The organism is Arthrobacter sp. 05L421 (assembly GCF_056397785.1).
Map to the genome: position 1 here is coordinate 1 of NZ_JBFTOC010000005.1, position 56,016 is coordinate 56,016.

The window sequence follows — 56,016 nt, forward strand, 5'->3', positions numbered from 1 at the left end:
CGGCCCGATCGTGGCAGTCACGGACTACATGAAGGCCGTGCCGGACCAGATCCGCCAGTTCCTGCCGAACGAGTTTGCCTCGCTCGGCGCCGACGGCTTCGGCTTCTCGGACACCCGCGCCGCGGCACGCCGCTTCTTCAAGAACGACACCCACTCGGTCGTGGTGAAGACGCTGCAGCTGCTCGCGGCGAGGGGCGACGTCGAGGAGGGCGCGCCGTCGTACGCCATGGACCGCTACAAGCTCTTGGACGTCAACGCCGGCACCACCGGCGGAGCAGGCGGCGACGCCTGAGGGGCGCGCTAGGGTGGGCAGATGAGCGATAGCGGGGCACCGGGCAATGGCAGAACACCCGGGACGACGGCGGTGCTGCTGGCCGCCGGCGCCGGGACGCGGCTGGGGCTCGGGCCCAAGGCGCTGCTCCCCTTCCGCGGCCGCACGCTGGTCGAAGTGCTCGCTGACGTGCTGCTCGCGGGCGGCTGCCGCGAAGTGGTGACGGTGCTCGGCGCGGATGCGCCAAGGGTCCGCGCCGCCACCGACCTCAGCCGGCACCGGGTCATCGTCAACCCTGGCTGGGACACCGGGATGGGCAGTTCGTTCCGGGCTGGAGTTGCCGCGGCGGCCCCGGAGAACCACGTGCTCATCGCGCTGGTGGACCAGCCCGGCCTGACCCCGGAGACTGTGGCCCGGCTGCTGGCCGCCCACCGGCCAGGCCGGGTCACGGCGACCGCCTACCGCGATGCGGAGGGGAAGCTGCAGCGGGGACATCCGCTGCTGCTCGATGCCAGCCTTCGCGCTGAAGCCGCGGAAACAGCCGCGGGCGACGCCGGAGCACGCGTCTTCCTGCGGGCCCACCCCGACCTGGTTGATCTGGTGGATTGCAGCGACCTCTCCGGCGGCGAGGACCTCGACTCCCCCGACCAGCTGCACCTCCTTGAATAACGCCCCTCAATTAAGAACAACCTCAATTAAGAACAACGCGGGGTCAGATACGGCCCATCAAAGGCCCTCCGATGGGCCGTATCTGACCCCGCGTTGGTTTTAGCGCGAGTGAGCTAACAGCTCCCGGAGGCCGAGCTTGAAACCGGACCGGCCGCCGTGGGCCGGATGCCTGATTTTCGGCACGTCCAGGCCGCTGCGCTGCAGGCTGCGGTGCGCCACATTGCCCACGGCCACCACTGATTCGATGGGAAAGATGTCCGACAGCGCCTGCCAAAACGGAGTTCCCAGCGCAGCCTCGGAAGCCCTTGGCGTTCGGTTGGACAGCGGCCGCCCGGGTACGTGGGTGTGCCACGGGCAGGCGCTCCAGAGAAGGGGCAGGAAGTCCAGCTCGGCCAGCACGTCCCACATCACCGTGGCCGTCGGTTCCGCCGCGATGCCCGCAGCATCCGCCGGCAGCACGTAGCCCTTTCCCGGCCCGAACAGCCCGAACGCGTTGGCGGGGCCCTCGAACATGGTGCGGTTGGTGAAGGGAACGCCGGTGATCCTCATACCCCGGAATCCCGGCGCCTCGCCCAGCAATAAGACCTTTGGGGCGCGGTCCTGCATCTCCCGCAGGTAGATGGCCAGGTTCCGCCGGCGTTGCGCATTCCCAGGCACGGTGTGATCGAAGAAGTTGTTGCACTCCGGACCCGTTGCCACGGCGGCAAGACGTTCAACAAAGCCATCGATGGAAGATGAAGTCATTCCGCGTCCGTTTCGTTGACAGCCGGTAGGTCACCCAGAATATCCGGGCGGCTCCACCGACACGGGCATCCTTGCCGCCTTAGCATGGGGACATGACGGACATGACCATCTTCACGGTGGGGCACTCTACTCATCCCATCGGCGAATTCATCCGCATCCTGCAGGCCCACGGCGTTAAGAAGCTGATCGACGTGCGAACCGTCCCGAAGTCGCGCCACAATCCACAGTTCAACGGCGACGCGCTGGCGGCGAGCGTGCGGGCCTGCGGAATCACGTACCGTCGAATGGAATCCCTCGGCGGCCTGCGGCACGCCCGAAAGGACAGCCCCAACGGCGCCTGGCGCAACGCGTCGTTCCGGGGATACGCGGACTACATGCAGACCGAAGAATTCTCCACGGCCATCGACCAGCTGCTGGAGGGCAGGCGGACCAAGGATTCCGTCATCATGTGCGCGGAAGCAGTCCCGTGGCGCTGCCACCGCTCGCTGATCAGTGACGCCCTCCTGGCCCGGAATGTCGGAGTGCTGGACATCATGACGGAGAAGTCCGCGAAACCCCACACTCTGACTTCCTTCGCACGGGTTGAGGGAAAGCGGGTGTGGTACCCGGCGGCCTAGCGTCGGGTATGGCACCACAACGCGGGGTCAGTTACGGCCCAAGAAACCGCCCACAATGGGCCGGATGTGACCCCGCGTTGGTTTCACAGTCCTACCAGCGCGGGTGGATCGATTCTCGGAAGTAGCGGTCATAGATTTCGCGGACGCCGACGTCGAACGTGTCGTCAATGCCGCTGGCATCTGCCGCGGCGGCGTTGGCGCGCGCCTGGTCCACATTCCGGGCGCCCGGGATCACCGTGCTGACGCCGTCCTGCGCCGCGATCCAGGCGATGGCCGCCTGGGCGGTGCTGACGCCGTCCGGCACCAGTTCCTCGAACTCGGCCACCGCTTTGAGGCCCTGGCCGAAGTCCACGCCGGAGAAGGTTTCCCCGACGTCGAACGCTGATCCGGTGCGGTTGTAGTTCCGGTGGTCGTCCGCCGCGAAGGACGTCTCCGCAGTGTATTTGCCGGAGAGCAGTCCGGAGGCGAGCGGGACGCGGGCGATGATGCCAACCCCGGCGGCCTCCGCCGCGGGCAGCACCTCGTCCAGCGGCTTGAGCCGGAAGGCGTTGAGGATGATCTGCACGGTGGCGGTGCCTTCGTGGCGCATGGCCTCGAGGGCTTCCTCGGTCCGTTCCACACTGACGCCGTAGTTGCGGATGACGCCCTCGGCCACGAGGGTGTCCAGCGCGTCGTAGACCTCGGCGTTGCTGTACACGGCCGTGGGCGGGCAGTGCAGCTGGACCAGATCCAGCTGCTCGACGCCCAGGTTGCGCCGCGACCGGTCCGTCCATGCGCGGAAGTTGGTGAGGTTGTAGTTCTCCGGGCGCTGCTCCATCCGGCGGCCCATCTTGGTGGCCACCGTGATCTCCAGGCCGGGGTTGTCTGCCAGGAACGCTCCAATGGCCTGTTCGCTGTGCCCGTCCCCATACACGTCCGCGGTGTCGAAGAACGTGACACCCGCTTCGGCGGAGGCGGCCAGGAGGGCCTGCGCCTGCGCGGGGTCGACGGTGCCCCAGTCGGCGCCCAGTTGCCAGGTCCCCAGGCCAACGATGGAGACGTTCCGTCCGGTCTTGCCCAAGATTCGCTGTTCCATCGTCCGACTATAAGCCCGAACTGCAACGCGGGGTCAGATACGGCCCATTATGGTCCCTCCGATGGGCCGTAACTGACCCCGCGTTGGTTTTCCTTCAGGCCCAGGTAGATCTTGTCCCGGGAGATGGGCAGCTGGGAGAACCTCACGCCGGTGGCGCTCCGGATGGCATTGGCGAGCGCCGGTGCCACCGGGTTGAAAGGGCTCTCGCTCATGGACTTCGCGCCCAGCGGGCCCAGCTTGTCGCTGGTGTCGGCGAAGTAGACCTCGCTGCGCGGCACGTCCGCGAACGAGGGGACGTGGTACTGCCGCAGGACGTCGGTGGTGACGCGGCCGGCGTCGTCCACCTTGACCTCCTCGTAAAGCGCGGAGCCGAGGGCCTGGGCGATCCCGCCTTCGATCTGGCCGCGGCACTGGCGCGGATTGACCACAACGCCGGCATCGGCCGCCTGCACGCTTTGCAGGATCCGCAACTCCCCTGTCCCGGTGTTCACGGCCACCCGGAAGCCCTGGACGTTGAACGCCACCGAACGCGGCGTCCCGCCCCAGCGCCCCTCCGCGGCGAGCTCGACGCCGGCCCGGTCGGCGGCGGCGAAAATGTCCGTCAGGGGCACCCGGGTTCCCTCGCAGGCCACGGCGTCCCCGTCCAGCACGCAGCCGGAGGACGGCACGCGGCGGATCCCGGCCGCGAAGGCGCGGATGCGGAGTGCGAGCTCCTCTGCGGCGGCCAGCGTCGCTTTGCCCGCCACCACGGTGCCGGCAGATCCGAACGCACCGGAATCGTGGTCCACGAGATCGGTGTCGGACTGCCGCACGCTGACGCGGGCGGCGGACGTGGCCAGCGCGGTGGCCGCGAGCTGCGCGTGGACGGTGGTGGTGCCGTTGCCGAATTCTGCCGTCCCGACGTCGACGGCGTACGTCCCGTCGGGCAGGAGCCGGAGCCTGGAGTGGGCAAAGTGGCCGCGTGGCGGGACGGTGTCGATCATGGACAGGGCCGTCCCTTCCCCGACCACCCAGTCCGGGCCCAAGCTGTGGAGCCCTGCCGCACGGTAGCGCCCCCGTCCACGGGCCAGGGCGTCCTCCACCAGCTTGGTGCACTGGTCCAGGCCGTAACTGCCGTAGCGGACGTCCTCCTGGGGCTCGTCGCTGATGGAGAGCATGTCGTCGCCTTCCCGGACCATGTTCCGGCGGCGGAACTCCAGGGGGTCCATGCCGATCCCTGTCGCGAGCTCGTCGATGCCGGATTCGATCGCGAAGATCATCTGGCTGAGCCCATAGCCGCGGAAGGCACCCGACGGCACGGTGTTGGTGTACACGGCGTGGGCGTCCACTTTCTTGTTGGCGCACTTGTACACCGCCAGCGACTCGCCGCAGCCGTGGAACATGACCCCAATGGCGTGGTTGCCGTAGGCGCCCGTGTTGGTGAGCACCTCCAGCTGCAGTGCGGTCAGCCTGCCGTCGCGGCTGGCGCCGGCCTTGAGATGGATGGCGAAGGGATGCTTGGTGGTGGCGGCGGTGAACTGTTCGGTCCGGGTGAATTCAAGCTGCACAGGGCGGTTGAGCTTCAGCGCGGCCAGCGTGACGACGTCCTCGGTGAGCACCTCCTGTTTACCGCCAAAACCGCCGCCTACCCGTCCCGCCACCACCCGGATCTGCTCTTCCGGCAGGCCGAAGACCCGGCACAGGGTCCGCCGGACCAGGAATGGGACCTGGCTGGATGAGCGGATCAGCAGGCGCCCGTCACTGCCGAAGGAGGCGATGGACGCATGGGTTTCGAGCGCCGTGTGCTGCACCCGTTGGGTCCTGTAGGTGTGTTCGTGGATGAAGTCCGCCGCGGCGAACCCGGCCGCCACATCGCCGAGCTCGGAGTGCAGTTCCGCCACGACATTCCGCTCCGGCCGGCTGATGCGGGCCGTGGCCGCGTCCTTGTCCCCGTGCAGGGCGGGGGCCCCGGGGAGCATGGCGCGCTCCGGGGTGAAGACGGCGTCCAGTGCCTCGTAATCGACTTTCAGGGCCCGCACTCCTGCCTCCGCTGCCGCCACCGTCTCGGCGACGACGGCGGCGACGCGCTGGCCGATGAACCGGACGACGTCGTCGAACACGCGGGTGTCGTCAGGGTCGTCGGTGTAGAGCTCGTGCTGCGCAGTGGAAAACAGCTGCGCCGGGGAGTCCTCGTGGGTGAAGACGGCCGCGACGCCGGGAATCGCCAGCGCGGCCGCCGCATCGATGGAGCGGATCCGGGCGTGGGCGTGCGGGGAGCGCAGCAGCTTCACGTGCAGCAGACCGGGCAGTTCCTCGGCCGGGACGTCCAGGGTGTAGCGGGCCTGACCCGTGACGATGGCGAGGCCCGCGGGGGCGGGAACGTCGTCGCCCAGCTGTCCGGGGCGCGGCTCCGGCCGGCCGTGCCCCGTTGTTGCCGGGTCCGTGCCGGAGGTTTCCGGACGAGGCATGTTGGTACCAGGGGGTTCCGCACGAGAGGCGTCCGGGCGTGGGGTGTCCGGGCCTGGGGGTTCCGAGTGGCTCCCCCTGCCGCAGACGGCGTCCTCGATGGCCGTGTACCCGGTGCACCGGCACAGGTTGCCCTTGAGGTTCCGCGGCAGGTCCGCCTTCTGCTCATCATCGAAGGTGGCCGCCGTCATCACCATACCGGCCGTGCAGAAACCGCACTGGAAGCCCTGCCGGTCCAGGAACTGCTGCTGCATCGGATGGAGTGCGGGGCCGCCAGGGTACTCAGGTCCGCTGGAGGCGCAGGTGGCAGCCAGTCCTTCCACCGTGGTGACGGCGCGGCCCTGGGCGCGGACGGCAGGATAGATGCAGCTGTGCACCGGCACCCCGTCCACATGCACCGTGCACGCGCCGCAGTCGCCAGCGTCGCAGCCCTTCTTTACGCCCAGGTTCCCCTGTTCCCGAAGGAACGTCCGCAGGCACTGGCCGGGACGGGGTTGAGCCTGCGTCGGGACGCCGTTGATCTCAATTGGGCCGTTGCTCTCGACTGACATGCTCAGGCCCCTTCCGTCCGGGACCCGGCGCCCGGGGACCCGGCGCCCGGGGACTCGGTGTGCCGGGAGGCGCTCGGCGACTCCGGGTTCGGGGACTCTGTCCGCACGGGCCTGGCACGCGGCGGCCAGAAGTCACCGGATACCCGCAGCCGATCGCGGCCCGCCGGGGCCGTGAGTTCGACCTGGATTTCCTGGGCCAGCCGGTACGTCATGTCTTTGCGCCAGGCGGGCAGGCCGTGGACGTCGTCGTGGTACAGCTCATCGGGGATGGCGTCATCCAAGGCCTCGAAGAGAGTGTCGGAGAGGGCGCCGGCGGGCGCCGCCGCTGAGGGCTTGAGGCGCAGCTGCACCGGAAGCTTGGTGGCTGCGGTGACGGTCAGGACCAAGGCGCCGCCGGCGTCGAGTCTTCCGATCAGCAGCACCGCGGACCTGCCCAGGTTGCTCAGAGACAGTCGGCGGAAGGCCACCGGTGAGGACAGGGCCGACGCCGGCAGGATCACGCTGCGCAGGAGCTCGCCGGGAGCGAGGGCGTTGGTCCCGTCGCCCGTGACGAAGTCCAGCACCGGGAGCGTGCGGCAGGCGTCGTCGGGACCCAAAATGGTGGCCGTGCCGTCGAGCGCCGCGCAGAGCGAGATCATGGGCCCGGCCGGCAGGGAGGTGCACAGATTGCCGCCCACCGTGGACATGGTCCAGACCTTGAAGGAAGCCACAAAGGACTCGCAGCAGGGGCGAACGAGCTCCACGCCGGGCCAGTCCCCGGCCACTCCCCGGCCCGCGTCCGAATCAGGGAACGCATACAGCTGCGCGATGGTGCAGGTTGCCGCCAGCTCGATGCCCGCCGCCGAAAGGGCAACGGGTGTCCAGTCCGTAGAGCCGAGGTCCAGGAGACGCCGGAGTGGTTCCGGTCCGGAGTCAGGGCTCCCGGCGGAGAAAAGCACGGTGCCACCCGCGAGCCAGGCGTCGCCTTCGCGCCACTGCGCCGGATCCGCGGTGCGGACCACGGCCTCGATGGTGTTCAGGTCCACGGGGCCTCCTGAGGTTCGGGCATGCCGGCGCTGCTGTCGAAACGATTGCTGCCGTCATGACGGCTGCTCTCGTGATGACTGCTGTTCTGATGACTGCCGTTCTGATGATCTGGGGCGTACCGGTGAATAGGGCCGCTGGTGTCCTTCAGGGACACGCTGCCCTGGGCCGGCCCGGCGGCCCTGCTCCGGCTGGCCACGAGTTCTGCCGCGATGGACACCGCGACCTCCCCGGGCGTGAGGGCCCCGAGGTCCAGGCCGATGGGTGAGTGCAGCAGTGCCAGGTCCGCATCGGCCACGCCGGCTTGCCGCAGGGCATCGATCCGGGCGCAATGGCTGCGTCTGGACCCCATGGCGCCGACATAGGCCACGTCCAGGCCGAGCGCGGCCTGCAGGAGCGGGACATCGAATTTGGGATCATGCGTGAGCACACAGATGGCCGTCCGGGCGTCGGTGCGGCCGGCGCGCGCCTGGTCCGCCAGGTACCGGTGCGGCCAGGCCGTGGCTACCTCGTCCGCGGCGCTGAACCTGTCCTGCTGCGCGAACGCCGGGCGGGCATCGCACACCGTGACGTGGAAGCCCAGGAGTTTCGCGGCCGGCACCAGGGCCGCACCAAAGTCGTTGGCGCCGAAGATCAGCAGGCGCGGCGCGGGCAGCCGGCTCTCCACCAGCAGGCTCACTGGTTCCGGCTGGCAGTCCCCCGCGGGCGCGATCCGGACCAGCCCGGTACGGCCACCCCTCAGCAGCGGTTCCAGCTGCGCGGCCGCCCCCAGCAGCATGCCGGCACCGGCGGAACCGCCTGCTCCCAGCAGCGCAGCGAGCTCGGCCGACTGCAGCACCCGGAAGGCCGCCGGGTCAGGAACCACGACGGCGCCGCCTCCGCCGGCGTCCACCCTGCGGATCAGCGCCGCCCCGCCGGCCGGGGGCCTCCCGGCCAGGGCGTGCAGGCTGTCCAGCCGCAGCCGGCCCGGCCCTGTGCCCAGGGGTTCGATGTGGATTTCCAGCCCGCCGCCACAGGTCAGCCCGGCGGCAAACGCGTCCTCGGCGCTGTAGCCGAAGAACTCCCGGCGCGTCCCGCCGTCGCGCAGCGCCTCCAAGGCCGCCTCCACCACGGCCCCTTCAACGCAGCCGCCGGACAGGCTGCCCAGCACCTCGCCGGCCTCCGAGACCAGCATGGACGTGCCCACCGGCCTCGGCACCGAGCCGGCGGTGCCCACCACGGTGGCCACTGCGCAGCGCTGCCCTAACGCGGCAGGCCGCCAGGTGCCCAAGTGCGGGAGCAGATCCAACATGGCCGCAGTCCCCGGCGCTAATAGTCGGTCCTGGACTCGAGCGAGTTCCAGGCTTTGAAGGGATCCAGGGCCGCGGGAGCCTGCGGGTCTGTGAGGTTCAGCCTGCCCACCGGCATGAGCGCGCCGCGCTGATCGTTTTCGAAATATTCGTAGAAGAGGGCGTCATCGAACCCCGCGGCCGCGGCATCGTGCCGGTCGGCGGCGAACACCACACGTGACACCCGAGCCCACAGCGCGGACGCCAGGCACATGGGGCACGGCTCGCAGCTGCAGTAGAGCGTGGCTCCGCTGAGGTCGAACGTGCCCAGTTCACTGCACGCGCGCCGGATGGCCGTGACTTCGGCGTGAGCGGTGGGATCGTTGGTGGCAGTGACGCGATTGACGCCGTCGAACGCGTGCCCGTCCGCAGTGACCACCACCGCACCGAACGGGCCGCCGCCGTTCAGGACGTTGGCTGTGGCCAACTCGATGGATCTCGCCAGGAACTTCTGGGCCGTATCGGTTGTAGTCATGCCGCCACTCCCTACCTGCGGAAGCCGGTACACCGCGACGGGAATGCAAGGGCCGGATGCGACGGTGACCAGTCTTCAGCATGTGCCTTGAAGGTTGCGCCTGGTAGATAGCTTCCCGGATCCCGGGCCGCCCGCCGTTGGCAAGATTGACAGTAGCACCGGGACCTCGGCACGGCGCGCCCTATTTTGGCGGAAGCCCGGTTTCGTTATGTGAAATCTCTATTTCCGGGTCTTCACGCCCGCGTCCTGCTTCGCTACGGCCCTGCTTCGTTACCGTCCTACTTCGCCACGGTCCTAAGAAACGCCCTACCGCCCAAAGAGCGGCAAAGCGCGGAGCCATCGGGAAAAGCCGCGGTCCGTCCGCTCGCAGTCGGCCGGAATGTAGAAGTCCGGGTCGGTTGCGCCGAACGGCAGGTACAGCTCCTGGCCGGGCGCCGGAAAACCAACGGCACTGTCCTTCTCTTGCGAGTCCACGGACTCCTCCTCATTCAATGTGTGGCTACTTCCTCGCACCGGGTTGAATCATTCCAGCGAAGTTCCACAATTTGGAAATAATTTATTGTTATATGGAAAAGGGTAGAGCCGATGGAGTCGGCGGTCAAGGGTGCACTCAAGGGCCGCGGCCATTCCGGTCACAAACCGATTTTTCGAAAAGTGATGTACACCACGCGGAGACCGGGCTACGCTTAATCCCAATTCGTGGCGCAGGTCACGTAACCTGGGAGCAGCAGGCAGGGTCGTAATGAGCTGGCATCAACTGATGTCGGCTCATTTTTTGTGGGCCGACGGAATGAGAAACGCGCGGGAAACAAGCGCTTAATTTCTATGTGGGACTTTGGTGCCACATACCTGAAGTTGGGAATCAGACCATGAGCAACAAGATCGTCCTCGGCCACAACCAGTACGGAAAAGCCGAAGTCCGGGTCGTCAAGATCACCAGGGACACCGAGCGCCATGAGATCGAAGACCTGAACGTCACCTCGCAGCTGCGCGGGGATTTCGCGGCGGCCCACCTCGAAGGCGACAACGCCCACGTGGTGGCCACGGACACCCAGAAGAACACCATCTACGCCTTCGCCCGGGAGGGAATCGGCTCCCCGGAGGCCTTCCTGCTGCGGCTGGGCAAGCACTTCACTTCGAACTTCGACTGGGTCACCGGCGGCCGCTGGGCGGCCGAGTCCTACAAGTGGGACCGGATCCAGGCCCACGGTGCCGGGCACGACCATTCCTTCGTCCGCAGCGGCCAGGAAGTCCGCACCGCGGTCCTTGTCCGCGACGGCGGGACCGAGCACCTCATTGCCGGCCTCAAGGACCTCACCGTGCTGAAGTCGACCCAGTCCGGGTTCAGCGGCTTCCCGCGGGACAAGTACACCACCCTGCCGGAAACGTCCGACCGTATTCTCGCCACGGACGTATCGGCCCGCTGGCGTTTCAGGGCCGGCACCGACTTCGGCACCCTCGACTTCAACAAGAGCTATGAGGACGTCAAGAGCCTGCTGCTGGAGGGGTTCAGCGAAAAGTACTCCCATGCCCTGCAGCAGACCCTCTTCGACATGGGGGCCAAGGTCCTGGAGGCGCACACCGAGATCGACGAGATCAAGTTCTCCATGCCCAACAAGCACCACTTCCTCGTTGACCTCTCGCCGTTTGGCCTCGACAACCCCAACGAGGTCTTCTTTGCCGCCGACCGCCCCTACGGCCTGATTGAGGCCACGGTCCAGCGTGAAGACGCCGCCCCGGCGGAGATCGCCTGGGCCGGGATCGCCGGCTTCTGCTAGGTCCCCCGAGCCAGCCGGCCCGGGCTTTCCGGCGCCGGCACGCCAGAAACGTTAGCCAGACATTGTTAGCCGGACGACGACGTCCGCCATGAACCAAGAAGGTCTGCCATGAACGCACGTAAAAAATTGACCGCCCGGCCACCGCGGCCGCCTCGGACCGGCGGCACTGCCCGTCCCGAGGACGAACGGCTCTCCATCGGAAGCAGCTTCGCCTACGGCTTCCAGCACGTCCTGACCATGTACGGCGGCATCATTGCCGTCCCGCTGATCGTCGGCCAGGCCGCCGGCCTGGCTCCGGCCGACGTCGGGGTCCTGATCGCCGCCGCCCTGTTCATGGGTGGCCTCGCAACACTGCTCCAGACCCTCGGGGTGCCGTTCTTCGGCTCCCAACTTCCCCTGGTACAGGGCGTGTCCTTCGCCAGCGTGGCAACCATGGTCGCCATCGTCACCGGCGGAGGGGGCCTCCCGGCAGTCTTCGGCGCCGTCATTGCCTCGGCAGCCATCGGGTTGTTGATCGCGCCGGTGTTCTCCAAGATTGTCCGGTTCTTCCCGCCGGTGGTCACCGGAACAGTCATCACCACCATCGGCCTCACGCTGATGCCTGTGGCGGCCAACTGGGCCATGGGCGGAAACAAGAAGGCCGCGGACTACGGGAGCGTGGCCAACATTGGGCTGGCGGGGATTACCCTGGCCCTCGTGCTCCTGCTGAGCAAGGTCGGCAGCGCCACGATTTCCCGCCTGTCCATCCTGCTGGCCATGGTGATCGGAACGGGAATCGCCGTCGTGACGGGAATGGCGGACTTCTCGAAGGTCGGCGACGGCCCGATCGTGGCCTTCCCCGCACCGTTCCACCTTGGTGCACCCACCTTCGAGGCCGCCGCCATCATCTCCATGCTGATCGTGGTTCTGGTGATCCTGACCGAGACCATGGCCGACATCCTGGCCGTCGGCGAGATCGTGGGCACCCGGGTCGACTCGAAGCGGATCGCCGCGGGCCTGCGGGCCGACATGGTTTCCAGCCTCGTGGCGCCGGTCTTCGGTTCCTTCACGCAGAGCGCGTTCGCCCAGAACGTCGGCCTGGTCGCCGTCACCAAGATCAAGAGCCGCTATGTGGTGGCGGCCGGCGGCGTCATCCTGGTGCTGCTGGGCCTGCTGCCGGTGCTCGGCCGCGTGGTCGCGGCGGTTCCCACGGCCGTCCTGGGCGGCGCCGGGATCGTGCTCTTTGGCACGGTGGCCGCGAGCGGCATCCGCACGCTGGCCAAGGTGGAGTACAAGAACAACATGAACCTGATCATCGTCGCCGCCTCCATCGGCTTCGGCATGATCCCGATCGCCGCCCCTACGTTCTACGACAAATTCCCCAGCTGGTTCGGAACGATTTTCCACTCCGGCATCAGCTCGGCGGCCGTCATGGCCATCTCGCTGAACCTCCTCTTCAACCACCTGAAGAAGGGCAACTCGGAGGACCAGTCGGTCTTCGTCGCCGGAACAGGCCGGGTCATCCGCGAGGAAGACCTCAAGTGCCTCGCCGACGGCGACCGCTATGAGAACGGCAAGCTGATCGACTGTGACGGCAAGGAAGTGCCCGTGGAGTCCGCCGCGGCCTCCGAACACTAGCCACGAAAGCCACCAACGGCCTGAGCGTTGCGGCCCCTCCCCGGAAGGGAAAGGGGCCGCAACCTGGCCTGGCAAACTGCAGCACGGCCGCGGGGGCTTCAGCTCTTGTTGAGGTCCTGGGAGATCGCCAGGGCTGCCTCGCGCAGCAACGGCACCGCCCGGTCCGCGAAGGACTCGTCCACGCGGGAAACGGGCCCGGAGACGGAAATCGCCGCGGGGGTCGGCGCATTGGGGATGGCAATGGCGAAGCAGCGGACGCCGATCTCCTGCTCTTCCTCATCGATGGAATAGCCGCGGCTGCGGATCAGCTTCAAGTCGGCGAACAGGGACTCGACGTCGCCGATGCTCTTCGGCGTGGGCGTGGGCATACCCTTCCGGGTGACGATGCCACGCACCGTCTCATCGTCCAGCTGGGCCAGGATCGCCTTGCCCATGCCGGTGGCATGCATATAACCGCGCCGGCCCACTTCGGTGATCATCCGCATGGAGTGCAGGGACGGGACCTGGGCCACGTACATCACCATGTCGGAGTCCAGCACGGCCATGTTGGCGGTTTCGCCGAGCCGTTCCACGAGGGACTGGAGCTGCGGCCGGGCGAGCGCACCCAGCTGCTTGTTTGCCGCTTCGCCCAGGCGGATCAGGCGCGGGCCCAGGGCATACCGGCGGTTCGGCAGCTGCCGGATATAGCCCAGGGAGACCAGTGTGCGCAGCAGCCGGTGGATGGTGGGAAGCGGCAGATCGGTGGAGGACGAGAGTTCACTGAGCGTGACGTCGCCGCCGGCATCAGTAATCAGTTCCAGAAGTTCGAAAACGCGTTCAACGGACTGCACGCCTCCGGGGGCTTTTTCCGCCATAACTTTGCTCTCCTGAGGGTTGCTCACGACAAATTTTATCCACATCGTGAAAAAAGTGCTTAGTAGACCCAAGATACCGTACCGCCGGGCCATCGGCGACGAACCCTGGGGGGCTTGTATTTCCACACAGTAGATAATAATATCCATCATACGAAATAAGTGAGCACAGTGAGAGCCCGCCCGCGGGCCGACTAGGAGGAAATTCAATGGCGAATCCCAGCCCCGGAAATTCGATCATTCTGCGCGTGGAGGCGCCGTCCAGCTTCACCGCCACCAGCGAACTGGCCGCCGCCGTCGGCGCCGCCGGCGCCGCGATCACAGCCCTGGACGTCACCGAGTCCCACCACGAGACCCTGGTAGTCGACGTCACCTGCAACACCACGGACGACCGCCACGCCGCCCGCGTCAAGGACGCGCTGAACGCGCTCGACGGCGTCACGGTCCGGAACGTCTCGGACCGCACCTTCCTGATGCACCTTGGCGGCAAGCTGGAGGTTGTCCCGAAGGTCGCCCTGCGAAACCGCGATGATCTCTCCCGTGCCTACACCCCCGGTGTCGCCCGCGTCTGCCTGGCGATCGCGGAAAACCCCGAGGCCGCCCGCAACCTGACCATCAAACGCAACACCATCGCCGTCGTGACCGACGGCTCCGCCGTCCTCGGCCTGGGCAACATCGGCCCGGCGGCAGCGCTGCCGGTCATGGAAGGCAAGGCCGCGCTCTTCAAGCAGTTCGCCAACGTCGACGCCTGGCCGGTCTGCCTGGACACCCAGGACACGGAGGAAATCATCCGGATCGTCAAGGCGCTCGCCCCGGTCTACGGCGGCGTTAACCTTGAGGACATCGCCGCGCCGCGCTGCTTCGAGATCGAAACCCGGCTCCGCGAGGAACTCGACATCCCGGTCTTCCACGACGACCAACACGGAACCGCAATCGTCACGCTGGCCGCCCTGGCCAACGCCCTGCGCGTGGTGGACAAGGAACTCGCCAAGGTCCGGATTGTCGTTTCGGGCGTCGGCGCGGCCGGCTCCGCCATCATTGCCCTCCTCAAGGCGCAGGGGGCCCGCAACATCATCGCCGCCGGCCGCTCGGGAGCGATCCACTTCGGCGAACAGTACGACGACGAGCACCGCACCTGGATTGCCGAGAACACCAATGAACGGGGCTTCTCCGGAACGCTGCACGAAGCGCTCAAGGGAGCCGACGTCTTCATCGGCGTCAGCGCACCGCACGTGATCGGCGAAGAACACGTGGCATCCATGGCCAAGGACGCTATTGTGTTCGCCATGGCCAACCCCACGCCGGAAATCGACCCGGTGGTCGCATCACGGCACGCCGCCGTGGTGGCGACCGGCCGCAGCGATTTCCCCAACCAGATCAACAACGTCCTGGCGTTCCCGGGGTTCTTCCGCGGGCTGCTGGACGCGGGGGCGGCGGACATCACCCCCGAGATGCTCGTGGCCGCCGCCGAGGCGATCGCCAACCGGGTGGCGGACGATGAGCTCAATGCCAGCTACATCATTCCCAGCGTCTTCGACCCCCACGTTGCCGCCGACGTCGCCGCCGCAGTTGCCGCGGCGGCCCATGCGGCAGCCCCGGCCGCCGCGCTGACCCACGCCTGATTCGCCGCCTGATTCACCAACCAGGAAGGACCACAATGGCCCTCACCATTTCAGCCCACCGCCCCGTTGACCGTGCGGAGGAGATCCTCACTCCCGGGGCGCTGGCCTTCATCGAGCAACTGCACCAGCGTTTCGCCGGCACCCGCGGGGAGCTGCTCAAGGCCCGCGCGGTCAAACGCGACGAGGTGGCCCGCACCGGCCGGCTCGATTTCCTGCCGGAAACCCACGATATCCGTGAGGGCGACTGGACGGTGGCCCCGGCCCCCGCAGCCCTGCAGGACCGCCGGGTGGAAATGACAGGCCCTGCCGCACCGGCCAAGATGGCCATCAACGCCCTGAACTCCGGGGCCAAGGTCTGGCTCGCGGACCTCGAGGACGCCAGCACCCCCACCTGGTCCAACGTGATCGAATCGATCCTGAACCTCCGCGACGCCGCCGCCGGCACCCTGGCCTACACCTCCCCGGAGGGGAAGGAATACACCCTCCGCACCGACGCCCCGCTGGCGGTCGTTGTCGCCCGCCCGCGCGGCTGGCACATGAGCGAGCGCCATCTGCTAATCGACGGCGAACACACCGTGGGCGCCCTGGTGGACTTCGGCCTGCACTTCTTCCACACCGCCCGGCAGCTGCTGGAGAACGGCCATGGCCCGTACTATTACCTGCCCAAGATGGAGAGCCACCTCGAGGCCCGCCTCTGGAACGAGATTTTCGTCTTTGCCCAGGACTACCTCGGCATACCGCAAGGCACCATCCGCGCGACGGTCCTGATCGAGACCATCCCCGCAGCGTTCGAAATGGACGAGATCCTCTACGAACTCCGCGACCACGCGTCCGGCTTGAACGCGGGCCGCTGGGACTACCTGTTCAGCATCATCAAGTATTTCCGCGACGCCGGCCCGCGCTTTGTGCTGCCGGACCGCGCCACCGTGGCCATGACCGCGCCGTTCATGCGCGCCTACACCGAACTGCTGGTCAAGACCTGCCACCACCGCGGCGCCTTCGCCATGGGCGGCATGGCGGCCGTCATTCCCAACCGCCGCGAACCTGATGTGACCGCCCAGGCGTTCGAGAAAGTGCGCGCGGACAAGACCCGCGAGGCTAACGACGGCTTTGACGGTTCCTGGGTGGCCCACCCGGACCTGGTGCCGGTCTGCCGGGACGTCTTCGACGCCGTGCTGGGCGAGAGGCCCAACCAGCTGGACAGGCAGCGCCCTGAAGTCTCGGTCACCGCAGACCAGCTCCTGGACATCGCCTCCGCCCATGGCACGGTGACCGAGGCAGGCATGCGCCTGAACCTCTATGTCGCCGTCGCCTACACAGCGGTGTGGATTTCGGGCAACGGTGCGGTGGCCATCCACAACCTCATGGAGGACGCCGCGACGGCGGAGATCTCCCGCTCGCAGGTCTGGCAGCAGATCCGCAACCAGGTGGTCCTCGCGGACACCGGCAGGACCGTTACGCGCGAGCTGGTCTCCGGGATCCTGGCCGAGGAAACCGAAAAGCTCCGCGGCGAGGTGGGCGAGGACGCCTTCGCGAAGTACTACCTGCCCGCCAGCAAGCTCATTGGCGACATCTGCCTGTCCGAGGACTACACGGACTTCCTCACCACGCCGGCCTACGAACGGGTGGGCTGAGCCATGGCTGGATCTCCCTCCGGACCACTCTCTGGGTCTCCCTCCGGGCCGCGCTCCGGGTCGCTCTCCGGCGCCGACCTGAGCCGGATCGATGCCCAGCTCGCGGCAACGGATGAACTGCTGCAGCGGAACTATCCGGGCGACGACGGCACCCGCCAGCCGGTACACACCGTCTACGTCCCGGCCGACCGCTTCACCCCGGACTTCACCGCCGACTGGGGTGCCCATGCCCTGGCTGCAGCCGATGCCCACGGCGGACTGGAACGGCTCGGCACCCTACTCGGCCAGGACCCGGCACTGGCTGGCGCCGTCGCATCCCGCGTCGCCGCGAAGCTGGCCAGCGAGCCGATCGAGGACCTCCGGCTGGACTTCGAGGACGGCTACGGGGACCGAGGTGACGACGCCGAGGACGCCGACGCCGTCGCGGCCGCGGCCGCCGTTGCCGCCGCCGTGGCGGACGGCAGTGCCCCGCCGTTCATCGGGATCCGGTTCAAGTGCTTCGAGGCGCCCACCCGTGCCCGCGGGCTGCGCACGCTGGACCTGTTCGTGTCCGGCCTCGCGGCCGCCGGCGAGCTCCCCGAAGGTCTGGTCCTCACCCTGCCCAAAGTCACCACCGTGGCCCAGGTGCAGGCTATGGACTACGCCGTGTCCCGGCTGGAGGAACTCCACTCGCTGCCCGCCGGACGCCTACGGTTTGAAGTGCAGGTGGAAACGCCGCAGCTGATCCTGGGCCCGGACGGCACCTCCCCGGTGGCGCAGCTGCCGCACGCCGTCCCCGGGCGGATCAGCGCCCTGCACTACGGCACCTACGACTACTCGGCGTCCCTGCAGATTTCAGCCGAATACCAGTCCATGGAACATCCGGTGGCTGATTACGCCAAAGAGGTGATGCAGCTTGCCGTCGCCGGCACCGGCATCCGGCTCTCCGACGGATCCACCAACATCATCCCGGTGGGCGAGAACGTGGAACAGGCCTGGCGGCTCCACGGCCGGCTGGTCCGCCGCTCACTGGAGCGCGGCTACTACCAGGGCTGGGATCTTCACCCTGCACAGCTGCCGAGCCGCTTCGCCGCCACCTACGCGTTCTACCGGCAGGGGCTTCCCGCCGCCGCCGCGCGGCTCCGCAACTATGCGGAGCGCACCGAAGGCGGCGTTATGGATGAACCCGCCACCGCACGCGCACTGGCAGCCTTCGTGCTGCGGGGCATCCAGTGCGGTGCTGCCGGCGCAGACGAAGTCCTGGAGCTGACCGGCATTGGCTTGCCCCAGCTGACCGTCCTGGCACACCCCCGGCTGGCACAGCCCGCCGCCTCCCACAACCACTGACCCATTCACTGACCCTTCTCAAAGGAGCGGACCCATGAGCAACTACTTTTCACCCGAAGGCGGCCTGCCGCCCCAGACCCAGCTCCTCACCGACCGCGCCGTGGTCAAAGAGGCCTACACGGTCATCCCGAAGGGGGTGCTGCGCGACATCGTCACGAGCAACCTTCCCGGCTGGACCAAGACACGCGCGTGGATCATCGCCCGGCCCATCGCCGGCTTCGCCACGACGTTCTCGCAACTGATCGTGGAAGTAGCGCCCGGCGGCGGCAGCGACAAGCCCGAGGCGGAGGCCGGCGTCGAGGGCGTCATCTTCCTCACCAAGGGAGAACTGACCCTGACCCTCGACGGCGAAATCCACCACCTTGAGACCGGCGGCTACGCCTACCTCGCCGCCGGCTCGGACTGGAAGGTCTCCAACGATGCTCCCTCGGAGGCTGCCAGTTTCCAGTGGATCCGGAAGGCCTATGAGCCGCTGGAAGGCTTCACGGCAAAATCGTTCGTGACCCGCGACCAGGACGTCGAGCCGCGGCCCATGCCGGACACCGACGGCGCCTGGGCCACCACCCGCTTCGTGGACCCGGACGACCTCGCCCACGACATGCACGTCAACATCGTCACGTTCCAGCCCGGCGGGTCCATCCCGTTCGCCGAAACCCATGTGATGGAACACGGGCTCTTCGTCCTGGAGGGCAAGGCCGTCTACCGCCTCAACGACGACTGGGTGGAAGTCGAGGCGGGCGACTTCATGTGGCTGCGCGCCTTCTGCCCGCAGGCCTGCTACGCCGGCGGGCCGGGCCCATTCCGCTACCTGCTCTACAAGGACGTCAACCGCCAGATCCGCCTCACGTAAGACCAATCCACGCCATGGAGTCCGCCCCGCAGGCCGGGGCGGACCCCTTCGTGGTTCCGGGCCATACGGCACTCCGGAGCCATCCGCGGTGCCAGAACCGTGACCCCTTGTGGCCCCCGCGAGGCTTGCTAGCCTGAGCGTGTGAAGTACGAATCCCTGTCGATCGGAATGCTCCTTGGTGCGGCCCTCGGCTTCGCCATCGGAGCCACCACCGTCGACCAGCCGTTCACGGGCCTGTTGATCGGCATTGGGCTCGGCGCCCTCGTCGGCCTGGCGGCCCGAAAGGACCCCCGCAAGGGCGGATAAATCTCCGGGCTGTTTCCCACACGCCCCGGACTGCCGCGCCCTGAAACGCCGGACCCGAAACACGGGATTCCCACGCGCCTCCCCCGCAGCCCACACCCCCGCGTTCACCCGTTACGCTTCCACGCACCCCTTGACTCCCCCGCCCTACCTTCCCTACACTTTTCATAAAGCAGAATCTTAATTCCACAAAGTGGAAATCAATACTGTGGAAATTATCACAGTGGAATTCATTCAGGAAAGGTAGCCGGGCAACGACGCCCGGGATCCAGCTCCCACCCAGACCGGAAAGAACCCGCCATGACGTATTCAGTGAACTGCTCCATCCTGCTGACCGAACTGCCCCTCCTCGAGCGCCCCGCCGCGGCGAAGGCTGCCGGCTTTGACGCCGTCGAGTTCTGGTGGCCGTTCGCAACATCAGTCCCCGGCGACGCCGAGATCACCCGCTTCGAACGGGCCATCATCGACGCCGGCGTGCAGCTCACGGGCCTGAACTTCAACGCCGGCGACATGCCCGGCGGCGACCGCGGCCTGGTCTCCTGGCCGGCACGCTCCACCGAATTCCAGGACAACATCGACGTCGTCGCCGGCATCGGTGAGCGCCTCGGCTGCAAGGCCTTCAACGCCCTCTACGGCAACCGCATCGCCGGCGAATCCGCGGAGCAGCAGGACGCCATTGGCGCGGAAAACCTTGCCACGGCGGCCGCCGGCGTCGCCCGCATCGGCGGCACGGTCCTTCTGGAACCCGTCAGCGGTGCCCCCAAGTACCCTCTGCTCAAGGCCCAGGACGCCCTCGACGTCATTGCCCGGGTCAAGCAGGAATCCGGCGCCGAGAACGTTAAGCTCCTCGCCGACTTCTACCACCTGGCGGTCAACGGCGACGACGTCGCCGCCGTCATCGAAAAGCACGCCAAGGACTTCGGCCACATCCAGATCGCCGACAACCCCGGCCGCGGGGCTCCCGGAACCGGGCAGCTTCCCCTCGGCGAATGGATCGCCCGCAGCCGCGCACTCGGCTACGAGGGACACATCGGCCTGGAATACAAGGAACCGGCCGCGACCGCGTTCAGCTGGGCCATCCGCCAGCGCGTCTCCCGGTAGCCAACACCTAAACAACACACCCGCGCTAAAACCGCATCCAAAGACTTCAGAAAGAGAACCACAATGAGCAACGTTGCAGTCATCGGGCTCGGAATCATGGGCCTGCCCATGGCCATCAACCTGGTCAAGGCCGGCCACACCGTCACCGGCTTCAACCGCAGCCAGGACAAGATCGACAAGCTCGTCTCCGAAGGTGGCACGGGTGCCACGAGCATCGCGGAGGCCGTCAGGGACGCCGACGTCGTCATCACCATGGTGCCGGACTCCCCTGATGTTGAGGGCGTAGTCAGCGGCAAGGACGGCGTCTTCGCCAACGCCAAGAAGGGCGCGCTGTGGATCGATGCCAGCAGCATCCGCCCGGATGTCGCCAAGTGCCTCGCCGATGACGCCCGCGCCGCCGGGATCCGCCCCCTCGACGCGCCGGTCTCCGGCGGCGAACAGGGCGCTATCGATGCGGCCCTGTCCATCATGGTGGGCGGCGAAACGGCAGATTTCGAGGACGCTCGGGATGTCCTTGACGCAGTGGGCAAGACCATCGTCCACGTCGGCCCCTCCGGCTCCGGCCAGACCGTCAAGGCAGCCAACCAGCTGATCGTCGCGGTCAATATCGAGGTCCTTGCGGAGGCCTTCGCCTTCCTTGAGGCTTACGGCGTGGACACGGACGCCGCCCTCAAGGTCCTCGGCGGCGGCCTGGCCGGCTCCAAGGTCGTGGACCAGAAGGGCCAGAAGATGCTCGACCGCAACTTCGATCCCGGCTTCCGCCTGGCCCTGCACCACAAGGACCTCGGCATCGTCACCTCCGCGGCCCGCGAGGCCAACGTCGCCGTCCCCCTCGGCGCCGTCGTCGCGCAACTCGTCGCCGCCACCGTCAACCAGGGCGACGGCGGCCTGGACCACTCCGGCCTCTTCAAGCAGGTCCTCCAGCTCAGCGGCCGCAGCTAGCCCCTACGCCGCGGGCCACCCGAATCCGGACCAGCCCCACCCACACACGCTCACATCCGCCGTCGTCCATCACGACGCCGGCACCTCAAGCACACCCAAAAACAGACTTTCAAGGAGCACACCATGACGAAGATGCGCACTGTAGACGCAGCCGTCGCCATCCTGGAGAAGGAGGGCGCCACCGAGGCGTTCGGCCTGCCAGGCGCGGCGATCAACCCGTTCTACTCGGCCATGAGGGCCCACGGCGGCATCCGCCACACCCTGGCCCGCCACGTCGAAGGCGCCAGCCACATGGCCGACGGGTACTCCCGGGCCAAGGACGGCAACGTCGGCATCTGCATCGGCACCTCCGGCCCCGCCGGCACGGACATGATCACCGGCCTGTACGCGGCGTGGGCCGATTCCATTCCGATGCTCTGCATCACCGGCCAGGCACCTGTTGCCAAGCTGCACAAGGAGGACTTCCAGGCCGTGGACATCGAGTCCATCGCCAAGCCCGTCACCAAGCTGGCCATGACCATCCTCGAACCGGGCCAGGTCCCCGGCGCCTTCCAGAAGGCCTTCCAGCTGATGCGCTCAGGCCGCCCGGGCCCGGTCCTGCTGGACCTGCCGATCGATGTGCAGATGGCCGAGATCGAATTCGACATCGACACCTACGAGCCACTGCCCGTGGAAAAGCCCAAGGCCAGCCGGAAGCAGCTGGACAAGGCACTGGCCATGCTCACCGCGGGCGGGCGCCCGGTGATCGTGGCCGGCGGCGGCATCATCAATGCCGGCGCCTCCGGGCAACTGGTGGAACTGGCTGAGCTGCTGAACGTCCCGGTGATCCCCACCCTGATGGGCTGGGGCGCCATCCCTGATGACCACGAACTCATGGCCGGCATGGTGGGCCTGCAGACCAGCCACCGCTACGGCAACGAGAACTTCCTGCGCAGCGACTTCGTGATCGGGATCGGCAACCGCTGGGCCAACCGCCACACCGGCGGGCTGGACACCTACACCGCCGGGCGCACGTTCGTGCACATCGACATCGAGCCCACCCAGATTGGCCGCGTATTTTCCCCGGACTTCGGCATTGCCTCCGACGCCGGGGCCGCCTTGGACGGGCTGCTGGAACTGGCCCGGGAACGCCGCGCCGCCGGGTCATTGCCGGACTACAGCGCCTGGGTTACCGAATGCTCCGAACGCAAAGCCACCCTGCACCGCAAAACCCACTTCGACAACGTGCCGATCAAGCCCCAGCGCGTGTACGAGGAGATGAACAAGGCATTCGGCAAGGACACCACCTACGTGTCCACCATCGGACTGTCGCAGATCGCCGGTGCCCAGATGCTGCACGTTTTCGGCCCCCGCAAGTGGATCAACGCCGGACAGGCAGGCCCCCTGGGCTGGACGGCCCCCGCGGCGCTGGGCGTGGTTCGCGGCAAGCCGGACCAGACCGTTGTTGCCCTGTCAGGTGACTACGACTTCCAGTTCATGATCGAAGAACTGGCCGTGGGCGCACAGTTCAACCTGCCGTACATCCACGTCGTGGTCAACAACTCCTACCTGGGGCTGATCCGCCAGTCCCAGCGCGGGTTCAACATGGAACAAAACGTGTCCTTGGCGTTCGAGAACATCAACTCCACCGAACTCTCCGAAACCGCCAGAGGCTACGGAGTGGACCACATCAAAGTGGCAGAGGGCCTGGGCTGCAAAGCCATCCGGGTGGAAACCCCTGAGGACCTGCCGGCCGCGTTCGACAAGGCCATGGCCCTCATGGGCGAGTTCCAGGTTCCCGTCGTGGTCGAAGTGATCCTGGAGAAGATCACCAACATCTCCATGGGCACCGAGATCAACGCCGTCAACGAGTTCGAGGCCCTGGCCGAGACCGCCGAAGACGCCCCGACCGCCATCCTGGCCCTGCAGGCCTGAGATGCGGGTGGTCATTGCGCCGGACAAGTTCAAAGGCTCGCTCTCGGCCCCGGACGTCGCCCGGCACCTTGAAACGGGGCTCCAGAGGGCATGCGGAGGCAACCTGGAGGTACTGCGGATTCCCGTGGCCGACGGCGGCGAGGGCACCCTCGATGCCGCCGTCGGCTCCGGCTTCACCCGCCGCAGCGCCGTCGTCAGCGGCCCCACCGGCGCCCCGCTCCGAGCAGAGTTCGCGGTCCGCGGCCGCGCGGCGGTCATTGAGATGGCCGCCGCGTCCGGCCTCGCCGTCCTGCCGGACGGCGTCAAGGACGCCAAAGGCGCCACCAGCCTTGGCACCGGGGAACTGATCCGGGCAGCGCTCGACGCCGGGTGCCGGCAGATCATTCTGGGCGTCGGCGGCAGCGCCAACACCGACGGCGGAGCCGGGCTCCTGCAGGGACTCGGCGCCAGATTCCTCGACGCCGACGGTGGTGTTCTGCCGCCCGGCGGCGCGGCCCTCGCCCGGCTGGCCTGGATCGACTTCTCCGGGTTCGATTCCCGCCTGGACGGGGCACGTTTCGTGCTCGCCAGCGACGTGGACAACCCGCTGCTCGGCGCCCAGGGTGCCGCGGCGATCTTCGGCCCGCAGAAGGGCGCTACGCCTGAGGACGTAGCGGTCCTCGACGCCGCACTGGCCCACTTTGCAGACGTGCTCGGGGCCGAAATCGGGCCGCGCGCAGGGAAGGCCACCGCGGCTCCGGGCGCCGGGGCAGCCGGCGGCGTGGGCTATGCCGCGATCGCGGTTCTGGCTGCGACCCGCCGGCCGGGCATCGACGTGGTCCTTGAATTCACCGGGCTGGCGGAGCGGCTGGCCGGCGCGGACCTGGTGATCACGGGCGAAGGCAGCCTCGACGAGCAGAGCCTGCTGGGCAAGACGCCCATGGGCGTTGCAAGGGCGGCTGCGCGGGCCGGCGTGCCGGTGGTGGCCGTCTGCGGCCGTACCACGCTGACGCGGGAACAGCAGGAGGATTCCGGATTCCGGCAGGTCTACCCGCTGACATCGCTGGAGGCCAATGTAGAAATATGTATAGCCGAACCAAGACCCCTGCTTGAGCAACTGGGAAAGCAAATCGGCGCGGAACTGCCGGGCCTGGTCCCCGCCAGCATTGCGCCGGGGAACAGTGCCCGCACAAAGGAGACCCTCAATGTCTGAAGACAGCTTTGACCTCGTCATCCGGGGCCGGCGCATTCTCACCACCGCTGGCCTCGCAGCCCGCGAGGTCGGTGTGCGCGGCGGGAAGATCGTCGCCATCGAGCCGCTCGGCAACGGACTTGCCGGCACGGAGGTGATCGAGCTCGCCGACGACGAAACCCTCCTGCCCGGCCTCGTGGACACCCACGTGCACGTCAACGAGCCCGGACGCACCGAGTGGGAGGGCTTCGCGTCCGCCACCCGGGCGGCCGCGGCCGGCGGCGTCACCACCATCATCGACATGCCGCTGAATTCCATTCCGCCCACCACCACGGTGGAGGGCTTGAAGCTCAAGCGCGAGGTGGCCGAGGACCAGGCGTTCGTGGACGTGGGCTTCTGGGGCGGAGCCGTCCCCGGCAACAAGCACGAACTGCGGCCGCTGCACGACGAGGGCGTCTTCGGCTTCAAATGCTTCCTGCTGCACTCCGGTGTGGACGAGTTCCCGCACCTGGAAGCGGACGAGATGGAAGAGGACATGGCCGAGCTGAAGTCCTTCGACTCGCTCATGATCGTCCATGCAGAGGACTCCCACGCGATCGACCACGCACCCCACCCGGGCGGCGACCACTACTCCACGTTCCTGGCGTCCCGCCCCCGCGGCGCCGAGAACAAGGCCATCGCCGAGGTCATTGAACGGGCCCGCTGGACCGGCGCCCGCGCCCACATCCTGCACCTGTCCTCCTCCGACGCGCTCCCCATGATCGCCACCGCCAAGCGCGACGGCGTCCACCTCACCGTCGAAACGTGCCCGCACTACCTGACGCTGACGGCCGAGGAAATCCCGGACGGCGCAACGGCCTACAAGTGCTGCCCGCCGATCCGCGAAGCCTCCAACCGCGAACTGCTGTGGGCAGGCCTGCAGGACGGCACCATCGACTGCATCGTCTCGGACCACTCGCCCTCCACCCTGGATTTGAAAGACCTGGAAAACGGCGACTTCGCCGTGGCCTGGGGCGGTGTCTCCTCGCTGCAGCTGGGCCTGTCACTGATCTGGACCGAGGCCCGGCACCGCGGCATCTCCCTGGAGCAGGTGGTTTCCTGGATGGCCGAGAAGCCGGCAGCCCTGGCACGCATCTCAACCAAGGGCCAGCTCGCGCTGGGGTACGACGCCGACTTCGCCGTCTTTGCGCCCGACGAAGCCTTCGTGGTGGATGTGTCCAAGCTCAAGCACAAGAACCCCATCACGCCCTACGACGGCAAGGCGCTCTCGGGTGTGGTCCGGAAAACATTCCTGCGCGGCAGCTTGATCGATGGCCAGACCCCCGGCGGAAAGCTCATCCGCCGCGGCGGAGTATGAGCCAGGCGGCCGTGGCCGGTGCCGGACACAACGTGCACGGAAGGGCCCGGCAAGCCAGCCGCGGCCAGGCCCTTCCCGCACGGGCCCGGCACGCCGCCCTCACCGCGAAGGGTCTGGCCGTCTGGGTCACCCTGCCGGAAGCCACCGACTGTGACCCGGCCATTCTGGCTCGCGCGGCCGAGCTCGTGCTCGCCCGCGCCCTCAGATGTGCCCCGGAGGCGGAAGTCCACTTTAGGCCCGCCGCCGGAGCCGCAACGTCCGCCGTCGTCCGGTCCCCGGAAGACAGCACCCCCGCGGGAACCGCACCAGAGGTTCCTGCAGGGGACACCCCCGGCGACGACGGTGGGGCGGGTCCGGCGCCCGCCCCCGGCAGCATCAGCCGGCTCGCCGTCGACCTCGCGGCCGGGGACGCCAAGCTCGACGGCGAGCCGGTGCCCCTGACGGAGCTGGAGTTCACCCTCCTAAGATGCCTCGTGCAGAACTGCTCCCGCACGGTCAGCCGGCAGGAGCTGCAGCATTGCCTCGATGCATTCGACACCCCGGGTGCGGCAACACGGTCCATCGACGTGTACGTCGGCCGGTTACGCCGGAAACTCAAAGGCTGCCGGCACGCCGTCGTCACCGTCCGCAGCGGCGGCTATCGCTTCGTCCCCGGACCACAGGCGACGGTGCGCGGACCGGCGGAATACAGCATCTGAGTTCCCTCCCGCAACTATCCCGACCCCCGATCAAAGGAACCGCATGCAGTCCACAACTGCCACCAAACTGCACAGCACCACCAGACTGCACAGGACGACCAAACTCAACAGCACCACCAGACTGCACAGTGGGACTCCTGCACCCGGATTCACGCTGTCCGACGCTGCGGGCCACCGGATTTCCCTGACCGATTTCCGCGGCAAGAGCGTCATTGTCTATTTCTACCCCCGCGCTGCCACCCCCGGCTGCACCACCGAGGCCTGCGACTTCCGCGACAGCCTTGCGGCCCTCCAGGACGCGGGCTTCGCGGTGCTGGGTATCTCACCTGACGCACCGGAGGCCCTGTCCGCCTTCGCCGCGGAACATGCACTCACGTTCCCGCTGCTCGCCGACGAGGACCACGCCACGGCGCTGGCGTACGGGGCGTGGGGTGAGAAGCTGGTGGACGGCGAAGTCCGCGAAGGAACCGTCCGCTCCACCGTGGTAGTCGGCCCCGACGGGAATGTGGTCCTGGCGCAGTACCAGGTCAGTGCGCAGGGCCACGTCCGGGCGCTGCGGGAGACGCTCGGCATCTAGGGGGCCGGCCGGCTGGTCCGCGCAGCTTTGGGATTTCCGCGCGGCCTTGGGGCAACGGATCCGCGGTGCGGGCGTCCGATTCCGCCGCGGTTATCCGGAAACGCCTCGCTAGAACTCGCTAAAAGAGGACGCCCGCCACCGCCTGCGTCACCTGATGAATCACCTCGGTGCGTTCCGGATCGTCGCTCAGGCCCTGGCCCTTGGTGTAGATGACCAGGGCGTAGGCGGCGTCGCCTTGCGTGAGGATGGCGGCGTCGTGCAGTTCACCGCCCAGGAGCCCGTACTTGTGGAAGACCGTGATCCCTGCCGGCACTGCTGCGGGAATGAGCGTTTCGTAGTTGGTGTCCTGCATATAGGACAGCAGCTGGGCGGTGTTCCCGGCATTCAGCAGCGTCCCGGAGTAGAGGCGGGAGACGATCGTCGCCATTTCCGCTGGGGTCAGCGTGTTGGTTGTCGGGTCATAGCTCACGCCCAGCGAGGCCGCGTACTCCGTCAGTTCCTCGTGGCCCACGGCATTCATGATCAGCGACCACGAGTCGTTGTCACTCTGCTGGATCATCTCCCGGAGCTGGAATCCGGCGGTGTAGCTGCCTAAGGGGTCATCGAGGGTGGCCGCTCCGGTTTCTACCAGGTGGTAGTAGGCCGCCGCGGCCAGGACTTTGGCGGTGCTCGCGGCCACGAACTTATCCCGGACCCCATATTCGTTGACGTCCGCGGAGCCGGCGTCCTGGGAGAGGTCGACCACCGCCACGCCGATCTGGTATTGGCTGTTGGCATCGAGAATCGCCTGGATGCGCGCGCCCAGTGCCGCGTCGACTTTTCGGGCAGCCGGGGCGGCCGCCTCGGGGCTGGATGAGGGCGAGGCACTGGCCTCCCCAGTCGTCGCGGCAGACGTCGTCGTGAGATCTGCCGCCGTCGAGCGGTCCGCGAAGGAATAGATGCCTAGGGCCAGTACGAGGGCCAGCACCGCGGCACAGACCACCTGAATCCGGGCCCGGAACCGGGCAGGCGTTGGCTGCCGTCCCGTGGCCGTGCGCCGGGATCCGAAACGTGGCTGTCGTGGAGTTTGCTGTTCCATAATGGCTCCAAGTTAAGCACGGCAGCTATGCGGCACCTATGAATGAGCTGTCAGGGCCGGAGCCTGGCAGGCATGCCGGCCGGGTCCTTGATAGTCTCAGGCGGCGGTATACGGCACCGGAATACAGCCCCGGGCCACGATGTTGTGCATCACAGACCCGTTGTCCACTCCCGAAGGATCACCATGAGCGCAAACATGACCGTCAAGCTTCAGCCCGGCACACCGGCCCCGGATTTCACGCTGCCGGACGCCGAAGGCAAGCCGGTTGCCCTCGCCGATTACCGCGGAAAGAACGTCATTGTGTACTTCTACCCGCAGGCCGCCACCCCGGGCTGCACCACCGAGGCCTGCGACTTCCGCGACAACCTCGCGTCCCTGCAGGGCTCAGGCTACGAAGTCCTGGGCATCTCCCCCGACGCCCCCGAAGCCCTGGCCCACTTCACCGGCGATTTCGCACTGACCTTCCCGCTCCTTGCCGACGAGGACCACGCCGTCGCCCTGGCCTACGGCGCCTGGGGCGAGAAGCTGGTCCAGGGCGAGGTCACGGAGGGCATCGTCCGCTCCACCGTGGTCCTGGACCCCGAGGGCAAGGTGAAGCTGGCGCAGTACCAGGTCAAGGCCCAGGGCCACGTGGCGGCGCTGAAGGAAGCGCTGGGCGCCTAACAGGGCACGGCTCTCTCCCCGCCGCCGGCCTCGCCGCGCGCCGGATGGCTCGGTAGGCTCGGTCCATCGGCGCCGGGCATCCGGCCGGACAGAAGGCGGTACAGCGTGGCGAACGGCACCAAGCAGGATCCCTGGCAGCTCAAGACGGCCCCGGGCACTTCGGAGTATTCGATGTACCGCGACGAGGAGTCCGATCCCCCGGCGCTGGTGTGCCAGGTCGGTTCCACCACCCTCAAATACCACCTCCGGGCGCTGGATGACCTGCACCTGTGGCTGATGGAGAAGGTGGACTGGGTTCCGCTGGGCGCCGCCGACGAAAACAAGCCGGCAGCGGAGGGGTCAGTGGAAGCCTGGGGCCGCGACCCGGAAAACCCCGTGGGCGGGTGGTACGGGTTGCGCAAAGGCTACCGGGGACGGTTCGGGATGTACCTGCCGCCCCTGCTCGAAGCCTTGGGCCTCGTGGAACTGACCCACGACAAACGCAATAACAGCGTGCGTGCGATCATCGCGGACGCGTCCGGACCGGCGTCGCCCGCCTGAGCTACACCTTGGTCCCCGCCACCACCGTAGCGGTGGACCGGAGCCGGATCGCGTCGTCGTGCTCATAGCGGCCCAGCAGCGCGAACACGTCCTGGCGGATCAGGTCCCGCGACGCCTCGTCCGCCTTGGCCAGGCCCATCGCCACTGTGGTCGCGATGTCAGTCATGAACTCCCAGTAGCTCTCGGGAGAGTCGTGCACCTGATCGGTGCTGACCTGGCGCTCGGTCACCTCTGCCAGCCCGGCGTCCTTGAACATCCGGGTCATGAAACCGGTTGGTGCGCAGCGGAACAGCCCGGGAGTGCCCGCCGGCGGAATGGGCAGTTCCCGGTGCCGGGCGATCGTGCCCAGGATCAGGCTGGCCCAGGGGTTGGCCGCAGCGCGCCCCCAGACGACGACGCCAACGCGGGCACCCGGCTTGGCGGTGCGTGCCATCTCCGCCATGGCCGCGGACATCACCGGAAAAAACATCAGGCCGAAGCTGCAGTACACGGCGTCGAACGTGCTGTCCGCGAAGGGCATAGCGGCAGCGTCGCACACCTCAAAGTCCACGTTGGTCAGGCCCCGGGCCGATGCCTTCTCCTCGGCCACGCGGAGCATCCCCGCCGAGATATCGGCCAGGACCACGCTGCCCTCCGGCACTCTCTCGGCCACCCTGAGACCGGGTTCCCCCGAGCCCGCCGCGACATCCAGCACCCGGGAGTCGGGGCGCAGCGGCAGCTGTTTGAGGAGTGCGTCCCCGAACGGCGCCTGCCAGCCGACCAGTTCAGCGTCCCACTTGTGCCAGCCCGCCGAGAACTCATCCCAGATCATGCGCTGCTCGTCGCGAATGCGGGCGGCTGAGGCTAACATGGCGGTTCCTTAGCTCGTCTGTACGTAGCCCTAGTCTGCTCCGGGAACCGGGCCTCGGCAATGAGTCCAAGGGCAGTAGGCTTAATGGCATGTCTTCCCACGAAACCCCCGGCACAGCAGGCAACGACCCCCACCGGGAGCCTGCCCCGGGCAACGTTCCGGGCAAAGTTTCCGGCAGTGTTCCGGAGCGCCGCGAGGTGACCGTTCGCCGGGCACCGAAATATGTGCCCTTCCTGATCCTGGGCGGACTGGTGGGCGTGGCCGTCGCGGCCCTCATCGCCTACGCCCTTCCCGGCGACGAGGGCTATGACGCCAGCTCGGTGTTCGGCTTCTTCATGGTCCTTTGCGCGGCCGGCGGCGTCATCCTGGGTGCCTTGGTCGCGCTGGTCCTGGACCGCATGAGCGTCCGCCGCGCCGAGCGCGCCGTCGTCGAGTCCGCACCGGACGCCGACGACGACCGCGCCTGAACCGCGCCTCAACCCCGCCCCCTGCGGCGGCGGCAGGTCATAAACCGGCCGCCGGACAAGTCTTAGCGCACATCGTGAGATAATCGACCAGTGGCACGCGGCGATGGAAAACTTTCTCATGATCTTCTCCCTGGCGAAAAAGGCCCTCAGGACGCATGCGGCGTCTTCGGGGTCTGGGCACCCGGTGAAGAAGTAGCAAAACTCACCTACTACGGGCTGTATGCACTGCAGCACCGCGGCCAGGAGTCGGCTGGAATTGCAACCAGCGACGGCAAGCGGATTAACGTCTACAAGGACATGGGCCTCGTTTCCCAGGTCTTCGACGAGACGACCCTGAACACCCTGACCGGGCACCTGGCCGTCGGCCACTGCCGCTATTCCACTACGGGTGCGAGCCACTGGGCCAACGCCCAGCCCACCTTGGGCGCGACCACCACGGGTACCGTGGCCCTCGCCCACAACGGCAACCTGACCAACACGGCCGAGCTCAAGGCAATGATCGAGGACCGCAACGGCGGAAACCTCAGCGGCGAGATGAAACAGGGCAACACCTCGGACACGGCCCTGGTCACCGCACTCCTGGAGGGCGAAGAGGGCAAGTCCCTTGAGCAGACCGCCATGGAGCTGCTGCCCAAGATCAAGGGCGGCTTCTGCTTCGTCTTCATGGATGAGGGCACCCTCTACGCGGCCCGGGACACCTACGGCATCCGCCCGCTCTGCCTGGGCCGGCTGGAACGCGGCTGGGTGGTGGCTTCGGAGCAGTCCGCCCTCGCCACCGTCGGCGCCAGCTTCATCCGCGAAATCGAACCCGGCGAGTTCATCGCGATCGACGAGGACGGCGTCCGCTCGCAGCGCTTCGCCGAGGCGACGCCGGCCGGCTGCGTCTTCGAATACGTTTACCTCGCCCGCCCGGACGCCTCCATCGCGGGGCGCTCGGTCTACGAATCCCGCGTGGAAATGGGCCGCCAGCTGGCCCGCGAAAACACCCAGGACGCGGACATCGTCATCCCGGTGCCGGAATCGGGCACCCCCGCGGCCGTGGGCTACGCCGAGGAATCCGGCATCCCCTTCGCGCACGGCTTCGTCAAGAACTCCTACGTGGGCCGCACGTTCATCCAGCCCTCGCAGACGCTGCGCCAGCTCGGCATCCGGCTCAAGCTCAACGCCCTCGAATCCGTGATCCGCGGCAAGCGTGTTGTGGTGGTGGATGACTCGATCGTCCGCGGCAACACCCAGCGCGCCATCGTGCGGATGCTCCGGGAAGCCGGCGCCGCAAGCGTCCACATCAAGATTTCCTCCCCGCCGGTCAAGTGGCCCTGCTTCTACGGCATCGACTTCGCCTCCCGCGCGGAACTGATCGCCAACGGCGCCACCATCGATGAAATCACCCAGGCAATCGGCGCCGACTCGCTCGCCTACATTTCCGAAGACGGCATGATCGACGCCACCCGGCAGCCGCGTGAGCGTCTTTGCACCGCCTGCTTCACCGGCAAGTACCCGATCGAGCTGCCCGGCGCGGACAAGCTCGGCAAGAACCTGCTCGAGCGCACGGACCTCGGCGGGCTGCCGTCAACCCCCGCTCCGGCCTCCGCCGGCACGGCGTCCGCGGCTGCGGCATCGGAGTCCGACGCCGAACCGGGCACCGCGATCTCGGACGATCCCGCCGAGAAGGCCGGTGCCACCGGGTGCGATCCAGGGCCGGACTCCGAATTCGAAGAACTGCTCACCGATGCCGACCGCGTCACCACAGCCGACAAGAAAGAGCCAGTATGACTTCCGCCTCCCCGGCCGCTGACATGAACGCCGCCCAGAACACCGGCATCACCTACGCCTCCGCAGGCGTCGACGTCGAAGCGGGAGACCGCGCCGTCGAACTCATGAAGGGCGCCGTCAAGGCAACCCACAACGCCTCGGTGATCGGCGGCGTCGGCGGGTTCGCCGGCCTCTATGACGTCTCCCGGCTGCTCACCTACAAGCGCCCGTTGCTGGCCACCTCCACCGACGGCGTCGGCACCAAGGTGGCAATCGCCCAGGCCATGGACATCCACGACACCATCGGCTTCGACCTCGTCGGCATGGTTGTGGACGACATCGTCGTCGTGGGCGCCGAGCCGCTCTACATGACCGACTACATCGCCTGCGGCAAGGTGGTCCCGGAGCGGATCGCCGACATTGTCCGCGGCATCGCGGCCGCCTGCTCGGTCGCCGGCACCGCCTTGGTGGGCGGCGAAACCGCCGAGCACCCGGGCCTCCTCGGCGAGCATGAGTACGACGTCGCCGGCGCCGCCACCGGTGTTGTCGAGGCCGACGCGCTGCTCGGCCCGGACCGTGTCCGCGCCGGCGACGTGGTGATCGGCATGGCCTCCTCCGGCCTGCACTCCAACGGCTACTCGCTGGTCCGCCGCGTCATCAACCACGCCGGCTGGGCCCTGGACCGCCAGGTCTCCGAACTCGGCCGCACCCTGGGCGAGGAGCTCCTCGAGCCCACCCGGGTCTACGCCGCTGACTGCCTGGACCTGGCCCGCACTTTCCCGGTCAACGGCTCAGCAGCCGGCAGGGCGGTGCACGGCTTCAGCCACGTGACCGGCGGCGGCCTCGCGGCCAACCTCGCCCGGGTCCTCCCGCAGGGCCTGCTGGCCACCGTGGACCGCTCCACCTGGGAACTCCCGGCTATCTTCAAGCTGGTGGCCGAGCTCGGCAACGTCCCGCTGGCCGATCTGGAGCGCACCCTGAACCTGGGCGTGGGCATGGTCGCCATCGTTTCGCCGGAAGCGGCCGACGCCGCCGTCAACCGGCTCAACGACCGCGGCCTGCCGTCCTGGATCATGGGCACCGTCAACGAGAACTCCGACTCGGTCATCAAGACGGGTCCGGACTACGTCCAGGGCGCGAAGGGCGTCGACGGCGGCGCCGTCCGGCTGGTCAACGCCTACGCCTAAGGGTTCCTAACCCCCATCGAGTGCTCCATAACTGCCGTTTTGAGACCTGAAAACGGCAGTTGTGGAGCACTCGATGGTTAAGGCCTAGACCTCCAGCAGGCTGAAGACGCCGCCCTGCGGGTCCTTGAGCGTGGCGATCGTGCCGGCTTCCTCGACCTCGTCCGGTTCGATCAGTACGACACCGCCCGCGGCCACCGCTGCCTGCACCGCCTTCGCGACATCGGAGACGCCGAAATAGACCTGCCATCCCGGCTCGAGGGTGCCCTGCGCGTCGCCGGGAACCCGGGCGATGCCGGCCACCTCGGTGCCGCCCACCATGAGCGTGGTGTACGTGCCGCCGTCGTCCTGGGGGTATTCCGTCACCTCGTGCCCGAAGAGCTGCTGGAAGAAGCCGACGGCGGCCTGCGGCTCCGGCGTCAGCAGCTCGGCCCAGGCCAAAGTACCCGGTTCCTGGCTCCGGCCGGCTCCGAAATGGCTGCCCGCCTGCCAGGCCCCTGTGGTTCCGCCGCCGGGCGGGGCGAAGAAGACCATGACGCCGGTGTCTCCGATCGCCTCGGGGCCGAATTCAAGGTTTCCCGGGGAATGGGCCAGTTCGCCAGCCAGATCCCCGGCGTCCTCGACCGCGAAATATACGTTCCACCGGCCCGGTTCGCCCGCGGCTTCCTGCTCGGCGTTCTGCGGCGCGAGCACCGTGACCAAGGCATCGCCGAGGAAGGCTTTGGCGTAACTCCGCCCGTCCGGGGTGGGCAGGTCCTCGTACCGCCAGCCGAAAACCTCCGCGTAGAAGGCCTTGGCTGCCTCCACATCGCTGGTCTGGAGGTCCGTCCAGCAGAGCTCACCCTCAGCGAATCCTGTGCGCATGGTCATGGCAGTCCTTCCGGGCATCTGGGTCGCATCCGGGAAAATCCGGCACCAACAACCTAGCCCGGGGCCCCGCCGGTGACAACTGCGCCGGCGAAACCATGGCGCACCAAGGGAAACGACGGGCGGTTCGGAGCAGTTCGATCATGGCATGGCTTCGTTCGTGCTCGAAGCCGCTGGCGATGATCTCGTAGATGACGATGCCGGTGTCGTAGGATCGCGCTTCATCAGCCGGGCTTTCATCTCCTGTCGTCGCCAGGGTCCTCGCTGTGGCGGGGATGGCGAGCCTTCTGTAGCTGCCGCAGGTTATGCCCGGGCAGGGGAGATATGGAGTTTTGCTTCGACGGAGAGCAGGTAGCTGCGCTCCTCCGCGGTCAGGAAGGTCGCCGAAGTGTCGGCGGCGAGGTCAGCGTCCCAGATTTCGACAATCATCCGGTGCAGCCTGTCCTGTACCGGCGCCTGGGGGTCGGCCTCAAGGGTCCGGTCAAGAGAAGTGCTCCGCAGCGCTTTGGCCCAGATGGACTCCACGCGTGCGAGGGTTTCGGTGTTCCAGCGGTGCAGGCTTCTGCGGGCAGCCCTGCCGGCAACCGCCGGAATCGTGAGTCCGGCGCCGGCCAGGACGGTCGCGACCAGTTCCAGCTGATGGTATGGGAAATCAGGCCTGACCAGTATGGCCAGAAACGTCAGGTGTCGGGCCAGCAGGGAGAGGCACATCTCGGCCATCACCAGGAAACCCATGATGCAGCCTGCGCCCAGCATGGAGAAACCGACACGGAATGAGCGGCTCATACGCGGAACGTAGCGGAAGCAGATCACGGCAATTTCCGCGCTCATCGAACAGATAAAGAGGGTGAGCATCAGTGAGAACAGGAGAGCCGGGAAGCGGTCCTCATAGATGCCCCAGGCGGGGGTCGTGATGGTGGGTCCGGTGAGAAGGAAGAACGCGGTTTGCAGGGTCAGCGTGAGCGTCAGAGGCAGGGTGCGTGTCCACCAGGACCGGCGACCGCCGGCTTCCGGGGCGATAGCGGCGTATGCAGCGAGGCGCAGATACCAGAGAGAGATGATCATCAGGGAGTTCAGGACCAGTTTGACCAGGTTCATCCCGCCCAAGGCCGTGTCGACGGGAACGTAGACAGCCGGGGACATGAGCAAAGAGCCGACGGCCCCGAACACGGCACAGGAGAACACCAGGTCGGTCCTGTTGCGAAGCAGGGCGGGAATGCGGGCCCCGGCCAACAGGAACAGTGCCGCTGCCATGAGGAACTGCATCATCCGAAGACCGCCCCGAAGTTGCCGGGCTGCGCGTCAGGCCGCTGGCCGGAGCGGCGGATACGGGACGCAAGCCGGTCCGCAAGGAGCTCAGCTGTCACCTCGAGCTCGTCGAACAAGTCGGTACGCTTCAGCGCCGAGACGACGCGCTCCGGATCGAGGTCCGGGAAGAAGGCTTTGGCGTAGTCGTGCGAAAGGTCCTCTTGCTCGTGGCGGAGGACCATGTGGGCAAACTCGTGCAGAACGATCTGCTGTCGGTAGACCTCCGAGGCGGTCTTGGCATGGAAGATGAGGTCCACTGTGTCCAGACCGAACCACAGACCGCAGACCTTGTCCGTCGGGGTGTTGTCCATGGGCTTGATGACAATCCTGCGTCCCCTGGCTGCTTCCAGATGCGCCTGGATGGAACGCATTGAGACCGGCTCAGGCAACTGCAGGCTTTCTTCCGCGGCCTGCGCCTGCTCTCGGGCGACTCTGTAGTCCATGGGCTGCGGGTCCTCCGGATAATCCAATGTGGGCCGGAGATAAACCTACTCCAAAGCAGGACTGTATCAGCGCTGCTCAGCGCCTTGCGTGCCAACCGGCGTGACGCGCCCCTCCGCCAGTTACTCGAGGGCGAGTTAGCCGCCAAGACCGGGAAAACTGTCATCCCCGAATCAATAATCTGAGGCCGTTTACATGCAGATTCCTCCGGTCGTAGGCTTTCTGCCACCTGAATCTGGAGGTCGAAGTGACTACTGCAATTACCGGGATCGGTAACAGCGGCTTCACGACGACGCTGCCGGAGGGCGAATCAGCAGCCTCGATCCTGGCAGATTTGCTCCCTGCCGGCGCGCATTTCGTGAAGGCCTTCGGCACGCTGGCGGGCGGTCGGCTCTTGAACGCCAACGAGGCACGTGCCGTCCCCTAGCAGCGTTAGCCGGTCCCGCGGACGCCGGGCGTGTGGTTTGCTCCGTTCCGGGTATTGCCGAGCGGATCACTTGCCGGGCTGCGGCGCAGGCAAGGTTGGAAACGCTCGGGTACAAGAAAGGCCGCCGGCCACGCCTGAAAACAGGGGTGGCCGGCGGCCTGAAAATCTTTGGCAGGCACCGCAGTGCCGGAAGGATCCCCCGGAGAAAACTGCCGGGGAAGCGTCGACTAACCTATACGACGGGAATCAACCTCGTCGTCGTCGTCTTCCACATCGTCCGCGTACTTATCCACATACGCTGAATAATCCGGCTCGACCGGGTCATCCGCGAAGTGGCTCGTGGCACGACTTCCCGGGCCCGTGAGCTCGCGCTGAAGGGCCGAATAGTCAGTGTTCGGGGAGTAGTACTTGATGTCCCGAGCCTGCTTGGTAGCTTTTGCCTTTTGACGGCCGCGCCCCATGGCGTGACCCCCTTTTGTACTTGGACCGGAGGTGGTCACCTTTGGCGATCGGTGAGGCCCCGGAATGTTTGGTCAATTTGTCGTACACCTAGATTACATGCTTTCGGCGTCAACTGCTCGCCGGCCTGCCCCCTGTGGACACCGTGGCGCCTCCCGCCACGGTGCCCGCGGCCACCGGCACATGCGCCGTGCCGCGCATCTTCGATAGAGTTTCGTGATGTGCGCCCAGAAAAGGGCCGCGACGCCGGGCTTCCAGCCCCGGCGAAGACGCACGGAAGTGGTGAATTTCTCAGTGACTGAAGAGAATCCAAGGCACGACGCCGGGTCCATCCCGCCGCCGCCTTCGAGGCCGCCGACGTCCGCCCTGCCCGTTCTTACAGCCGAACCCGCGCGGTCCACGAATCGTTCGTCGGCGCCCGCAGCGGCGAAGCCCTCGGGCCGCACCTTCGCTGGCAGCATGCGCGCACTCTCGAAGCGAGCGCGCCCCCTGGCCCGCCGAGCCCGCCCCTTGGCCCGACGGCTCCGCCCCGCGGTCCGGCGGATCCGCAGGCAAGGGCCAAAGCGGCTGGGCGTGGCCGCGGCCCTTATCGTCGCGCTTGGGCTTCTGGTCTGGTGGGCTGTGGCCGCATTCGCCGGCAGCAGCCAAGCCCCTGCCGAAGGCGGCAGCCCCACCCCCGCGGCCTCGTCGGCGTCGGCCCCGGCCAGCCGCGGAACCCTGCCCCTGGAAGGCGTCAGCCCCCTGGACTTCCAGTTGCGGGACTGCTTCAAGGACTTCGACCCGGATGCGCAGCAGTCCACCGTGGTGGACTGCGCCACCGGCCACTCGGCCCAGCTGGTCGCGGTGGAGAAGTACGGCGAAAACGAGTCCTACCCGGGCCGGGACGCGCTCAAGCAGAGAGCGCGCGATGCCTGCAAGGCGGCTCCGCTGACGGACAAGGCCGGCGCGTACAACCTGAGCTACAAGTTGGCCTACCCAAGCTCGCGCAGCTGGGAGAGAGCCGACCGTCGAGTCGACTGCTACGCCGTGACGGACGCCGGAAACGTTATCAAGGAGTCCCTGCTGCCCTAGCGCTAGCCGGCTTCAGTCGCTGGTTCAGCGCATTGCAGTAGCGCACGGATCTGGCGTGCCGGCATGGCGCACGATCTTAACCCACAAGCAGCCGGGACCAGCCCGGCTGCTTGTGGCGCTTTAGCGCACTCTTGGCCTCGGCGCCTACTCCTTGCGCCGGACCGAGAGTCCGGCGCCGGTGCCCGCGCCGCCGTCGGGCACGTAGCTCTCCTCCAGCCCGCCCATGGTGAGTTCCATCAAATCCGGCGCGGTGTCCACCAGGACGGTGTCGCCGTCGGTGATTTCGCCGGCCAGGATGGCCTTGGCCAGCCGGTCGCCGATCTCGCGCTGCACCAGACGGCGCAGCGGCCGGGCGCCGTAGGCGGGATCGAAGCCGGAAACGGCCAGCCAGGCGCGGGCGCCCTCGGTAACCTCGAGGTTCAGCCGGCGGCCCTTGAGCCGCTCGCCCAGCTCCTTGACCTGCAGTTCCACGATCTCGGACAGCTCCTCCACGCTCAAGGGGTCGAACAGCACCACTTCATCGAGCCGGTTCAGGAACTCCGGCTTGAAGGAGGCGTTCACCATGGCCATGACGGCGTTCTTCTTGGCCACGGCGTCGAGGTTGGTGTCCACGAGGAACTGGCTGCCCAGGTTCGAGGTGAGCACCAGGATCACATTGCGGAAGTCCACGGTGCGGCCCTGACCGTCGGTGAGCCGGCCGTCGTCGAGCACCTGCAGGAGGATGTCGAAGACCTCCGGGTGGGCCTTTTCCACCTCGTCCAGCAACAGCACCGAGTACGGGCGCCGCCGCACGGCCTCGGTGAGCTGGCCGCCCTCCTCGTAGCCGACATACCCGGGAGGCGCCCCAACGAGCCGGGCCACGGAGTGCTTCTCCGAATATTCGGACATGTCGATCCGCACCATGGCGCGCTCGTCGTCGAAGAGGAAGTCCGCGAGGGACTTGGCGAGCTCGGTCTTGCCGACGCCGGTAGGGCCGAGAAACAGGAACGAGCCGGTGGGCCGGTTGGGGTCGCTGATCCCGGCGCGGGCACGGCGTACGGCGTCGGAGACGGCGGCGACGGCCTTCTTCTGGCCGATCAGTCGCTCGCCCAGGACGTGCTCCATGTTCAGCAGTTTCTGGCTCTCGCCCTGCAGCATGCGCCCCGCGGGGATGCCAGTCCAGGCCGAAATCACCTCGGCGATGTCATCCGCGGTGACCTCATCGGCCACCATCTGCCTCGATTTGTCGGGCACGGCGGCCTCGGCCTCGGCAGCGGCGTTCAGTTCCCGTTCCAGGGCGGGAATCTCGCCGTAGAGGATCCGCGACGCCGTTTCTAGGTCCCCTTCGCGCTGGGCTTTGTCGGCCGCGGAGCGGAGCTCGTCGAGCTTGGCCCGCAGGTCGCCCACCCGGTTAAGGCCTGCTTTCTCGGCCTCCCACCGGGCGTTCAGGGCCGCGAGCTCCTCCTTCTTGTCCGCCATGTCCGCGCGCAGTGCCGCAAGGCGTTCCATCGAGGCGGGATCGGTCTCGCCGGCCAGGGCCAGTTCCTCCATGGTCAGGCGGTCCACCTGGCGCCGGAGCTGGTCGATCTCCTCCGGGGCGGAATCGATTTCCATGCGCAGCCGGGACGCGGCCTCGTCCACGAGGTCGATTGCCTTGTCCGGCAGCTGCCGGCCGGAGATGTACCGGTTGGAGAGGGTCGCCGCCGCGACGAGGGCGGAGTCGGAGATGGACACCTTGTGGTGGGCCTCGTAGCGTTCCTTGAGTCCGCGCAGGATGCCGATGGTGTCCTCCACACTTGGTTCGCCCACGTAGACCTGCTGGAACCGGCGCTCCAGGGCGGGGTCCTTTTCGATGTTCTCGCGGTACTCGTCCAGCGTGGTCGCGCCGATCAGCCGCAGCTCGCCACGGGCCAGCATGGGTTTGAGCATGTTGCCGGCGTCCATGGAGCTGTCCCCGGTGGCGCCGGCACCCACCACTGTGTGGAGTTCATCGATGAACGTGACGATCTGGCCCTCGGAGTTCTTGATCTCCTCCAGCACGGCCTTGAGCCGCTCCTCGAACTCGCCGCGGTACTTGGCCCCCGCCACCATCGAGGCGAGGTCCAGGGCGATCAGGGTCTTGCCGCGCAGGCTTTCGGGCACGTCGCCGGCCACGATCCGCTGGGCGAGGCCCTCGACGACGGCGGTCTTGCCGACGCCGGGCTCGCCGATAATGACGGGGTTGTTCTTGGTGCGCCGGCTCAGGACCTGGATGATGCGCCGGATCTCTGCATCGCGGCCAATCACCGGGTCCAGCTTGCCGGAGCGGGCGACCGCCGTGAGGTCCGTGCCGTACTTCTCGAGCGCCTGGAACGCGTTTTCCGGGTCGGCGTTGTCCACTTTGCGGTCGCCACGAACGCCCGGCAGGGCGGCCAGCAACGCCTCATGGGAGGCGCCGGCCTCGCGCAGGAGCTTCCCGACTCCGTCGCTCCCGGCGGCCAGGCCCAGCAGCAGGTGTTCGGTGGAGACGAAGCTGTCCCCGAGGCGCTCCGCCTCATTCTGGGCATTCTTGATCGCCTGCAGGCCGGCCCGGGACAACTGGGCCTGCTGCACACTGCTCCCGGACGACGACGGCAGAGCCTTGATGGCGGTGCTCGCCTGGACGCTGACCGCGTCCGGGTCTGCGCCGGCGGCTCGGAGCAGTGCGACGGCGACACCCTCCCGCTGGTCCATGAGCGCCTTGAGCAGGTGAGCGGGCTCAAGCTGCGGATTTCCCGCGGTCGAGGCGTTCATGGCGGCAGCGGCGAGAGCCTCCTGGCTCTTGGTGGTGAATTTGGCGTCCAAAGAGGGCTCCTTTCGGAATGGTCCTGATATCGAAGTTGAGTCTACATCGCTCAACTTTGCAATGAGGGACGCTGGCTCCATGTTTGCCGACAGCGAAACGCCTGTCTAGGGGCGGATTGCCCGCCGGCCTGGGAGGCGCGGCCGCCGCCGACCGACCTGGCCCGGCCCGGGGACATGTCCTCCCCCGAACCCGAAGACTGGACATAGTCCGAATATGTCCAGCGCCCAGGCCTGGGACTGGACACGTCCCCTCGGTCTGGGCCAGAACGGCGCGAAGACCGGACTTGTCCTCGGCTTCCACACTTGGCCACGGGGCACGCCCTCCCCTGGCGCACACCGTTGGACATACACCCGTTGTGCGCATTTCCGGGCGCTAAAACTGGACATGTCCTCGGCTTCCACACTTGGCCACGGGGCATGCCCTCAGCTGGCCCGCACAGCTGGACATGTCCCCCAGCAGGCTTGGGGAAGATCGGCCCGACGGAGCTCGGCTTTGCAGAGCTCAACGCAGCTGGGCACTTCTAGACTCGGGGGGGCGAAGCCCGGCCCGGCCCGGCCCGTCCGGAAGGAGCGGTTCGGAAGGAGCGGTCCGGTGGCTGGGTCCCCCAAGGAACCGGCCACCGGACCAAAACACTCCCACCCCCTAAGCTTGTCACATGTTTGACAAAACTGTCACACGCCGCTTCAGGCCGCGCGGAGGCTCGTCGGTATTGTGGAATCCATGACTGAGACGGCAGCACGGCAGAATCCCCAGCAACAGAGTCCTGAGCAGCGGAATGTATTCCTCGACAAGGCGCATCCTGCTGCCTGGCGCGCACTCAACGGGCTGGGCCTGAAGGCCAAAGAAGCCGCCAGCGATGCCGGGCTGGACGAGACGCTGATCGAGCTGCTCAATGTCCGCATTTCGCAGATTAACGGCTGCGCCTACTGCCTTGACATGCACGTGGGAGATGCCGTCAAGAACGGCGAGTCGGCCCAACGCCTGGCCGTGCTCCCTGCATGGCGCGACACAACTCTCTTCTCCGAAAAGGAACGCGCAGCCCTGACGCTGGCCGAGGCCATCACCACCATCGCTGACGCCCAAGCCCGCGACCACGAGAGCGCACAGGCTCGCCGGCACCTGACGGCCGACGAATTTTCCGCCGTCAGCTGGCTGGCGATCACGATGAACGCATTCAACCGTGTTTCCATCGTCAGCCAGCACCCGATCCGGGAGGCCCGCGACTAACTCGCCACACGCCCGCGGCTAACCACGCGGCTATCCATCCCGCCACCTGGTCCGCGCCGTCCGCGGCTCACTGGCCGAGCAACGGGCCGTAGCCACAGCTGGCGCGCGGTCGGTAAGCTCTAAAAGTGGGGTGGAACCGCGGTCACCAGGAGCACTGCCATGAGGTGGGTCAGGCCGGGTCACCCGGAATACGACGAAACTCGAAGAATCTTCAACGCGATGATCGACCGCCATCCAGCGGTCATTGCCCCGTGCGCCGACCCAGAAGAGGTGACCGAGGCCTTGGCCTACGCGAAGACCCACGGCCTCGACGTCGCCGTCCGCGCCGGCGGCCATTCCGTGGCCGGCATGTAACCTCCCGGGGCCAAGTTCCCAGCAGCTGATAGCCCATTGGGGCGGGGCGGTGAGCGGGCCTGCCGCCGCGGCCACCCCGCTGCTGAACCGGAGCGCCAGCTGGGTGAGCCACCCGTTCGGTCTGGGCGACACCCCGCAGGGCGGGCAGGACGCGAAGGCCTGGGTCAAGCGCTTCCGCCAGGACATATCCCCCTACGCCACCGGAGGCGTCTGGCTGAACTTCATCGGCGACGAAGGACAAGCCCGTATCCGCGCGGCCTACGGCGACGAAAACTACAACCGGCTGGCAGAAGTGAAACGCGAGTTTGATCCCGGGAACGTTTTCCGCGGCAACCAGAACATCCGCCCCGCCGTCGCGGTGTGACCCCCGCCAGAGCCCGCCAAAAGCCCGCCCGACGCCGTCTGGGGCCTCCGACGACGGACCGTGCCGGTGCCCGTGCCGGTGTCCGCGGACAGGACTAGACTGCCACCATGGCCGTCTACGTCGATCCGCCGCTCTGGCCTGCCCACGGAACCCACTTTTCGCACCTCGTCTCGGACACCTCACTCGAGGAGCTGCACGCCTTCGCAGCGGCCGCCGGCATCCCCGAGCGGGCGTTCGACGGCGACCACTACGACGTCGCCGAGGCCAGGTACACGGCCCTGGTGGCGGCCGGAGCCGTCCCGGTGGAGGGCAGGGTCCTAGTCCGCAAGCTGATCGCCAGCGGGTTGAGGATCCCGGCCCGCCGGCGCGGCAAGGCCCTCCGGGTTCCGCTCCTGAACCGCTGGAACGAGGCACTGCCCGGCCACGACGCCCTCTTCCTGGACCTGATGGACCGCTGGGGCGAGGAGCACCGGAAGTACCACGGCCGCACCCATCTGCTGGCGGTACTGGAGGCCCTGGACCTGCTGTGCCATCCGGCCGATCCGCCCCGGACCGTGGTGCTGGCCGCCTGGTTCCACGATGCCGTCTACCGCGGCGTGGCGGGACAGGACGAGGAGGAATCGGCGCGGCTTGCCGAAGACCGGCTCCGGCATGCAGGTCTCCCGGCCGCCGAGGTGGACGAAGTGGTCCGCCTGGTGCTGCTGACGGCAGACCACCGTCCGGAGCCCGGGGACGACGGCGGCGCTTTGCTCAGTGACGCCGACCTCTCTGTGCTCGGCGGGGAACCGGAGGCCTACGCCCGCTACGTGGCCGCCGTCCGGGAAGACTTCGCTCATATCGGCGACGCCGACTTCGCTGCCGGCCGTGCCGCCGTCGTCCGCGGGCTGCTGCGGCTGGATCCGCTCTTCCATACGGACCGCGCCCGCGGTCTGTGGCTGGAGCCGGCCCGCCGGAACCTGCAGGGCGAACTAGCCTGACGGTGTGTCCCGGCAACCCGTCCGGCAACCCGCCCAGGCTCAGGCGGCAACGCTGAGGTGATTCGCCAGCCGATCGAACGATTCACGCCACCCTTCGCCGTGGCGGTCGCGGCTGGCCGCGGAATCAAACGGCCCCTGGGTGAACGTCATCTGCGTGCCGCCGTCGACCTCTTCCAACCGGATCGTGACCTCGGTTTCGAAGCCGCGGGTGCCGTCGGGCCTGTCCCAGGCATGGGTGAACACGAACAAGTGCGGCGGCTCAACATCGGTATGCACTCCGCTCCACCAGAATTGCTGCCCGGTGCTGTCCTGGATCATGCAGGCGCGGTACAGTCCGCCGACTTCGAGGTCCGCGTCGACGCTCTCACGCGGGACATGGAAGCCGCGCGGACCCCACCACTGCGGGGCCTGGTCCGGGTCCGTCAACGCGGACCACACGCCTTGGATCGGGGCCCTGAACTCGCGGACAATGACCAGAATGAGGTCCGTATCCCCGGACGCCGGTTCGCTCATGATCCTCTCCCTCGAATTGCTTGGACTGACAGGGGAAGCGCCCCCTCACCGCTGGTTGCGCTGCAGCCCTAGCGCCGGCTGGGGCTGTACGCGGTCACATAGCGCGAATTGCTCGGAACGATCTGCTTGCCGAGTGGCATCAGCGAGACGGGGATGAGCTTGAGGTTGGCGATCGCCAGCGGGATGCCGACAATCGTGATGGCCATGGCGAAGGCCGTGACGACGTGCCCGATCGCGATCCAGATCCCTGCCACAAGCAGCCAGATCACGTTTCCGAGCAGGGCAAAGATGCTGGTTCCGCCGGGCTTGTCCACCACCATGCGGCCGAACGGCCACAGTGCATAGGACGCGATGCGGAACGAGGCCAGCCCCCACGGAATGGTGATGACCAGCAGGCAGCAGACGACGCCGGCCAGGAAATATCCAATGGCCAGCCACAGTCCGCCAAAGAGCAGCCAGATGAGGTTCAGGAGTGTCTTCATGGATTCATTCTCGCCCGTAGGAGTGACATTCGGATGAGTGGTTCACCCGGAAAATCCCTGACTTTCGTGCCCCGGCCCTCTCCGGCTCAGGGCAACCGGCTTCTGGGTGCCGGTAAACGCTTCAAGTGCGGGCCCCGCGTCTTCGGCGTTTAGGTGTCGGCCTGTTTGACCATGGCGGCCTCAACGTTGATCTTGACCTTGTCGCTGACCAGCAGCCCGCCGGCTTCGAGGGCGGCATTCCAGGTCAGGCCGAATTCCTTCCGGCTGATGTCCGCCTCAGCACTGAATCCGGCCCGGGTGGCGCCGAAGGGGTCCACCGCCACACCGGTGTACTCGACTTCGAGATCCACGGGCTTGGTGACGCCGCGGATGGTGAGCTCGCCGGTCAGCACGTAGTCCTCTCCGTCACCGCGGATCCCGGTGGCCCGAAACGTCATCTCGGGGTACGTCTCGACATCGAAGAAGTCGGGGCCGCGGACGTGGCCGTCACGATTGGCGTCCCCCGAATCGAAACTGGCGGTCTTGACCGTGGCATGCAGGCTGGCGTCCGCCAGCGACTCGCGCACCCGGGCCTCGGCGGAGGCCTCGTTGAACCGGCCACGGACCTTGCTGATGCCCGCATGACGGACGCTGAAGCCGATTTCGCTGTGGGACATGTCCAGCGTCCACACGCCGGGGGTCAAACCTTCGGGCAGAGTCACAACGGTCTCCTTCGAGCGATGGCGGACCTGTTCCGCCGGGGGTGATCGGGGTGTGTTCCCCACTCTGCATGCTAACGAGGAAGCCCGTCCCGGGCTAGGTCCGGCCGGTCCTTGACGGGGAGTAGTGAGGCGGGCACGCTGGCATGGACTTCAGGATTTCCGACGGCGGATGCCGCGATCCGGGCCCGAAGTGTTCTCTGGCCATCGTTCGGCGGCCGGGTTACTCTGGCCTATAAATGCCGGGCATTCACCGAATTTCGCAGAACTATTCGCACAGTTCTGATCAACCAAGTGATGTGAGGAATCGTGGCCGGGTCCCTGGGGAAACGTGGCAAGGCGGGCATCGGTGCTTTCTCGGTGGGCCTTGGGATATTGCTGTCAGCCTGCCTGCCCGGCCCGCCGGAACCCGCCCCGATCCCGGGCACCCCCTCCTCCGCCCGACCGTCGTCCGCCCCGCCGTCCTCGGCACCGCCGTCGTCCGCCCCGCCGTCCTCCGCCGCGCCCCCGGCCGGCGAGTCCGTGCACTTCACCGCGCAGGGCGACATCGGCATCGGCTCTGGCGCCGAAAAGGTGCTCGACGTCGTTGCCGCCCTTAATCCCGAACTGAACCTTGCCCTCGGCGACTTCGCCTACAAGGCAGGACTCGAACAGCAGTTCTGCGATATGGTCACAGCCCGCCTCGGCGAGGCCTTCCCCTACCAGCTCGTGACCGGCAACCACGAGAGCGACGGCCATGACGGCGACATCGAGAAATATGTCCGGTGCCTGCCCAACAGGCTGCCCGGGCTCCAAGGCCAGTACGGCATCCAGTGGCGGGTCGACGTCCCCGAGCAGAATCCCGTTGTCCGCTTCATCCTGGTCTCCCCCGGCATCGACTTCCGGGGCGGGGAGCCCCTGGACTACTCAAGGGGCAGCGAGCGCTGGCGCTGGACCGCGAACGCCATCGACGAAGCCAAATCGCAGAACATCCCTTGGACGGTGGTGGGGATGCACGCCCCGTGCCTGAGCGTGGGCAACTATGACTGTCAGGCGGGGCAGGATTTCACGAACATGCTGATCGAAAAGGAGGTGGACCTGGTGCTGTCCGGCCACGACCACGTCTATCAGCGGACGCATCAGCTGGCCACGGGCGGCAGCTGCGCGGAACTCGTTCCCGCCAGCTTCACCTCCGGCTGTCTGGGCGATACCGACGGCGCCATGGCCCAGGGATCGGGGACCGTGTTCGCCACGGTCGGCGTTGGCGGCGTGGGACTCTACAACGTGAGATCCGATGACCCGGAAATAGGTTATTTCGCCAGCACTTCCGGAAAGAACCAGGAACCGGCCTTTGGGACCCTGGACGTCACGGCCACGGCGGATGAACTTGCCGCCAGATTCGTTCCCGCCGACGGCTACACCTTCTCGGATTCCTTCACGCTCAAGCGCAAGTGATCGACCGCTAGTATTCGGACGCCGTCAGTCGACCGCGGAATCCGTCGCGGGCGTCCTGAAGCCTCAGGCCGGCACCCAGATGCTGATCCAGTCGAGCGAGACGTGGCCCTGGGTCGCCGGGGCCGGGCAACCGGTGAGGCAGGACTCCGTCTGCAGGATCAGGTGCATGGGCGTCGTCGGCGCCTTGGTGCTCACGCCCAGGGACCGCCCGTCGAGAAAGAACTCGACCCGTCCGGGGCTCCATTCCATCGTGGCCACATGCCACGAGGTCACGTACTGGTCGGAATCGAATTTCTCCCAGGCATCGGCACCGTTCCGGTCAAAGTGGACGGCGCCGTAAATGATGCTGGCCAGGTCCCCTTCGGGGAAGTCCACCTCGCCATCCCGGGGCCAGACGCCGCTGTCCGGCCACAGTAGCCAGGCCGTCTTGAATCCGGGCAGCGAGTCAGCCCGGTAGCGGACGGAGTACCGGCCGCGGAGGAGACTGTTGGCGCGCGGTGGGTTGGAGCTGGCGTTGGGGATCCTGGGCGTCGGCGCCGCCCCCATCGAGATCCCGTTCTCCGAGTGCAGGTACCAGTCCAGCGAACCGTTGCGGACACTGAGCACCCTGGACGGGTAGTAGCCGGACTTGCCGCCGCTGCGTTGCCCGGCAGTGTCCGGGGTCCCGTCCTTGTAGCCGGCGCTCCACCGCGCGCTATAGAGCGGGCCCGGGAAGCGGCCCAGCGGGACGCCGCCGCCGGAGAAGTCCTCGACAAAGACCTGCTTCCAGCCGGGCAGGTCACCGGTCATTGTCACATCCGTGGTCCGGACGGGAGACGGGGCGGGGGCGGGTACGGATTGGGGAGCGCTCGGATTCAACGATGCCACGGCGGGCCCAGTCGCGGCACCGCCTTCGGGAGCTCCCGACGGCGTTCCCGACGTGGAGCCGGTGTCCGTAGTGCCAGTGCTCGGTGCGCCTGACGGTCCGGCCGGCGACGCCGAAGAGGACGTGACGAGTGGCCGCTCGCTCCCGGGAGCGCCGTCCCCGCTGCATGCCGCCAGGGCCAGGACTGGGCCCAGGGCCATGGCGGTAGCCGCCATAAAACGGAAGATGGGGGGACGCCGGCGGCCTGCCGGCACGCGCCCCCGTACAACGCGTGTCCGCATCCGGCCAGTGTCGCATGGAGGCCAGCCGGCATCAACAGTCTCCCTCGATTTTAACTTGACTCTTCAACTTAATCCAAGGTTAATGCAAGGTGACATGACCAAACTTTAACCCTGGGGTACATCAATAAGTTGTCGACAACCGCAGCGTCAGCTTGGGTCTATTTTCCGGCTGAGGAGCCGGAAAGCGCTGCAGTTAAGACGAGCAGAAACGTTATTGAGTGGTGAGGCCAGTGTCCATCCCGAATCTCAAGCCAAACGTGCGCCCCCAAACGACGCCCCCGCCGGCAAATCCCTCCGTCAGTGTGGTGATCCCCACCTTGAACGAGGCAATGAACCTGCCGTGGGTGCTGCGGCGTATGCCCTCCTATGTGGATGAGGTGGTAATTGTTGATGGCCGTTCCCTGGACGGCACAGTTGAAGTGGCCCGGGCCTTGCGCCTGGACGTCGTGGTGGTGGCTGAACCCCGCCCCGGCAAGGGGAACGCCGTGCGGGCCGGATTTGCCGCGGCCTCCGGGGACATCATCGTCATGCTGGACGGCGACGGCAGCATGGACCCCCAGGAGATCGGCTGGCTGGTGACTCCGCTCCAGCATGAGTACGACTTCGTCAAAGGTTCCCGCTATGTGACGGGCGGTGGCTCGGACGATCTCACCTTGCTGCGCAGCGGGGGTAACAGGCTGCTCACCTGGCTCGCCAACGCCGTCCTCCACAGTGACTACTCGGATCTTTGCTACGGCTACATCGCCCTGCGCCGCGAATGCGTTGACATTCTGGAGTTGGAGTCCGACGGATTCGAGATCGAAACTGAACTGATTGTGCGGGCCTCACGGGCCGGCCTCCGCATTGCCGAGGTTCCCAGCCATGAACTGTCCCGGATTTCGGGCCAGTCGAACCTGCACACGTTCCGGGACGGCTGGCGGGTCCTGCGCACCCTTGCCCGCGAGCGCGTGAGCTGGGAGGCTCCGACAGCTGGCGCCCGTCCCGAGGCCCTGCGCCGAGTCAAGTACAAGTACCCCAGCGTGGTGTTTCCCCACGTTCCCACCGATCCCAGCAGCGTTCTGGGCGGACGGGCAGGCGAATAGGATGTCCGAGGACCCCAGCATTCCGGAAGTATCCGTGGTCATTTGCTCCTACTCGGAGGACCGGTGGGACAGGCTGATGGGCGCCCTGGACTCGGTCCGCACCCAGACCGTCCCGCCCAAGCAGACGATCGTCGTCGTCGACTACAACGTCGACTTGTACAAGCGCCTCATCTTCACCGTCCCGGACGCCGTAATTGTCGAGAACACCGGACCCAAGGGCCTCTCCGGCGCCCGCAACACCGGTTCGGGCATCGCCAAGGCGGAGATCGTGGCCTACCTCGATGACGATGCCGAAGCCGAGCCGGATTGGCTCGAGCACCTCGCGGCCCTGTACGACGATCCCGACGTTCTGGCTGTGGGCGGCCGGGTGGAGCCGCTCTGGGAGGCCGGCCGGCCGGGCCACTTCGCCAATGAGCTCGACTGGATTGTCGGCTGCACGTACCGGGGAATGCCCAAGGTCGCCGCCGAAGTCCGCAATGTCATTGGCGCGAACATGTCCTTCCGCGCCGATGTCCTGGACCGGGTGGGCGGCTTCAACACAGCTTTGGGACGCCAGGGCACCGTCCCGCTGGGATGCGAAGAGACCGAACTGTGCATCCGTGCAGTGCTGGGAGCGCCCGGATCCCGGGTGGTCTATGAACCCGCTGCCCTGGTGCACCACCACGTTCCGGTCGAGCGCGGCACCCTGCGCTACATGCTTGCACGTTCCTGGGGCGAAGGGCTCTCCAAGGCGCAGGTCAGCAGGGTGGTCGGCCACAAACGGGCACTGGGTCCCGAACGGCGCTATGTCCGGCGGGTCCTCCCACGTGCAGTGTTTGCCGGAATCCGCGGCTGGCTCGGCGGCGGGGACCGCGCCGGGCTCGGCCGGGCCGCAACCATCGTGGCCGTGCTCGCGGCCACCGCGACCGGCTATGTACGCGGCCGCCGCCTGCCTATCGCGGCATCGCCGCTGAAAGCGGCCGCGGGGTCGGCGGAAGAGCCTTGGAGGGAAGTCCAGTGAATCGCGCAGCTTGGGTGCCCGTCTCTGTACACCGCCCTGTGAAACTTCAAGTGCAGCCCCTGCGTACGGAACCGCCTGACCGCAGGAACCCGACCCGAGAAAGTCTGGATCATGAGCCAACCTGAACGCGACGTGAAACAGCCGATCGGCGCCTCTGCCGGAGCCTCCTTCGATGTCCACGGGATCGTGGGCATCGATGTCGAGGCCGGGACGCCAGGGGAACCGCAGCTAAGGGACATGCTCGCTCCGTTCCTTGGGGAATCCGGCGCGCCACGGCGGATCACCATCGGCGCCAAAATTACGCCGATTTCCAACCAGTCGCATGCGGAGGATGCCTACCGGTTCACCGGCGAATCCCTCTATATTCCGGCAGACCGCGTCCAGATTATCGAGACGAAGGACGGGTACCGGATCGAAGGCGCCGGCGAGCTCCTGACTTCCGTGATTCCGTTGCTGGACCGGTTGTGCGTCGAGGAGGATGCGGCAATGATCCATGCCGCGGTGGTGGACTTCCGGGGCTCCGGGGTGCTCCTGCCAGCCTGGGGCGGAGTCGGAAAGACCAGCACGGTGGCGAAGCTGGTGGCCATGCCGGACGTGCGTTTCATGGCGGACGACTGGGCCTTCATGGGCGCCGGCGGAATGCTCATGGGCTATGCCAAGCCGATGTTTATCAAGCCCCACCACCGCGCCATCTACCCGGACATGTTCCGGGGTACGCGCAAGCCTCTGGCCCCCGGATGGCTGACGACGCCCGTCGCCCATCTGGCCACGGCAGTCCATCCGGTTATTGTCCGGTATCCGAAAACAGCGGCCTTCACCCGGCGCTGGTCCCCCGAGCACCGCATGGTCCAGCCGGAGCATGTCTTCGGCGCGCAGCGGATCTCGTCCGCGGCTCCGGCACAGCTGGCCATCTTCCTAGAGCGCTTCGACGGCGCGGACGCACGGCTGGAGTCACGAAGCGCGGAGTGGATGACGTCGCGGATCGTCGGCAACTTCCATTCGGAACTGCCCATGGTGTCGCGGCGGCTCGTCGAGGCCCTCGGCGCCACCAGCCTCGTCCCCTTGGAGGAGCATTTCGGCCAGAAGGCGGCCGTGGTGCGCCGGGCCCTGGAAGACGTTCCCTGCTGGCTGCTCCGGCTGCCGGCCGCCTGGTCAGCGGACCAGGCCTCTGACTTCATCGCGAATCTGGTTCGTTCAAAACTGGATGAGTGAGGCGAGGCCACGTGAGCGATCTGAGGGTGTCGGTTGTCGTTCCAGCGCGCAATGCCGCAGCCTGGCTGGGCGAGTGCCTGGAGTCGATCCGCAGTCAACACCCGCACGAAATGATAGTGGTCGATGGCTGCTCCACGGATGACACTGCAGCAATAGCCCGCGACTGCGGGGCAACCGTCATCTCCGATGAGGGGCGCGGCCTGCCGGCCGCACGAATGCTCGGCGCCCGGACAGCCACCGGGGAGGTAGTCGCCCTGATCGACGCCGACGTCGTCCTTCCGTCGACGAGCCTGCCCCGGCTGCTGACCGAATTCGAATCCGGGGGTTACGACGGCCTGCAATTCGGGCTGGCCAGCGAAGCCGACGGACCCGGGTACTGGGGGGCTGCGCTGGCGTGGCACCACAACCACAGCCGGGTGCGCAAGTGGTTCGGCGTCAGCGCCACGCTGATGCGCCGCGACGTGCTGCTCGACGTCGGGTTCGACGACGACTTCCGCTCCGGGGAAGATGTGGAGCTCAGGATCAGGCTGGAGCAGGCAGGGTACCGGCTCGGCGTCTCCGACTCCGTAGTGGTCAGGCACAGGTTCGACGACACCTTCGATTACGCCCGCGACCAGTGGCTCCAGGATGGGGCCGGAATGGCCCGCACCGTCCGCAAGCACACGGGCAGGGCCGGCTGGCTGGTGATGCTGCCCCTGCTGGCCACCGTGCGGGGCGTGGGCCTGTCGCTGGTCCGTGCGCCCCGCTTCCTGCCGTATTGGATGGGTTTCCTGCTCTACAACTACCGCGCCATGGCCGGCGAACTCCTGCGGCCGGCCCACAAGCCCATCTCGGTCGGAGGGAACGCGGCCTGGCTGGCCGCCGCGAGGATCGCCCCCATGGTGACGGGCTTCCTGTTCTGGGCGCTCGCGGCCCTCGTGCTCCCGCCGGAGCAATTGGGTCTCGGCTCCGCGGTGGTGTCGGCCGCCCTCCTGACCGTGCAGCTGGGGATGCTCGGTGTCGGGCCCGCCACCCTGACGCTCCTACCGGCGGAAAGTGACGGCGGGCGGCGGCTCATCGCCGCTAGCCTTCTTGCCGTCGCGACCTTCGCCCTGCTGGGCGCGGGCCTGCTGGTTGTCGTCACAAGTTGGCTCGGCACAGGTGTGGGCGAGGCCTGGATCCCGCTGGTCACGGTCCTTTTCCTGGCCACGTCGCTCCTCGCCGCCAGCGCCTACCAGCTTGACTACGTGGGCGTGGCCCAGGAGCGGGCCGACCGAACGCTGGTCAGAAGCCTCGTGCAGAGCCTCGTGCAGCTCGCCTTCCTGGCCGCCGCGTTCGCCGTCGGACTCCGTGACTTGGCGGTGATTGTGTCCGCAGTTGCCGCCGGCGCGCTGGCCAGCGTCCTCGTGGGACTGCGCCAGCTTGCCCGGGCCCAGGTCTCCCCCGACTGGAAGCATGGCCTCCGGCCGCGTCCGGCCCTAAAACTCCTGAAGCCCGGGCTTCCCAACCACGCCCTCATGCTCGCCGACCGCGCTCCCGGCTACCTGCTTCCGCTCATCGTTGCAGCAACTCTGGGGCCCGCCCCGACTGCCGCCTGGTTCGTGGTGTGGATGATGGCATCGGCGGTGTTCTTCGTGCCGCAGTCCGCCGGGTTTACGCTGCAAACGGCCCTCGCGGGAACGCGGGCGCGGCCGGGACTCCTCGGCTCCGCCCTGCGGGCCAGCTTCCTGTTGACTCTCGCGGCCGGGTTGATATTGATGTTGGCCGGGCCACTGCTTTTGGGCTTCCTCGGATCGCAGTACGCGGCCGCGTGGGTTCTTCTTCCTGTACTCGTTCCGGCACTCCTCCTGAGTTGTGTGACCCAGGTCTACTACGGGCTGTGCCGGGCCCACGGGCGGCTTTTCGAATCAACGGTAGTCGCCACCTTGACCGCCATCCTGATCGTGGCCCCCGCCGCGGCTGTGGCCCAGCAATATGGCCTGACCGGCGTATCCGTACTCTGGGCCGTTGCCCAGGCGACGGCTTCGCTGATTGCTGCTTGGCGTCTGATCACACTGACCCGAGTGAACCCCGCCCCAGCCGCAGGCGGGATTCCTTCAGCGCGCCACCAGCCGAGTTGAATCGAGGAAATGATGACACACGAAACGGCAACAAGCCCCGTGAACACCGCCCACCGGCATGAGGCGCATGCGCACGTCGGCGGCGCCAAACCGCCCACCCGCCGCAACCTGGGACTGACGCCGTCGTGGCACGTCGGCGCCTTGGCCGCCACAGCCGCGGTCGCCCTCGTCCTCGGCGTCTGGAGTATGACCCAGGTCGATCCCCTTCGGATCGGCGGCGCCGGACTTATTGGCGTCCTCCCGCCCGCTTACTTCGTAGCGCTCGGGCTCAGCCTGACCGGATTTGTCGCCTCGTTGAGCCTCCGCCGCCTGGTCCCTCCCCTGCTGACCTGGCAGCTTCTGGTGACAGTGGTTGTCCTCGCTGGAGCTGACCCCATCATCCATGGCCTGCCTCGGCTCGAGGCCAGCTTCCGCCATCTGGGCATTGCCGACACCATGAGCCAATCGGGCCAACTCGATCCGACCCTGGACGCGTACTTCGACTGGCCCGGATTCTTCAGCATGCTGGGAATGCTCTCGGGGGCGACAGGCGCCAAGGACCTATTCGGCATCGCAACCTGGGCGCCGGTGGGGATCAACTTCCTCTTGCTCGCGCCGCTGCTGGCCCTGGCACGGCGGCTGACGGCAAATCCGCGCCAGGCGTGGGCTGCTGTCTGGATCTTCTACGTGGCCAGCTGGATTGGACAGGACTATCTCTCGCCGCAGGCGCATTCCTTCGTCCTCCTGCTCACCCTGGTTGCCTGCCTGCTCAGCGTCTTTGCCGGCTGGGCCTGGTCCACGGAGCGAAACGGGTTCTCCCGGCGGCTTGCCCGCAGTGTCAACAAGCTTGACAGCTCAGCGCCCGGATATGGCGCCATTGAGCCACTCCGGGCGGACACGGCGGTGCTCGTGGTGGTCTGCGGGCTGTTCCTTCTCGCCATGACCGCTTCCCATCAGCTCAGCCCCTTCGCCGCGATCCCCATCCTGGCCGCGCTGCTGCTGACCGGCCATCTCCGGCTGCGCTTCCTGCCCGTCCTGGCCGTGGTCCTGCCGGTCGGCTGGCTGATCTTTGCGGCTTCAGCCTTCTTGTCGGGGCACTTTGGCCAGCTGCTCGGCTCTTTCGGTGACATTGGCGCAAACAGCCTCGGCGCGCTGAGCACCCGGGTCTCAGGCAGCGATGCCCACGTGTTGGTGGTCTACACGCGCATCGCCGAGGTCGCGCTGGTCTGGATTCTCGCCGTTGCCGGCGCCATCGTTGGCTATCGGCGGAAGGCACCGTGGTTGGCGGCCGCGGCCGCGGCGCTTGCGCCGCTGGTCCTGATTCCGCTCCAGCCATATGGCGGCGAACTGCTCCTGCGCCTGTATCTCTTTAGCCTTCCGTTTGCCGTGTGCCTGGCGGTGCTGCCGCTGATGTCAGAGAGCAATGCCGGGCTGAGCCTGCGCCGAGCCCTCGCGCTGCTGCTCATGGGCGCGGTACTGGCCACGGCAACGGTGGTTTCCCGCTACGGAAACGACGGCATGGAGAGCTTCAATGACGACGAAATCGCCTTAGTGAACCGGCTCTATGCGACTGCGCCCACCGGCGCCGTCCTCATTGAGGCAGTTCGCAACACCCCGTGGAGATACCAGCACTACGCGGACTACGACTACCGGGCGCTCGTTGCTGCCGAGCCGATTCCCAACGCCGCTCCGCTTAGCTGTGAAGCGGCCAACCAGATCGCCCACAAAGCGGGCGCGTACCTCATCGTTACCGAAAGCCAGCGGGAGGCGGCCGAACTCCGCGGTTCGACTCCCACCGGCGACCTTCAACGTTTTACCGCCACATGCGCCACCAGTCCAGGCTGGACGAAGGTCTATGAAAACGCGGGCGGCGTGATTTTTCACATCGAAGGAGTTACCAATGGCAACTGAACGCAGCTACGTGAGCTATGCGACGGCAGCCGTCGCCCTGGCCGCCATACCGCTCTCGTTTGTCGGGCCCGAGGGCCTGCGTCTGGCCGTGATCGGCCTGCTGATGCTGGCCGGACCTGGAACAGCGCTGGTGCTGCTCCTCCACTTCGGTCCCACGCGCTCGGCCACGACCGCTGGCGCGCTCCCCCTCTTCATCGCCATCGCAATTGCCTTTAGCCTCACGATGTCCACCCTCGTGGCGACGGCGATGATCTATGCACGGCTTTGGTCACCGCCGGCGGGCGTATGCGTCCTGTCGATCATGACCCTCGCCTTCCTTGGCCTTGAGCTCAAGAGGCCACAGCGGGCCCTGGTGCGTGCGAAATGATCATCTTCCTGACAGGACTGGCCACGGTGACAGCACTCGTGAGCTGCGATGTCCTCCGCGTGTTGCATCCGGACAAGGCACTGCCGCGCCCTGTATTGATCACCACGGCAGCCCTTCTGGCCATAGTCGGCGTCGCAGCGGTGGCGCAGTTGGTGCACTTGGCGCAGCTTGCATGACAGAAGCCGCCCGCCCGGCGCGGCACAAGCGCACATCATCAAGTCCAACCAATCACGGAAAGTATCTGCAATGAGAACACTTAGAACACTCAGCATGGTTGGGACGCTCGGATTACTCGTAGCCGGTTCCCTTGTCTTCGGTTCCG

53 protein-coding genes and 2 pseudogenes are annotated in these 56,016 nt (G+C 67.2%); 36 read left to right on the forward strand and 19 right to left on the reverse strand.

The genetic code is table 11. From position 1 onward, the window contains the following. Positions 1-292, forward strand: a pseudogene (locus AC1DKQ_RS08080) (pyruvate dehydrogenase (acetyl-transferring), homodimeric type); the annotation flags it as partial. Positions 293-313: 21 nt separating this feature from the next. Then, complete coding sequence (gene nboR / locus AC1DKQ_RS08085) at positions 314-940, forward strand: nicotine blue oxidoreductase (RefSeq protein WP_476918654.1); 627 nt, start codon at positions 314-316, stop codon at positions 938-940. A 99-nt stretch (positions 941-1,039) separates the two neighbouring features. Here nboR and AC1DKQ_RS08090 read toward each other — a convergent pair whose 3' ends face one another. Next, positions 1,040-1,684, reverse strand: a complete 645-nt coding sequence (locus tag AC1DKQ_RS08090; protein ID WP_476918655.1) for a uracil-DNA glycosylase — start codon at positions 1,682-1,684, stop codon at positions 1,040-1,042. A 92-nt stretch (positions 1,685-1,776) separates the two neighbouring features. Here AC1DKQ_RS08090 and AC1DKQ_RS08095 point away from each other — a divergent pair, with 92 nt between their 5' ends. Continuing rightward, positions 1,777-2,301, forward strand: a complete 525-nt coding sequence (locus AC1DKQ_RS08095) for a DUF488 domain-containing protein (protein WP_476918656.1) — start codon at positions 1,777-1,779, stop codon at positions 2,299-2,301. A 91-nt stretch (positions 2,302-2,392) separates the two neighbouring features. Here the strand turns inward: AC1DKQ_RS08095 and AC1DKQ_RS08100 are convergent, their stop codons facing one another. From AC1DKQ_RS08100 to AC1DKQ_RS08125, 6 genes are all read right to left on the reverse strand, one after another. Continuing rightward, entirely contained in the window at positions 2,393-3,376 is a 984-nt protein-coding gene (locus AC1DKQ_RS08100; protein WP_476918657.1) for an aldo/keto reductase, read from the reverse strand. 47 nt (positions 3,377-3,423) lie between these two features. Beyond that, entirely contained in the window at positions 3,424-6,372 is a 2,949-nt protein-coding gene (locus AC1DKQ_RS08105) for a molybdopterin-dependent oxidoreductase (RefSeq protein ID WP_476918658.1), read from the reverse strand. A gap of 2 nt (positions 6,373-6,374) precedes the next feature. After that, positions 6,375-7,397 carry an FAD binding domain-containing protein gene (locus AC1DKQ_RS08110; protein WP_476918659.1) on the reverse strand — a complete coding sequence of 341 codons (1,023 nt, stop codon included), beginning with the start codon at positions 7,395-7,397 and terminating at the stop codon, positions 6,375-6,377. Beyond that, positions 7,388-8,686, reverse strand: a complete 1,299-nt coding sequence (locus tag AC1DKQ_RS08115; protein ID WP_476918660.1) for an XdhC family protein — start codon at positions 8,684-8,686, stop codon at positions 7,388-7,390. The genes AC1DKQ_RS08110 and AC1DKQ_RS08115 overlap by 10 nt, the downstream gene beginning before the upstream one ends. Before the next feature lie 17 nt (positions 8,687-8,703). Beyond that, positions 8,704-9,198 (reverse strand): nucleoside deaminase, encoded by a 495-nt coding sequence (locus tag AC1DKQ_RS08120; protein WP_476885379.1) that lies wholly within the window; start codon positions 9,196-9,198, stop codon positions 8,704-8,706. Between the two features lie 306 nt (positions 9,199-9,504). Continuing rightward, positions 9,505-9,672 carry a hypothetical protein gene (locus AC1DKQ_RS08125; protein ID WP_476885380.1) on the reverse strand — a complete coding sequence of 56 codons (168 nt, stop codon included), beginning with the start codon at positions 9,670-9,672 and terminating at the stop codon, positions 9,505-9,507. Positions 9,673-10,067: 395 nt separating this feature from the next. Between AC1DKQ_RS08125 and pucL the strand changes: the two genes are divergently transcribed. Together pucL and AC1DKQ_RS08135 are read left to right on the forward strand one after the other, a co-directional pair. Further along, the gene (gene pucL / locus AC1DKQ_RS08130; protein ID WP_476918661.1) at positions 10,068-10,976 is read left to right on the forward strand and encodes a factor-independent urate hydroxylase; all 909 of its coding nucleotides are present in this window, start codon (positions 10,068-10,070) and stop codon (positions 10,974-10,976) included. A gap of 108 nt (positions 10,977-11,084) precedes the next feature. Then, a complete protein-coding gene (locus tag AC1DKQ_RS08135; protein ID WP_476918662.1) occupies positions 11,085-12,593 on the forward strand; it encodes a nucleobase:cation symporter-2 family protein in 1,509 nt (502 codons plus the stop codon). Positions 12,594-12,691: 98 nt separating this feature from the next. Here the strand turns inward: AC1DKQ_RS08135 and AC1DKQ_RS08140 are convergent, their stop codons facing one another. Beyond that, positions 12,692-13,447, reverse strand: coding sequence for an IclR family transcriptional regulator (locus tag AC1DKQ_RS08140; RefSeq protein ID WP_476885483.1), 756 nt, complete (start codon positions 13,445-13,447; stop codon positions 12,692-12,694). Positions 13,448-13,653: 206 nt separating this feature from the next. Between AC1DKQ_RS08140 and AC1DKQ_RS08145 the strand changes: the two genes are divergently transcribed. The 12 genes and pseudogenes from AC1DKQ_RS08145 to AC1DKQ_RS08200 all read left to right on the forward strand — a co-directional run bounded on the left by AC1DKQ_RS08145 (position 13,654) and on the right by AC1DKQ_RS08200 (position 26,939). Further along, complete coding sequence (locus AC1DKQ_RS08145; protein ID WP_476918663.1) at positions 13,654-15,066, forward strand: NAD-dependent malic enzyme; 1,413 nt, start codon at positions 13,654-13,656, stop codon at positions 15,064-15,066. A 35-nt stretch (positions 15,067-15,101) separates the two neighbouring features. After that, the gene (aceB, locus tag AC1DKQ_RS08150) at positions 15,102-16,700 is read left to right on the forward strand and encodes a malate synthase A (RefSeq protein WP_476918664.1); all 1,599 of its coding nucleotides are present in this window, start codon (positions 15,102-15,104) and stop codon (positions 16,698-16,700) included. Positions 16,701-16,703: 3 nt separating this feature from the next. Next, positions 16,704-18,026, forward strand: a complete 1,323-nt coding sequence (locus tag AC1DKQ_RS08155) for a DUF6986 family protein (RefSeq protein WP_476918665.1) — start codon at positions 16,704-16,706, stop codon at positions 18,024-18,026. A gap of 34 nt (positions 18,027-18,060) precedes the next feature. Continuing rightward, positions 18,061-18,876 (forward strand): bifunctional allantoicase/(S)-ureidoglycine aminohydrolase, encoded by an 816-nt coding sequence (locus tag AC1DKQ_RS08160; RefSeq protein WP_476918666.1) that lies wholly within the window; start codon positions 18,061-18,063, stop codon positions 18,874-18,876. A gap of 141 nt (positions 18,877-19,017) precedes the next feature. Then, positions 19,018-19,182 carry a hypothetical protein gene (locus AC1DKQ_RS08165; RefSeq protein ID WP_476918667.1) on the forward strand — a complete coding sequence of 55 codons (165 nt, stop codon included), beginning with the start codon at positions 19,018-19,020 and terminating at the stop codon, positions 19,180-19,182. Between the two features lie 297 nt (positions 19,183-19,479). Next, entirely contained in the window at positions 19,480-20,280 is an 801-nt protein-coding gene (locus tag AC1DKQ_RS08170; RefSeq protein WP_476918668.1) for a hydroxypyruvate isomerase family protein, read from the forward strand. 45 nt (positions 20,281-20,325) lie between these two features. Beyond that, a pseudogene (locus tag AC1DKQ_RS08175) lies at positions 20,326-21,222 on the forward strand (2-hydroxy-3-oxopropionate reductase); the annotation flags it as partial. A 123-nt stretch (positions 21,223-21,345) separates the two neighbouring features. Next, the gene (gene gcl, locus AC1DKQ_RS08180; protein ID WP_476918669.1) at positions 21,346-23,136 is read left to right on the forward strand and encodes a glyoxylate carboligase; all 1,791 of its coding nucleotides are present in this window, start codon (positions 21,346-21,348) and stop codon (positions 23,134-23,136) included. Between the two features lies 1 nt (position 23,137). Beyond that, complete coding sequence (locus AC1DKQ_RS08185) at positions 23,138-24,328, forward strand: glycerate kinase (RefSeq protein WP_476918670.1); 1,191 nt, start codon at positions 23,138-23,140, stop codon at positions 24,326-24,328. Further along, positions 24,321-25,664: an allantoinase AllB gene (allB, locus tag AC1DKQ_RS08190; RefSeq protein ID WP_476918671.1), complete on the forward strand. Its 1,344-nt coding sequence runs from the start codon at positions 24,321-24,323 to the stop codon at positions 25,662-25,664. The genes AC1DKQ_RS08185 and allB overlap by 8 nt, the downstream gene beginning before the upstream one ends. After that, complete coding sequence (locus AC1DKQ_RS08195; protein ID WP_476918672.1) at positions 25,661-26,362, forward strand: winged helix-turn-helix domain-containing protein; 702 nt, start codon at positions 25,661-25,663, stop codon at positions 26,360-26,362. The genes allB and AC1DKQ_RS08195 overlap by 4 nt, the downstream gene beginning before the upstream one ends. A gap of 43 nt (positions 26,363-26,405) precedes the next feature. Then, a complete protein-coding gene (locus AC1DKQ_RS08200; protein ID WP_476918673.1) occupies positions 26,406-26,939 on the forward strand; it encodes a peroxiredoxin in 534 nt (177 codons plus the stop codon). 118 nt (positions 26,940-27,057) lie between these two features. On the opposite strand, the gene AC1DKQ_RS08205 is transcribed toward AC1DKQ_RS08200, so the two are convergent. Beyond that, positions 27,058-28,017 (reverse strand): serine hydrolase, encoded by a 960-nt coding sequence (locus AC1DKQ_RS08205; RefSeq protein WP_476918674.1) that lies wholly within the window; start codon positions 28,015-28,017, stop codon positions 27,058-27,060. A gap of 183 nt (positions 28,018-28,200) precedes the next feature. On the opposite strand from AC1DKQ_RS08205, the gene bcp reads away from it, so the two are divergent. Both bcp and AC1DKQ_RS08215 read left to right on the forward strand, forming a co-directional pair. Then, complete coding sequence (gene bcp, locus AC1DKQ_RS08210) at positions 28,201-28,680, forward strand: thioredoxin-dependent thiol peroxidase (protein ID WP_476918675.1); 480 nt, start codon at positions 28,201-28,203, stop codon at positions 28,678-28,680. 105 nt (positions 28,681-28,785) lie between these two features. Beyond that, positions 28,786-29,220: a DUF6855 family protein gene (locus tag AC1DKQ_RS08215; RefSeq protein ID WP_377985765.1), complete on the forward strand. Its 435-nt coding sequence runs from the start codon at positions 28,786-28,788 to the stop codon at positions 29,218-29,220. Position 29,221: 1 nt separating this feature from the next. Here the strand turns inward: AC1DKQ_RS08215 and AC1DKQ_RS08220 are convergent, their stop codons facing one another. Beyond that, on the reverse strand, positions 29,222-30,070 hold the full coding sequence (locus AC1DKQ_RS08220) for a class I SAM-dependent methyltransferase (protein WP_476918676.1): 849 nt from the start codon (positions 30,068-30,070) through the stop codon (positions 29,222-29,224). 89 nt (positions 30,071-30,159) lie between these two features. On the opposite strand from AC1DKQ_RS08220, the gene AC1DKQ_RS08225 reads away from it, so the two are divergent. The 3 genes from AC1DKQ_RS08225 (at position 30,160) to purM (ending at position 33,476) form a co-directional block, all read left to right on the forward strand. Then, on the forward strand, positions 30,160-30,537 hold the full coding sequence (locus AC1DKQ_RS08225; protein ID WP_476918677.1) for a hypothetical protein: 378 nt from the start codon (positions 30,160-30,162) through the stop codon (positions 30,535-30,537). A 90-nt stretch (positions 30,538-30,627) separates the two neighbouring features. Then, positions 30,628-32,310, forward strand: coding sequence for an amidophosphoribosyltransferase (gene purF, locus AC1DKQ_RS08230; protein ID WP_476918678.1), 1,683 nt, complete (start codon positions 30,628-30,630; stop codon positions 32,308-32,310). Further along, positions 32,307-33,476: a phosphoribosylformylglycinamidine cyclo-ligase gene (gene purM, locus AC1DKQ_RS08235; RefSeq protein ID WP_476885399.1), complete on the forward strand. Its 1,170-nt coding sequence runs from the start codon at positions 32,307-32,309 to the stop codon at positions 33,474-33,476. Before purF ends, purM begins: the two co-directional genes overlap by 4 nt. A gap of 84 nt (positions 33,477-33,560) precedes the next feature. On the opposite strand, the gene AC1DKQ_RS08240 is transcribed toward purM, so the two are convergent. The 3 genes from AC1DKQ_RS08240 to AC1DKQ_RS08250 form a co-directional block, all read right to left on the reverse strand. Continuing rightward, positions 33,561-34,343: a VOC family protein gene (locus tag AC1DKQ_RS08240; protein ID WP_476918679.1), complete on the reverse strand. Its 783-nt coding sequence runs from the start codon at positions 34,341-34,343 to the stop codon at positions 33,561-33,563. A gap of 300 nt (positions 34,344-34,643) precedes the next feature. Beyond that, on the reverse strand, positions 34,644-35,594 hold the full coding sequence (locus AC1DKQ_RS08245) for a hypothetical protein (RefSeq protein ID WP_476885401.1): 951 nt from the start codon (positions 35,592-35,594) through the stop codon (positions 34,644-34,646). A gap of 11 nt (positions 35,595-35,605) precedes the next feature. Then, positions 35,606-36,091 (reverse strand): hypothetical protein, encoded by a 486-nt coding sequence (locus AC1DKQ_RS08250; protein WP_476885402.1) that lies wholly within the window; start codon positions 36,089-36,091, stop codon positions 35,606-35,608. A 245-nt stretch (positions 36,092-36,336) separates the two neighbouring features. On the opposite strand from AC1DKQ_RS08250, the gene AC1DKQ_RS08255 reads away from it, so the two are divergent. Further along, the gene (locus AC1DKQ_RS08255; RefSeq protein WP_476885403.1) at positions 36,337-36,516 is read left to right on the forward strand and encodes a hypothetical protein; all 180 of its coding nucleotides are present in this window, start codon (positions 36,337-36,339) and stop codon (positions 36,514-36,516) included. Between the two features lie 227 nt (positions 36,517-36,743). Here the strand turns inward: AC1DKQ_RS08255 and AC1DKQ_RS08260 are convergent, their stop codons facing one another. Then, on the reverse strand, positions 36,744-36,977 hold the full coding sequence (locus AC1DKQ_RS08260) for a DUF3073 domain-containing protein (protein WP_018774150.1): 234 nt from the start codon (positions 36,975-36,977) through the stop codon (positions 36,744-36,746). 571 nt (positions 36,978-37,548) lie between these two features. Between AC1DKQ_RS08260 and AC1DKQ_RS08265 the strand changes: the two genes are divergently transcribed. Further along, complete coding sequence (locus AC1DKQ_RS08265; RefSeq protein ID WP_476885404.1) at positions 37,549-38,046, forward strand: septum formation family protein; 498 nt, start codon at positions 37,549-37,551, stop codon at positions 38,044-38,046. A gap of 144 nt (positions 38,047-38,190) precedes the next feature. On the opposite strand, the gene clpB is transcribed toward AC1DKQ_RS08265, so the two are convergent. Further along, the gene (gene clpB / locus AC1DKQ_RS08270) at positions 38,191-40,848 is read right to left on the reverse strand and encodes an ATP-dependent chaperone ClpB (RefSeq protein WP_476885405.1); all 2,658 of its coding nucleotides are present in this window, start codon (positions 40,846-40,848) and stop codon (positions 38,191-38,193) included. Positions 40,849-41,569: 721 nt separating this feature from the next. Between clpB and AC1DKQ_RS08275 the strand changes: the two genes are divergently transcribed. The 4 genes from AC1DKQ_RS08275 to AC1DKQ_RS08290 all read left to right on the forward strand — a co-directional run bounded on the left by AC1DKQ_RS08275 (position 41,570) and on the right by AC1DKQ_RS08290 (position 43,771). Next, complete coding sequence (locus AC1DKQ_RS08275; protein WP_476885406.1) at positions 41,570-42,076, forward strand: carboxymuconolactone decarboxylase family protein; 507 nt, start codon at positions 41,570-41,572, stop codon at positions 42,074-42,076. 159 nt (positions 42,077-42,235) lie between these two features. Then, entirely contained in the window at positions 42,236-42,430 is a 195-nt protein-coding gene (locus tag AC1DKQ_RS08280; protein WP_476885407.1) for a hypothetical protein, read from the forward strand. A 49-nt stretch (positions 42,431-42,479) separates the two neighbouring features. Then, positions 42,480-42,794 (forward strand): BBE domain-containing protein, encoded by a 315-nt coding sequence (locus AC1DKQ_RS08285; protein ID WP_476885408.1) that lies wholly within the window; start codon positions 42,480-42,482, stop codon positions 42,792-42,794. A gap of 107 nt (positions 42,795-42,901) precedes the next feature. Then, on the forward strand, positions 42,902-43,771 hold the full coding sequence (locus AC1DKQ_RS08290; RefSeq protein ID WP_476885409.1) for a DUF4031 domain-containing protein: 870 nt from the start codon (positions 42,902-42,904) through the stop codon (positions 43,769-43,771). Positions 43,772-43,810: 39 nt separating this feature from the next. Here AC1DKQ_RS08290 and AC1DKQ_RS08295 read toward each other — a convergent pair whose 3' ends face one another. From AC1DKQ_RS08295 to AC1DKQ_RS08305, 3 genes are all read right to left on the reverse strand, one after another. Further along, positions 43,811-44,284, reverse strand: coding sequence for an SRPBCC family protein (locus AC1DKQ_RS08295; RefSeq protein WP_476885410.1), 474 nt, complete (start codon positions 44,282-44,284; stop codon positions 43,811-43,813). Between the two features lie 68 nt (positions 44,285-44,352). After that, complete coding sequence (locus AC1DKQ_RS08300) at positions 44,353-44,766, reverse strand: YccF domain-containing protein (RefSeq protein ID WP_476885411.1); 414 nt, start codon at positions 44,764-44,766, stop codon at positions 44,353-44,355. Positions 44,767-44,915: 149 nt separating this feature from the next. Continuing rightward, positions 44,916-45,467, reverse strand: a complete 552-nt coding sequence (locus tag AC1DKQ_RS08305; RefSeq protein ID WP_476885412.1) for a YceI family protein — start codon at positions 45,465-45,467, stop codon at positions 44,916-44,918. A gap of 306 nt (positions 45,468-45,773) precedes the next feature. On the opposite strand from AC1DKQ_RS08305, the gene AC1DKQ_RS08310 reads away from it, so the two are divergent. Next, positions 45,774-46,898 (forward strand): metallophosphoesterase, encoded by a 1,125-nt coding sequence (locus tag AC1DKQ_RS08310; RefSeq protein WP_476885413.1) that lies wholly within the window; start codon positions 45,774-45,776, stop codon positions 46,896-46,898. Positions 46,899-46,961: 63 nt separating this feature from the next. Here AC1DKQ_RS08310 and AC1DKQ_RS08315 read toward each other — a convergent pair whose 3' ends face one another. Next, positions 46,962-47,687 (reverse strand): glycoside hydrolase family 16 protein, encoded by a 726-nt coding sequence (locus AC1DKQ_RS08315; protein WP_476885414.1) that lies wholly within the window; start codon positions 47,685-47,687, stop codon positions 46,962-46,964. Between the two features lie 587 nt (positions 47,688-48,274). Between AC1DKQ_RS08315 and AC1DKQ_RS08320 the strand changes: the two genes are divergently transcribed. From AC1DKQ_RS08320 to AC1DKQ_RS08350, 7 genes are all read left to right on the forward strand, one after another. After that, positions 48,275-49,126 carry a glycosyltransferase family 2 protein gene (locus AC1DKQ_RS08320; protein ID WP_476885415.1) on the forward strand — a complete coding sequence of 284 codons (852 nt, stop codon included), beginning with the start codon at positions 48,275-48,277 and terminating at the stop codon, positions 49,124-49,126. Between the two features lies 1 nt (position 49,127). Further along, positions 49,128-50,126 carry a glycosyltransferase family 2 protein gene (locus AC1DKQ_RS08325; RefSeq protein ID WP_476885416.1) on the forward strand — a complete coding sequence of 333 codons (999 nt, stop codon included), beginning with the start codon at positions 49,128-49,130 and terminating at the stop codon, positions 50,124-50,126. 111 nt (positions 50,127-50,237) lie between these two features. After that, entirely contained in the window at positions 50,238-51,338 is a 1,101-nt protein-coding gene (locus AC1DKQ_RS08330) for a hypothetical protein (RefSeq protein ID WP_476918680.1), read from the forward strand. Between the two features lie 11 nt (positions 51,339-51,349). Continuing rightward, positions 51,350-53,437 carry a glycosyltransferase gene (locus AC1DKQ_RS08335; RefSeq protein ID WP_476885418.1) on the forward strand — a complete coding sequence of 696 codons (2,088 nt, stop codon included), beginning with the start codon at positions 51,350-51,352 and terminating at the stop codon, positions 53,435-53,437. 9 nt (positions 53,438-53,446) lie between these two features. Then, positions 53,447-55,327: a hypothetical protein gene (locus AC1DKQ_RS08340; protein ID WP_476918681.1), complete on the forward strand. Its 1,881-nt coding sequence runs from the start codon at positions 53,447-53,449 to the stop codon at positions 55,325-55,327. Continuing rightward, positions 55,317-55,694 (forward strand): hypothetical protein, encoded by a 378-nt coding sequence (locus AC1DKQ_RS08345; protein WP_476885420.1) that lies wholly within the window; start codon positions 55,317-55,319, stop codon positions 55,692-55,694. The genes AC1DKQ_RS08340 and AC1DKQ_RS08345 overlap by 11 nt, the downstream gene beginning before the upstream one ends. Next, complete coding sequence (locus AC1DKQ_RS08350) at positions 55,691-55,870, forward strand: hypothetical protein (RefSeq protein WP_476885421.1); 180 nt, start codon at positions 55,691-55,693, stop codon at positions 55,868-55,870. The genes AC1DKQ_RS08345 and AC1DKQ_RS08350 overlap by 4 nt, the downstream gene beginning before the upstream one ends. The last annotated feature ends 146 nt before the right edge of the window (positions 55,871-56,016 follow it).

Coding starts and splice junctions, on each gene's coding strand:
- nboR (WP_476918654.1), top strand. CDS start 314: ATGAGCGATAGCGGGGCACCGGGCAATGGCAGAACACCCGGGACGACG.
- AC1DKQ_RS08090 (WP_476918655.1), bottom strand. CDS start 1,684: ATGACTTCATCTTCCATCGATGGCTTTGTTGAACGTCTTGCCGCCGTG.
- AC1DKQ_RS08095 (WP_476918656.1), top strand. CDS start 1,777: ATGACGGACATGACCATCTTCACGGTGGGGCACTCTACTCATCCCATC.
- AC1DKQ_RS08100 (WP_476918657.1), bottom strand. CDS start 3,376: ATGGAACAGCGAATCTTGGGCAAGACCGGACGGAACGTCTCCATCGTT.
- AC1DKQ_RS08105 (WP_476918658.1), bottom strand. CDS start 6,372: ATGTCAGTCGAGAGCAACGGCCCAATTGAGATCAACGGCGTCCCGACG.
- AC1DKQ_RS08115 (WP_476918660.1), bottom strand. CDS start 8,686: ATGTTGGATCTGCTCCCGCACTTGGGCACCTGGCGGCCTGCCGCGTTA.
- AC1DKQ_RS08120 (WP_476885379.1), bottom strand. CDS start 9,198: ATGACTACAACCGATACGGCCCAGAAGTTCCTGGCGAGATCCATCGAG.
- pucL (WP_476918661.1), top strand. CDS start 10,068: ATGAGCAACAAGATCGTCCTCGGCCACAACCAGTACGGAAAAGCCGAA.
- AC1DKQ_RS08135 (WP_476918662.1), top strand. CDS start 11,085: ATGAACGCACGTAAAAAATTGACCGCCCGGCCACCGCGGCCGCCTCGG.
- AC1DKQ_RS08140 (WP_476885483.1), bottom strand. CDS start 13,447: ATGGCGGAAAAAGCCCCCGGAGGCGTGCAGTCCGTTGAACGCGTTTTC.
- AC1DKQ_RS08145 (WP_476918663.1), top strand. CDS start 13,654: ATGGCGAATCCCAGCCCCGGAAATTCGATCATTCTGCGCGTGGAGGCG.
- aceB (WP_476918664.1), top strand. CDS start 15,102: ATGGCCCTCACCATTTCAGCCCACCGCCCCGTTGACCGTGCGGAGGAG.
- AC1DKQ_RS08155 (WP_476918665.1), top strand. CDS start 16,704: ATGGCTGGATCTCCCTCCGGACCACTCTCTGGGTCTCCCTCCGGGCCG.
- AC1DKQ_RS08160 (WP_476918666.1), top strand. CDS start 18,061: ATGAGCAACTACTTTTCACCCGAAGGCGGCCTGCCGCCCCAGACCCAG.
- AC1DKQ_RS08170 (WP_476918668.1), top strand. CDS start 19,480: ATGACGTATTCAGTGAACTGCTCCATCCTGCTGACCGAACTGCCCCTC.
- gcl (WP_476918669.1), top strand. CDS start 21,346: ATGACGAAGATGCGCACTGTAGACGCAGCCGTCGCCATCCTGGAGAAG.
- AC1DKQ_RS08185 (WP_476918670.1), top strand. CDS start 23,138: ATGCGGGTGGTCATTGCGCCGGACAAGTTCAAAGGCTCGCTCTCGGCC.
- allB (WP_476918671.1), top strand. CDS start 24,321: ATGTCTGAAGACAGCTTTGACCTCGTCATCCGGGGCCGGCGCATTCTC.
- AC1DKQ_RS08195 (WP_476918672.1), top strand. CDS start 25,661: ATGAGCCAGGCGGCCGTGGCCGGTGCCGGACACAACGTGCACGGAAGG.
- AC1DKQ_RS08200 (WP_476918673.1), top strand. CDS start 26,406: ATGCAGTCCACAACTGCCACCAAACTGCACAGCACCACCAGACTGCAC.
- AC1DKQ_RS08205 (WP_476918674.1), bottom strand. CDS start 28,017: ATGGAACAGCAAACTCCACGACAGCCACGTTTCGGATCCCGGCGCACG.
- bcp (WP_476918675.1), top strand. CDS start 28,201: ATGAGCGCAAACATGACCGTCAAGCTTCAGCCCGGCACACCGGCCCCG.
- AC1DKQ_RS08220 (WP_476918676.1), bottom strand. CDS start 30,070: ATGTTAGCCTCAGCCGCCCGCATTCGCGACGAGCAGCGCATGATCTGG.
- AC1DKQ_RS08225 (WP_476918677.1), top strand. CDS start 30,160: ATGTCTTCCCACGAAACCCCCGGCACAGCAGGCAACGACCCCCACCGG.
- purM (WP_476885399.1), top strand. CDS start 32,307: ATGACTTCCGCCTCCCCGGCCGCTGACATGAACGCCGCCCAGAACACC.
- AC1DKQ_RS08240 (WP_476918679.1), bottom strand. CDS start 34,343: ATGACCATGCGCACAGGATTCGCTGAGGGTGAGCTCTGCTGGACGGAC.
- AC1DKQ_RS08245 (WP_476885401.1), bottom strand. CDS start 35,594: ATGGCAGCGGCACTGTTCCTGTTGGCCGGGGCCCGCATTCCCGCCCTG.
- AC1DKQ_RS08250 (WP_476885402.1), bottom strand. CDS start 36,091: ATGGACTACAGAGTCGCCCGAGAGCAGGCGCAGGCCGCGGAAGAAAGC.
- AC1DKQ_RS08260 (WP_018774150.1), bottom strand. CDS start 36,977: ATGGGGCGCGGCCGTCAAAAGGCAAAAGCTACCAAGCAGGCTCGGGAC.
- AC1DKQ_RS08275 (WP_476885406.1), top strand. CDS start 41,570: ATGACTGAGACGGCAGCACGGCAGAATCCCCAGCAACAGAGTCCTGAG.
- AC1DKQ_RS08280 (WP_476885407.1), top strand. CDS start 42,236: ATGAGGTGGGTCAGGCCGGGTCACCCGGAATACGACGAAACTCGAAGA.
- AC1DKQ_RS08290 (WP_476885409.1), top strand. CDS start 42,902: ATGGCCGTCTACGTCGATCCGCCGCTCTGGCCTGCCCACGGAACCCAC.
- AC1DKQ_RS08295 (WP_476885410.1), bottom strand. CDS start 44,284: ATGAGCGAACCGGCGTCCGGGGATACGGACCTCATTCTGGTCATTGTC.
- AC1DKQ_RS08300 (WP_476885411.1), bottom strand. CDS start 44,766: ATGAAGACACTCCTGAACCTCATCTGGCTGCTCTTTGGCGGACTGTGG.
- AC1DKQ_RS08315 (WP_476885414.1), bottom strand. CDS start 47,687: ATGACCGGTGACCTGCCCGGCTGGAAGCAGGTCTTTGTCGAGGACTTC.
- AC1DKQ_RS08325 (WP_476885416.1), top strand. CDS start 49,128: ATGTCCGAGGACCCCAGCATTCCGGAAGTATCCGTGGTCATTTGCTCC.
- AC1DKQ_RS08330 (WP_476918680.1), top strand. CDS start 50,238: ATGAGCCAACCTGAACGCGACGTGAAACAGCCGATCGGCGCCTCTGCC.
- AC1DKQ_RS08340 (WP_476918681.1), top strand. CDS start 53,447: ATGATGACACACGAAACGGCAACAAGCCCCGTGAACACCGCCCACCGG.
- AC1DKQ_RS08345 (WP_476885420.1), top strand. CDS start 55,317: ATGGCAACTGAACGCAGCTACGTGAGCTATGCGACGGCAGCCGTCGCC.
- AC1DKQ_RS08350 (WP_476885421.1), top strand. CDS start 55,691: ATGATCATCTTCCTGACAGGACTGGCCACGGTGACAGCACTCGTGAGC.